Genomic DNA, 57342 nt, shown 5'->3' with positions numbered 1-57342 from the left:
TTTTATGAGAGTCCGGATGGTGCGCGAGCGGATGTTAAAAAAAGCGCATTGGGGCTTGGCAAGATGATCTGGAATGAATTAAAATCGCAGGCTCGCTGGTTGTTGATGCCGAAACGCAGATCGCAGCCAGAACGAATCGGAAACGGGTGCTTAGCTCAGCTGGTAGAGCGGCGCCCTTACAAGGCGTAGGTCGGGGGTTCGAACCCCTCAGCACCCACCAGTTTCACGATTCAGCCAGACCAAGGAGCGGTAGTTCAGTCGGTTAGAATACCGGCCTGTCACGCCGGGGGTCGCGGGTTCGAGTCCCGTCCGCTCCGCCAAACAAACAACAATGCCCGCCTTGTGCGGGCATTGTTGTTTGTGCGTTCGGTTTTGCGCTCGCTTGCGAGCGCGTGACTGCGGAGTGGAGGAAGCCGCCTGCGCGGCTTCCGGCGGGACTCGAAGGGCTTCGCTTGCAAGCGAAGCCGCGGCCTGCGGGATGCAGGCGAGTCCCGTCCGCTCCGCCAAACAAACAACAATGCCCGCCTTGTGCGGGCATTGTTGTTTGTGCGTTCGGTTTTGCGCCCGCTTGCGAGCGCGCACGCTCGCCGAATCGAGGAGGCCGTCTGCTTTTCTCCCCTTCCACCCCGTATGTTGTAATATCGGACGTTTTGTCCAATTTTCCCGTCACGCATGCTCGATTTCTTCCGTAATCACCAGCGCCTGATGATGGCGCTCCTGCTCCTGATCGTGTTGCCGGGGCTGGGTTTTGTCGGGATCCAAGGTTTCCGCGGTTTCTTCGACGACAGCGCGAATGTCGCGGCGGTCAACGGGCACAAGATCACGCGCGTCGAATTCGACGGCGCGTTCCGTCAGCAGATCGACCAGGCGCGCCAGGCGCTCGGCGGGCAGTTCGACATCAAGGCGTTCGATACGCCCGACCATCGCAAGCAAGTGCTCGACGGCCTGATCCAGCAACGTGTGCTGGCCGACGAGACGCAGCGCCTGCATCTCACTGCCTCCGACAACGCGGTGCGCGACGCGCTGATGAGCGACCCGATGATCGCGTCGCTGAAGAAGCCGGACGGTACGATCGACGTCGAACGCTATGCACAGCTGATGTCGTTCCAGGGGATGACGCCCGAGCAGTATCAGGAACGCGTGCGCTACAGCCTCGCGCTGCAGCAGATTCCGGCCAGCATCGTGGCGAGCGCGTTCACGCCCAAGAGCCTCGCGCAGCATCTGTCGGAACTGGCCGCGCAGCAGCGCGAAGTGCAGGCGCTCGTGCTGAAGACGAGCGACTACGCAGCGAAGGTGCAGCCGACCGACGCGCAGCTCGCCGCGTACTACGACGCGCACAAGCAGAGCTTCGCGACGCCGGAAGCCGCGACGATCCAGTACCTCGTCTATTCGCCGGCCGCAGCCGCCGCGAGCGCACAGCCGACCGATGCGGACATCAAGAAGTTCTATGACGACAACCCGACGCACTTCCGCACGGAAGCGCAGGCGCGTGTGAGCCATATCTTCATCGCCGCGGCGAGCGACGCAAGCGCTGCCGACAAGGCGGCCGCGAAGGCGAAGGCCGAGCAAGTGCTGGCCGACGTGAAGGCGCATCCGGACCAGTTCGCGGAGATCGCGCAGAAGAGCTCGCAGGACGCGCCGTCGGCAGCGAAGGGCGGTGACCTCGGCTTCATCACGCGCGGTTCGACGGCGGGCGGCAAGGCATTCGACGATGCGGCGTTTTCGCTGAAGCAAGGCGAGATCAGCGGTGTCGTGCAGTCGGATCTCGGCTTCCACATCCTGAAGGCGACCGAAGTGAAGCCGTCGGTGGTCAAGCCGTTCGCGGACGTGAAGGACCAGATCGCCGCGCAGCTGAAGCAGCAGTATGCGTCGAAGGCGTTCACGGACAACGCGGAAGGTTTCACGTCGACCGTGTATGAAAAGGCGAAGTCGCTGCAACCGGCGGCGGACAAGTACAAGCTGACGATCCAGACGGCCACCGTCACGCCGACGCCGAATCCGCAACTGCCGCCGACGAGCCCGCTGAACAATCCGAAGTTCCTGGCGGCCGTGTTCGCGAGCGACTCGGTGAAGAACCAGAACAACACGCAGGCGATCGACGTCGGCAACAACACGCTGATCTCCGCGCGCGTCACGAACTACAAGCCGGCAACCGTGCCCGCGCTCGACGCGATCAAGGACGCCGTGCGTCAGAAGGTGATTGCCGAGCAGGCCGCGGAACTCGCGAAGAAGGACGGCGCGGCGAAGCTGGCCGACCTGCAGAAGTCGAAGTCGACCGACGGGTTCGACGCCGCGCAGAAGGTGTCGCGCACGCAATCGCAGGGCCTGACGCCGGCGGCATTGAGCGCCGTCTACAAGGTCGGTGCGAAGACGCTGCCGGCCTACGTCGGCGTCGATCTCGGCGCGGACGGCTACGCGATCTATCGCGTGAACGCGGTGATCCCGGGTTCGGCGGTCGACCCGCAGCAGCTCGCCGCCGCGCAGCAGCAGATGGCGCAGGTCGAAGCGCAGAGCGAGGGCGAAGCCTATCTCACCGCGCTGCGGGATCGCTCGAAGGTGAAGCTGTACGGTACGGCGCCCCGTGCGCAGGATGCGGACAACTGAGCATCGCTCACGCGTTCGCTGTTCCGCACGCAACGACAAAAAGCCCCGCTCGACGCGGGGCTTTTTGTTTTCCGACGGCGCGTGCAGTGGTATCAGCCGCGCGGCTTGCCGAGCAGCGGTTTCAGCGCGGGCCAGACGTTGTCGAGCAGAATGCCTTGCGCCTGCTGGGTCGGATGCATCTGATCCGACTGGAACATCTCCGGCTTGTTCTCGATGCCGGCAAGCAGGAACGGCACGAGCGGGACGTCGAGCTCCTTCGACAGCCGCGTATAGATCGCGTGGAATTTCTGCGTGTAGTCGGGCCCATAGTTGGCCGGCACGTACATGCCGACCAGCACGACCTTCGCATGTGCGCGCCGCGCGTCGGCGATGATGTCGCGCAGGTTCTGCTCGGTCGTCGCGAGCGGCACGCCGCGCAGCGCATCGTTCGCACCGAGCTCGACGACGACGATCGACGGCTTGAGTCGTTGCAGCACCGCAGGCAGCCGCGCGCGGCCGCCGCTCGTGGTGTCGCCGCTGACGCTTGCGTTCGCAACGCTATAATCGATTCGCCCGGTCGCGAGCCGTTGTCGCAGCAGCGCAACCCAGCCCGTGTCGCGCGGCAGCCCGTATTCGGCCGACAGGCTGTCGCCGAGCACGACGAGCACGGGCTGGCCCGATGACGATGCCGCAGCCGTCGCCGCCGGCGCGGGCACGGTTGCTGCGAGCAGGGTACCCAGCAGTGCGGCGAGCGCCGCACGTCTTTTCCAGCGAAATGTCGTGTCCATGTTCAAGATTACCGATCCGATCATCGAAGTCCATGACGTATGCAAGCGGGTCGCCGATGCGACGGGCGAACTGACGATCCTCGACGGCATCACGTTCGCGGTGCGGCCCGGCAGCAGCCTCGCGATCGTCGGTGCGTCGGGGTCGGGCAAATCGACGCTGCTCGGCCTGCTTGCGGGGTTGGACAGCGCGACGAGCGGCACGGTTCGCCTGCTCGGCCGCGCGCTCGACCAGCTCGACGAGGACGAGCGCGCCGCGCTGCGCAATGGTGCGGTCGGCTTCGTGTTCCAGTCGTTCCAGTTGATGCCGCATCTGACGGCACTCGAAAACGTGATGCTGCCGCTCGAACTGCAGGGCGGCATCAGCGCACGCGACGCGGCCGATCGTGCGCGCGCGCTGCTTGTGCAGGTCGGTCTCGCCGAACGCACCGCGCATTATCCGAAGCTGCTGTCGGGCGGCGAGCAGCAGCGCGTCGCGCTCGCGCGCGCGTTCGTCACGCGACCGGCGATCCTGTTCGCGGACGAGCCGACCGGCAGCCTGGACGCAGCGACGGGGCATGCGGTCATCGACCTGATGTTCGAGCTGAATCGCACGCACGGCGCAACGCTCGTGCTCGTCACGCACGATACCGAACTCGCGCGGCGCTGCGCGACGACGGTGACGATCGACGCCGGACGGATCGTCGCCCCGCACGCGGCGTAGCGCCGCACTGCATTTCTGCGCCGGCCGCGCAGGTGAGTGTCACGCCGGTGCGGCCGGCATGCGCTCAATGACGCGTCGCGTCAGCGCTTGAGCGCTGCACGCGCGCGCTCGATCAGCGCGGTGGTCGACGAGTCGTGTTTCGCGGGGTCGACCGACTCGGCGGACAGATCGGCTTCGACGACCTTGCCGAGAATCTTGCCGAGCTCGACGCCCCACTGATCGAACGGATTGATGTCCCATACCGTCGCCTGCACCAGCACCTTGTGCTCGTACAGCGCAATCAGCGCGCCGAGCGAGCGCGGCGTCAGCGCGTCGACGAGCAGCGTCGTCGTCGGACGGTTGCCGGGGAACGTGAGGTGCGGCGCGAGCGCCTCCTTGCCGGGGCCGGCAACCTTGCGCGCTTCGTCGAGCGTGCGGCCCAGCATCAGCGCCTCGCTTTGCGCGAAGCAGTTCGCGAGCAGCTTCGGATGATGGCTCGCGAGCGGATGCTCGGGCGTCAGCACCGCGACGAAGTCGATCGGCACGATCGTCGGGCCCTGGTGCAGCATCTGGAAGAACGCATGCTGGCCGTTGGTGCCCGGCTCGCCCCACGTGACGGCCGACGTCGGGTAGTCGACGAACGTGCCGTCCAGTCGCGCGGACTTGCCGTTGCTTTCCATCTCGAGTTGCTGCAGGTACGACGGCAGGTAGTGCAGCGCTTCCGAATACGGCGCGACGAGATAGCTCTGCGAGCCGAAGAAGTTGCGATACCAGATGCCGATCAGGCCGAGCAGCACCGGCAGGTTGCGTTCGAGCGGCGCTTCGCGGAAATGACGGTCCATGTCGTTCGCGCCGGCGAGCAACTCGTCGAACTGCTCCGGCCCGATCGCGATCATGATCGACAGGCCGACCGCCGACCACAGCGAATAGCGGCCGCCGACCCAGTCCCACATTTCGAACACGTTGTCCGCGGCGATGCCGAACTTCACGACTTCGGCCGGGTTGGCCGAGACGCCGACGAAGTGTTTCGCGAGCGCATCTTCCGGGCAGCCGCGCGCGACGAACCAGTCGCGCAGCGAGCGTGCATTCGTCATCGTCTCGAGCGTCGTGAAGGTCTTCGACACGATGATCGCGAGCGTTTCTTCCGGGTCGACCTGCTCGAGCACGCGCGCGAGATCGGCGCCGTCGACGTTCGACACGAAGTGGGTCGAGAGGTCCGGCGTCGCGACGTGGTGCAGCGCGTGCGTGACCATCTTCGGCCCGAGATCCGAGCCGCCGATGCCGATGTTGATCACGTGGCGGATGCGTTTGCCCGTGTAGCCCGTCCACATGCCGCTGCGCACCGCCCGTGCGAAGGTCGCCATCTTCGCGCGCTCGGCGCTGACCTGCGCATGGAACGGCGCTTGCGGGTCGGTCGCGCGCAATGCCGTGTGCAGCGCCGCGCGGCCTTCGGTCGCGTTGACGATCTCGCCGGCGAACATCGCGTCACGGCGCGCTTCGACGTCCACTTCGCGGGCCAGCTGCACGAGCAGGCGCAGCGTGTCGTCGTTGATGCGGTTCTTCGAGAAGTCGGCCGCGAGGCCGCCGCCGGGGATCGTGAAGCGTTCGGCGCGGGTCGGTGCGTGGTCGTTTTCCGGCGCGAACCAGTCGCGCAGCCGCGCATGGCGGATCTGTTCGAAGTGGGATTGAAGGGCAGTCCAGGCGGGGAGCGAATTCAGCGTCATGGCGGTTCGAGTGAAGCGTGAATCGGGATGAATGCCGCGCCGGCGCGTCGGGATCGGACAGCCGGCGGACGAGAGGGCCCGCCGTGCGGCGGGGCACTCAGTATAGCGGCGTTATATGTCGGCGCGCGGCGACGGGTAAAAAAGGCGATTGATCAGCGTGCGCACCATCGGCGCGAGTTCGCCCGCGGTGAGGCCGGCCGGCCCCGTGCCGTTCGCGGTCAGCGTGTCGGCCGCGAGGCCGTGCAGGTAGACACCCGCGAGCGCGGCTTCGTACGGCGCGACGCGCTGCGCGAGCAACGCACCGATCAGGCCGCCGAGCACGTCGCCGGTGCCGCCGGTGGCGAGCGCCGCGTTGCCGGTCGGGTTGATCGTGACGCGGCCGTCGGGTGCTGCAATCACCGTGCCGGAGCCTTTCAGCACGACGATGCTGGCGTAGCGCGCGGCGAGCGCCTGTGCCGCGGCGAGCCGGTCCTGCTGCACGGTCGCAGTGTCGGTGCCGAGCAGCCGGGCCGCTTCGAGCGGATGCGGCGTCAGCACGCATGCGTTGCCGCGTGCGCCGCGAGCGGCGACGGCGGCCGCGAGTTCGGCGTGCATCGCGACGAGGTTCAGCGCGTCGGCATCGAGCAGCGTCGCCGCATCGTGCGCGAGCGCGTCGCGCACGAGCGTCGCCGCAGCCTCGCGCGTGCCGAGGCCGCAGCCGGCCGCGATCGCGGACATCGCGTCGAGGCCGAGCCCGTCGGCCGGATGCAGCATCAGTTCGGGGAACGGCGGATCGTACGGCGGCGCGCCGGCGCCGAGGAAGCCGACATGCACCTTGCCGGCGCCGGCGAATAGCGCGGCTCGCGCGGCGAGAATCGGCGCGCCGCACATTCCCGTGTCGCCGCCGAGCACCGCGAGGCTGCCGAACGTGCCCTTGTGCGATGCGAACGCGCGTGCGGGGAGCGCGGCGGCGAACTGCGCCGGCGCATTCAGCACGACGGCCGGCACGGCAGGCGGCGCGACGTCGAGCGACGCGATCTCGATGTCGCCCGCGAAGTCGCGGCCGTCGCCGGTGTAAAGGCCCGGCTTCGCGCCGATGAAGGTCAGTGTATGCGTGGCGGCGACCGCGACGCCCGCGCCGACGATCCGGCCCGTGTCGCTGTCGAGTCCGCTCGGCACGTCGAGCGCGAGCACGCGGCCGCCGCTTCGCGCATGCGCGGCGATGCGCGCGGCCTGCGCGGCGAACGGGCCGTCGAGCGCACGACCGAGGCCGATGCCGAACAGGCCGTCGACGACCCATGCGTAATCGTCGAGCGACGCGGGCGGTTCGGTCGATAGCGGCACGCGTGCCGCGCGTGCGAGGCCGAGCGCCCATTGCGCGTCGTCGGGTTTGACCGGTACGGGGATCCACGCCTGCGTCGCGACGCCGAGCTGCTGCAGGTGCGCGGCGGCCACCAGCGCGTCGCCGCCATTGTTGCCCGGGCCGACTGCGAACCAGACGGGGCGCTCGTCGCCGGCGACCCGTTCCGACAGCCAGCGCGCGGCGGCGGCGCCGGCGCGGCCCATCAGCGTGTGCGGCGGGAGTTCGGCAGTCGCGGCGGCCTCGGCCGCACGCAGGTCGGCGACGCGCAGCAGCGCGATCGGGGTGGAGTCGGGAAGCGGGCGGGCAACGGTCATCGCGGGATCATGACGGCGGGGAGGATGCCGCCCGGGACGGGCCCGCGGCGGTCAGGTCGTGAAGCGCGCGGCGCTCAGCGCGGCGAGCGTGTCGGCGGGCCACTGCTGCGTGTCGCCGCCCAGACAGTCGGTCACCACTTTAGCAGAGCCGCACGCGAGCGCCCAACCGGCCGGGCCGTGACCGAAATTGACGAATACGCGCGGGTGCGGGGTCGGACCGACGACCGGCAGGCCGTCCGGCGACAGCAATTGCATGCCTTGCCACGACAGCGCGGCGGAGATTTTCGCGGCACCCGGCACCCAGTCGTGCACGGCCTGGCCGAGCAGCGCGAGCGCCGCCTCGGACAGCGGCTCGGGCAGCGGCTTCGCGGTGTCGGCGAGGCTTTGCAGCACGGCGCCGCCGCCGACGCGCAGCCGCTGATGCGTGCGCGTGATCGAGATCCGCTTGATCGAATCGACGACGCTCAGGTGCGGCGCGTGTTCCTCGTAGGTGACCGGCGCGGTCAGCGTATGCGCGCGGACCGGATGCAGCGGCAGCCGCCAGCCGAGCCGCTCGAGCAGCGCCGGGCTGCCGGCGCCGGCGGCGACCACGATCGCGTCGGCCGAAATCACGTCGACTTCGCGCGCGCCCGTCGCGCGCCGGCCGCCGGGCGGCGCGAGCTCGACCGCCGCGCGGCCGGTGTCCACGCGAATTGCGGCGACCTCCGCGCCGAAGCGGAACTGCACGCCGTGCTCGTCGAGCGCCTGCTTGATCAGTTTCGCGAACAGCGGGCAATTGCCGGTGCGTTCGGTCTCGAGCAGCACGCCGCCGGCAAAGCCGGGTTCGGCCGGCACCGACGGCTCGAGCGCTGCGCATTCGTCGGCGGTGAGCACACGGTACGGCTGATCGAGCGTGCGCAGCAGGTCGAGCGCCGGCTGCAGGGCCTCCCAGTCGCGCGGGTCGCGCACGACGTGCAGAATGCCGGTTTTCTGCTCGAAATCGAGCTGCAGGCGCGTTTCGATGTCGGTGACGCTGTCGCGCGATGCGTCGATCAGCGGACGCAGCCGCGCGTATTGTGCGGCGAACGCGTCGGGCTCGCGCAGCGCGCCGAGTTCCTTGACGAAGCGGCGCACGCCGCCGTTGAAGCCCGGCTTGTAGACGATGCCGCTGTCGCGCGGCTGGCGCTGGCGCATGAAGGTCGGGCCGAACCAGACGTCGAGCGGGCTCGGCAGCAGCGTGCCGCCGTCGCCGTAGGTCGCGCCCTGCGCGACGGTCGCGTGGCGTTCGACCACGCACACGCGATGGCCGGCCGCGCGCAGCTGGTAGGCGGTGGCGACGCCGCTGATTCCGCCGCCGATGACGATGACATCCATGGATTGCTTCGATGACGGGCTGCGCGCACGCCGCCCGGTGAGAATTCGCTGACGGGCCCCGGCCCGGTGAACCGGGAATGATAGCGCCAAAATCGCGGGAAACGGCACCACGCGAGCCTATCCGGTTTCGCCATCGTACGGCCGCCGGCCGCCGTGGGGGTGCGCGGCGGCCTGGCGTGCGCCGGCGTGCCGGACATGCCCAATGCGCCGGATACGCCGGATACGCCGGATACGCCCGAACCCCCGACACCCCCGACACCCCCGACACCCCCGACACCCCCGACACCCCCGACACCCCCGACACCCCCGACACCCCCGACACCCCCGACACCCCCGACACCCCCGACACCCCCGACACGCGGCCGCACCGTTGCGGTGCATCGCGGGTGCCGATCAGCCGGTCTGGGACGCCCGACTTCCGGGTATAATTACGGCCTTCCTTTCGCCCCACGTCGCCACCTCGCGCGACTCATCGACGTCAGTCCAGCCCATGGCTCACTTCTCGTGTTTTCCCGGCGCTTCGGCCCTCTCCGATTTCCGTCAAACCCGTCTGCTCGACACGCTCAGGCAAATCGACGCCAACATCGTCGCGGTGCGCGGCCAGTTCCTGCACTTCGTCAATGCGGCCGCGCCGCTGTCGGCGGACGACAGCGCCCGCATCGACGCGCTGATGCACTACGGCACGCCGTTCGAGCCCGCCACCGAGAAGGGCACGGCCGAGACCTTCGTCGTGCTGCCGCGCTTCGGCACGGTTTCGCCGTGGGCGAGCAAGGCGACCGACATCGCGCAGCACTGCGGCCTCACGCAGGTGCGCCGCATCGAGCGCGGCGTCGAATTCACGGTCACGCTGAAGTCGGGCCTGCTCGGCGGCAAGAAGGCGCTGTCCGACGACGCACGCGCTGCCGTCGCAGCCGCGCTGCATGACCGGATGACCGAAAGCGTGGTCGCCGCGCGCGACGACGCGAAGCACCTGTTCGACGAACTGCCGGCGAAGCCGCTCGCGACCGTCGACGTGCTGGGCGTCGGCCGCAGCGCGCTCGAGCGCGCGAACGTCGAGCTGGGGCTCGCGCTCGCCGACGACGAGATCGACTATCTGGTCGACGCGTTCCGCAAGCTCGAACGCAACCCGACCGACGTCGAGCTGATGATGTTCGCGCAGGCGAACAGCGAGCACTGCCGCCACAAGATCTTCAACGCGCAGTGGACGATCGACGGCGAAGCGCAGGACATGTCGCTGTTCGCGATGATCCGCAACACCGAGAAGCTGAGCCCGCAGGGCACCATCGTCGCGTATTCGGACAACTCGTCGATCATGGTCGGCGCCGAAGCCGAGCGCTGGTTCCCGCGCAATACGGGCGCGGCCGGCGAGCCGGGTGAACGTTATGGCCGCCACACCGAACTCACGCACACGCTGATGAAGGTCGAGACGCACAACCACCCGACGGCGATCTCGCCGTTCCCGGGTGCGGCGACCGGCGCGGGCGGCGAGATCCGCGACGAAGGCGCGACGGGCCGCGGCGCGCGTCCGAAGGCCGGCCTCACGGGCTTCACCGTGTCGAACCTCGACCTGCCCGATGCGCGTCAGCCGTGGGAAAACGACCGCGACGCGGCACAGCCGGTGGCCGAGCGCAACCCGAACGAGCAGCACGGCCCGTACGGCCGTCCGGATCGCATCGCGTCGCCGCTGCAGATCATGATCGACGGCCCGCTCGGCGGCGCCGCGTTCAACAACGAATTCGGCCGCCCGAACCTCGGCGGCTACTTCCGCGTGTACGAGCAGAACGTCGGCGGCACGGTGCGCGGCTATCACAAGCCGATCATGATCGCGGGCGGCCTCGGCAACATCGCGGATCAACACACGCACAAGCACGACGTGCCGGCGGGTTCCCTGCTGATCCAGATCGGCGGCCCCGGCATGCGGATCGGCATGGGCGGCGGCGCCGCGAGCTCGATGGCGACCGGCGCGAACACGGCCGAACTCGACTTCGACTCGGTGCAGCGCGGCAACCCGGAAATCGAGCGGCGCGCGCAGGAAGTGATCAACGGCTGCTGGCAGCTCGGCGCGGAAAACCCGATCCTGAGCATCCACGACGTCGGCGCGGGCGGCCTGTCGAACGCATTCCCCGAGATCGTCGACGGCGCGGGCAAGGGCGCGCGCTTCGAACTGCGCAAGGTCGCGCTCGAGGAATCGGGCCTGTCGCCGCGTGAAATCTGGTCGAACGAGGCGCAGGAGCGCTACGTGCTGGCGATCGCGCCGGCCGACCTGCCGCGCTTCGAGGCGATCTGCGCACGCGAGCGCTGCCCGTTCGCGGTAGTCGGTGTCGCGACCGACGAACGCCAGCTGAAGCTCGTCGACGACGAAGCGACGGGCGCCGACGAATATCCGGTCGACATGCCGATGGAAGTGCTGCTCGGCAAGCCGCCGCGCATGCACCGCGACGTCACGCGCGTCGCGACCGAGCGTGCGCCGGTCGACGTGACGGGCATCGCGCTGTCGGCCGTCGCGCTCGACGTGCTGAAGCACCCGACGGTCGGCAGCAAGTCGTTCCTGATCACGATCGGCGACCGTTCGGTCGGCGGCACGTCGGTGCGCGACCAGATGGTCGGCCCGTGGCAGGTGCCGGTGGCCGACTGCGCGATCACCGCGCTCGACTACGCCGGTTTCAAGGGCGAGGCGATGACGATGGCCGAGCGCACGCCGCTCGCCGTGATCGACGCGCCGGCCTCGGGCCGCATGGCCGTCGGCGAAGCGATCACGAACATCGCGAGCGCACCGATCGCGTCGCTCGACAAGCTGAAGCTGTCGGCGAACTGGATGGCCGCATGCGGCACGGCCGGCGAAGACGCCGCGCTGTTCGACACCGTCAAGGCGATCGGCATGGAGCTGTGCCCGGCGCTCGGGATCGGCATCCCGGTCGGCAAGGACTCGCTGTCGATGAAGACCAAGTGGGACGAGCAGGGCGTCGCGAAGGAAGTCGTGTCGCCGGTGTCGCTGATCATCTCCGCGTTCGCGCCGGTCGAGGACGTGCGCCGCCATCTGACGCCGCAACTGCGGCGCGTCGCCGACGCGGGCGACAGCGTGCTGATCGCGATCGATCTCGGCCGCGGCAAGAACCGCATGGGCGGCAGCATCTTCGCGCAGGTCACGCAGCAGGTCGGTGACGCGGCGCCGGACGTCGACGATCCGGAAGACCTCAAGCGCTTCTTCAACGCGATCCAGTCGCTCAATACGCAAGGCAAGCTGCTCGCGTACCACGACCGCTCCGACGGCGGCCTGTGGGCGACGGTGTGCGAAATGGCATTCGCGGGCCATGCGGGCGTGTCGCTGAACGTCGACATGCTGACGCTCGACCCGAATCACGAATCCGACTACGGCGACGCGAAGGACTGGGCGAAGCAGACGAGCGGCCGTCGCGAAGATCGCACGCTGCGCGCGCTGTTCTCCGAGGAACTCGGCGCCGTCGTGCAGGTGCGCGCGGCCGATCGCGACGCGGTGCTCGGCGCGCTGCGCGAGTTCGGCCTGTCGGCGTGCGCGCACGTGATCGGCACGGTCAACGATCGCGACGTGATCGAGGTGTATCGCGACGCGAAGAAGATCTTCGACGCGCCGCGCGTCGAACTCCATCGCGCGTGGGGCGAAGTGAGCTGGCGCATCGCGCGTCTGCGCGACAACCCGGCCTGTGCGGATGCCGAATACGATGCGCTGCTCGACGCGGCCGATCCGGGCATCTCGCCGGTGCTGACGTTCGATCCGGCTGACGACATCGCCGCACCGTTCATCGCGACGGGCGCACGGCCGCGCGTCGCGATCCTGCGCGAGCAGGGTGTGAACTCGCATCTCGAAACCGCGTATGCGTTCGATCGCGCGGGCTTCGATGCGCACGACGTGCACATGAGCGACCTGCTCGCGGGCCGCGCGACGCTCGCCGATTTCGCGGGTGCGGTGGCATGCGGCGGCTTCTCGTACGGCGACGTGCTGGGCGCCGGCGAAGGCTGGGCGAAGACGATCCGCTTCAACGCGAACCTCGCCGACATGTTCTCGGCCTTCTTCGCTCGCCCCGACACGTTCGCCCTTGGCATCTGCAACGGCTGCCAGATGCTGTCGAGCCTCGCGTCGATGATTCCGGGCGCGGAAGCGTGGCCGAAGTTCACGCGCAACAAGTCCGAGCAGTTCGAGGCGCGCTTCTCGTTCGTCGAAGTCGAGCAGTCGCCGTCGATCTTCTTCGCGGGGATGGAAGGCTCGCGGATTCCGGTCGCGGTCGCGCACGGCGAAGGCTATGCCGACTTCTCGCAGCAGGGCGACATCGATCGCGTCGCGGTCGCGATGCGCTACGTCGACCACCGCGGCGAAGCGACCGAGCGCTATCCGTTCAACCCGAACGGGTCGCCCGCCGGCATCACGTCGGTCACGACGGCCGACGGCCGCTTCTCGGTGCTGATGCCGCACATGGAGCGCGTGCACCGCACGGTCACGATGAGCTGGCACCCGGAAGGCTGGGGTGAAGCGAGCCCGTGGCTGCGCGTGTTCCGCAACGCGCGCCGCTGGATCGGCTGATCCGGATGATGTTCGACCCGAACGCGCCGGTCGAGGTCGTCACGCTGCGCGACGAACGCGCGAGCGAGGCCGACGCGATCGGCCGCGTGATCCGGGCGGCATTCGCGGGCGAGCCGCAGGGCGGCGAGTTCGAGCAGCGCATCGTCGACACGCTGCGCGCCGACGGTGCGCTCAGCGTGTCGCTCGTCGCGGAGCGCGACGGACGCATCGTCGGGCACGTCGCGTTCTCGCCGGTTGCGATCGGCGGCGAGCCGGCCGGCACGCAGCAGTGGTATGGGCTCGCGCCGCTCGCGGTGCGGCCTGATTGCCAGCGGCAGAGCATCGGCGCCGGGCTCGTGCGCACGGGGCTCGACGCGTTGCGGCGGCTCGGCGCGCGCGGCTGCGTGGTGCTTGGCGAGCCCGCGTATTACGCGCGTTTCGGGTTCGAGCCGCACCGCGACATCGTGTTTCCGGACGTGCCGGCCGAGTATTTCCTCGCGCTGTCGTTCGACGAATCGGCACCGCCGCCGGCGGGCGACGTGCGTTATCACGACGTGTTTTATCCCGCGTAGCGAACGCCGCGGGCGAGTGACGCCTGGCACAGCAACAGCCGCTCTTCGGAGCGGTTTTTTATTGCGCGTCGGCCAAGCACCGTTACATTGCGACACGCCTGTTCGCGCGCGCCAAAAGAAAAAGCCGCTCCGAAGAGCGGCTTTGCGATGCAGTGCGACGGCGCGCCGACGTTACTGGATCTTTGCCTGCTGGCGCAGGTTTTCCTCGAACGTCTGCAGCTTTTGCTGCACGAGCTGCTGCGCGATCTGCGCCTTCACCTGTTCGAACGGCGGCGGTGCGACGTCGCGGACGTCGTCGACACGGATGATGTGCCAGCCGAATTGCGTCTTCACCGGCGCGTCGGTCATCTGGCCTTTCTGCAGCTTTTGCGCGGCCGCGGCGAATTCCGGCACGTACGCCTTCGGATCGGACCAGTCGAGGTCGCCGCCATTCTTGCCCGAACCTGGATCCTTCGAGTACTGCTTCGCGAGATCCTCGAACTTCGCGCCGCCCTTGATCTTCGCGATCAAGTCCTTCGCCTGCTGCTCGCTGTCGACGAGGATGTGGTGCAGGTGATATTCGCGGTTGCCGCCGGCACCCTTCACGAGATCGTCGTAGCGCGCCTTCACTTCGGCGTCGGTCGGCTGGTTCTTCTTCAGGAAGCTCTCGATCATCGAGCGCAGCACGACCGTCTGCTGCGCGACGGCGACCTGCGCCTTCACGTCCGGACGATTCGGGATGCCTTCGCGGATCGCTTCCTGCATCAGGATTTCGCGGTTCACGAGCTCCTGGCGCACGGCCTGCTGCAGTTGCGGGCTGTCGGTCTGGCCTTGCTGCACGAGCTGCGCGACCATTGCATCGGCGCGCGACTTCGGAATCGGCGTGCCGTTGACGACGGCGATGTTCTGGGCAAATGCCGGTGCCGCTGCAAACGCAGCCGCCGCGACCCACAGGCGGGGGGATTTCAGGATCATCGGGAATTCCTAATGAGACTAGATTGAAGATTCGTTGAATTCTTCGGGCGTGTAAGCCACGATCGCGAGCGCGTGAATGCCGCGCTGCATCGCATCAGCGAGCGCATCATACACCAGCCGGTGCCGCGCGACGCGCGGTTTGCCGGCGAATGCGGCCGACACGATCGTGACCGTGTAGTGGCCGCCGGCGGCCGCGCCGGCGTGGCCCGCGTGCTGCGCGCTGTCGTCGCGTACCGTGAGCGACTGCGGCGCGAGCGACGCGTTCAGACGCGCTTCGATCAGCGCGATGCGTTCGTCGGGCGATGCGTGGAGAAAGGTGTCGCTCATGTTACTCGTCCTTCAGGTACTTCGTGAGCCACAGGCTCTGCAGAATGATGAACACGACCATTGCGCCCGTCGTGCCGAACAGCTTGAAGTTCACCCACTGCGATTCGGTGAAGTTGTGCACTACGTACAGGTTCGCGACGCCGAGCACCGCGAAGAACAGCGCCCATGCGACGTTCAGCTTGTCCCACACGGGATGCGGCAGCGTGAGCTGCTTGCCCATCATCTTCTCGATCAGGTTGTTGCCGAACGCATAGCGCGCGGCGAATAGCCCGATCGCAAACAGCCAGTACAGCACAGTCGGTTTCCATTGAATGAATTTTTCGTCATGCAGGACGAGGGTGGCGCCGCCGAATACGACGATCACGCCGAGGCTGACCCACAGCATCGTGTCGACCTTCCGGTGCCGGAAGGCGACCCAGGCGACCTGGGCCAGTGTCGCGACGATCGCGACGGCGGTGGCGGTGAAAATGCCCCAGACCTTGAAGGCGGCGAAAAACAGGATGATCGGAAACAGATCGAACAGGAATTTCATGGCGCTCGCAGCTGCGTGAAAGGTCGCATCGCGCGGCCTTTCACCGTTGTAGGGACCCAGGGCGCCACCGTCGCGGATCGCGGCAGCCGGGGAGGCTGCCGCGGGATCCGTCCGGCGCCGCTCATTCGTTTTCGGGTCGGGACTCGAAGTTTAACGCAGCCGAATTGATGCAGTACCGCAAACCGGTCTTGTCGCGCGGGCCATCCTCGAACACGTGGCCGAGATGCGCGCCGCAATGGTTGCAGCGCACCTCGACGCGCACCATCCCGTGCGAGCGGTCGATCTTCTCGTCGATCACCTCGCCGTTCAGCGGCTTGAAGTAGCTGGGCCAGCCGCAGCCCGAATGGAACTTGGCGCCGGATTCGAACAGCGGCGTGCTGCAGACGACGCATTTGTAGATGCCTGCGTCTTCCGTGTCGGTGTATTCGCCGGTGAACGCGCGCTCGGTCGCCGCGTGCTGCGTGACTTCATACTGCATCGGCGTGAGGCGGCGGCGCAGCTCGGCGTCGTCCTTCTGATACGGGAAGGTCTTGTCGTCGGAATCGTGTGACATGTGGGGTTCTCCTGATCGGTCGGTCGGGGCGCGCGGGTCATGACGAGCAGCTCACTTCGAGCGACCCGGCCCAGTCGGGCGGCAATGCCGCATACGCTTCATGTTCCGGTTGTTCGTCGAACGGGCGGCGCAGCACCTGCGCAAGCCGCTCGACCTCGGAAAAATCCTTCTCCTTCGCGCGCCGGATCGCGACTTCGGCAAGATGGTTGCGAAGCACGTATTTGGGGTTCACGCGGTTCATTGCAACCGCGCGAGCCGCGTCGTCGCGTGCTTCGTCGGACAGCCGCGCGCGGTAGAGGTTCGCCCATGCGTCGAACGCTTCGCGGTCGATGAACAGGTCGCGTACGGGCGCGTCACGGCTCGCGTCGTGCTTGGAAACCTGCGCGAGCCGGCGGAACGTCAGCGTGAAATCCGCGTGGCTCGCGTGCATCGTCTCGAGCAGCTTGTTCGCGAGTTCGGCGTCGTGCTCGCGCTCGAGTTCGAGGCCGAGCTTCGCGCGCATCAGGCGCTCGAGCGCGGGGCCGAAGCGCTCCGGAAACTTCGCGAGCACGGCCTGCGCGTCTTCCACCGCGCGCTCGGCGCGGGCATCGTCGTCGGCGATGCCGTGCTGCAGCCCGATCAGCGGCAAGAGCGCCTGCGCGAGGCAATAGCAGTTCCAGTGCGCGATGCGCGGCTGCATCCGGTACGCATAGCGGCCGCTCGTGTCGGAGTGGTTGCAGATATGATTCGCGTCGAACGCATCGATGAAACCGAACGGGCCGTAGTCGATCGTCACGCCGAGGATCGACATGTTGTCGGTATTCATCACGCCGTGGCAGAAGCCGACCGCCTGCCATTGCGCGACGACGTCGGCCGTGCGCAACATCGCGGCTTCGAGCAGCGCGAGGTACGGATCGTCGGCGTCGCGGCACGCCGGGTAGAAACGGTCGATCACGTGATCGGCGAGCTGGCGCAGCAGGTCGGGGCGATCGTTCGAGAAGAAGTGCTCGAAGTGGCCGAAGCGCACGAAGCTCTCCGACACGCGCGTGACGACCGCCGACGTTTCGATTTCCTCGCGCACGACCGGCTGGTCGGAGCCGATCACCGTGAGCGCGCGCGTGGTCGGAATGCCGAGATGATGCATCGCTTCGGAGCACAGGAATTCGCGGATCGACGAGCGCAGCACCGCGCGGCCGTCGCCCATCCGCGAATACGGCGTGCGGCCGCCGCCCTTGATCTGCAGTTCGTAGCGCCGGCCGTCGGGGCCGGGAAGCTCGCCGATCGTCAGCGCGCGACCGTCGCCGAGCTGGCCGGCCCACACGCCGAACTGGTGACCGGAATACACGGACGCGTACGGCAGCGCGTTCGCGGGCCAGTCGCGCGTCGGGTTGCCGGCGAACAGCTCGGCGAAATCGGGCTGCGCGACGATCGCGGGCGGCAGGCCGAGCAGTTGCGCGACTTCGTCGGAAAAGCCGACCACGTACGGCGCGGGCAGCGGCGCGGCCGGCAGCCGCGTATGAAACGCAGCGCCGAGCGTGACGAACGCGCGTTCGGCCGGCGCGCCGAGCGTGGCGGCGAGGTCGGGGAGAGTGTCAGCCGCATCGGCTGCGCTTCGGGAAAACGACATGTTGAGCGCCTCTGGGTAAGCCGATATTGTAAGGCGGCGCCGCGCCGCCCGCATGGCGGCCCGTGCATCGGGCGCCGGGCCTGTCCGGGCCGTGGACGGGTCGTAGGGTGGCGCACTGCTGCGAGGCTGGTGACCGATTCGCGTCCTTCCGGGAGAACAAGACGATGGGTAAGCCGTTGCTGGGCCAGATGATGGACATGCCGTTGCTGGTGTCGTCGCTGATCGCGCATGCCGCGCGTTACGCCGGCGACACGGAGATCGTGTCGAAGCGTGTGGAAGGCGATCTGCATCGCTACACGTACCGCGACTGCGAGCAGCGCGCGAAGCGGCTCGCACAGGCGCTCGCACGGCTGGGCGTCGAAACGGGCGACCGCGTCGGCACGCTCGCCTGGAACGGCTACCGGCATCTGGAGGCGTATTACGGGATCGGCGGGATGGGCGCCGTGTGCCACACGATCAACCCGCGCCTTTTTCCCGAGCAGATCGCGTACATCGTCAATCATGCGGAAGACCGCTACGTCTTCTTCGACATCAATTTCGCGCCGCTCGTCGATGCGCTCGCGCCGCAGTGCCCGCAGGTGAAGGGCTGGATCGCGATGACGGACGCCGCGCACCTGCCGTCCGGCGCGACGCCGTACCTGTGCTACGAAACGCTCGTCGACGCCGAGGACGGCCGCTACGACTGGCCGCGGCTCGACGAACGGCAGGCGTCGGGCCTGTGCTACACGTCGGGCACGACCGGCAACCCGAAGGGCGTGCTGTATTCGCATCGCTCGACGGTGCTGCACGCGTACGGCGCCGCGCTGCCCGACGCGATGAATCTGTCGGCGATGGACGCCGTGCTGCCCGTCGTGCCGATGTTCCATGTGAATGCATGGGGGCTGCCGTACGCGGTGCCGCTGACCGGCGGCAAGCTCGTGCTGCCCGGCAAGGATCTCGACGGCAAGTCGTTGTACGAGCTGATGGAAACCGAACGCGTGACGTTTTCCGCCGGCGTGCCGACCGTTTGGCTCGGCCTGCTGAACTACATGCGCGAGGCCGGCGTGCGCTTCTCGACGCTGAACCGCACGGTGATCGGCGGCTCCGCGTGCCCGCCCGCGATGCTGCGCACGTTCGAGGACGAATACGGCGTGCGGGTGATCCATGCATGGGGGATGACCGAGCTGTCGCCGCTCGGCACGCTCGCGAAACTGAACTGGGCGCAGTCGCAGCGCTCGCCCGACGCGCAGCGCAAGCTGCTGGAAAAGCAGGGGCGCGTGATCTGCGGCGTCGACATGCGGATCGTCGGCGACGACGGGCGCGAGCTGCCGTGGGACGGCGTCGCGTTCGGCGAACTGCAGGTGCGCGGGCCGTGGGTGATCGACCACTACTTCAGGAGCGATACGTCGCCGCTGTCGGACGGCTGGTTCCCGACCGGCGACGTCGCGACGATCGACCCCGACGGCTTCCTGCAGATCACCGATCGCAGCAAGGACGTGATCAAGTCGGGCGGCGAATGGATCAGCTCGATCGACATCGAGAACGTCGCGATCGCGCATCCGGGCGTCGCCGAAGCGGCGTGCATCGCCTGTGCGCACCCGAAATGGACCGAACGGCCGCTGCTCGTCGTGGTGCCGCGCGAAGGCGCGAACCTGACCCGCGAAGCGCTGCTCGCGTTCTACGAAGGCAAGGTCGCGAAGTGGTGGGTGCCCGACGACGTCGTGTTCGTCGAATCGCTGCCGCACACCGCGACCGGCAAGCTGCAGAAGCTCAAACTGCGCGAGACGTTCCGCGACTACGTGCTGCCGACGGCGGTCTGCGAGCCGTAAGCGCCGCGGCCGGAGACGGCCCGCCCACGGTTGCCCCGATCCGGCCCCCGGGTCGGGAAAAAATTCAAATTGAACGACCGTGCTTTTTCGTTGTATGCTGCCTCCGTTCATCCGGACATGCGGCCGTTCGACCGCGCACAATGAAGCGCAGCCACCCAGGCGCGCAATGCATGGAGGCAGGCAGATGGCAGTGGATTACTCGACTCGCGACGGCGTGGCCGTCATCACGCTCAACAATCCGCCCGTCAACGGGCTCGGCCTGTCGACCCGCCAGGGCGTCATGGACGCGCTCGATCGCGCCGCGCAGGATCCGTCGGTCACGGCCATCGTGCTGACCGGCGCGGGCCGCGCGTTCTCGGGCGGCGCCGACATCACCGAATTCAATACGCCGAAGGCGCTGCAGGAGCCGACGCTGCACACCGTGATCCGCGCGGTGGAAGCGAGCGCGAAGCCCGTCGTCGCGGCGCTGCACAGCGTCGTGATGGGCGGTGGGCTGGAGCTTGCGCTCGGCGCGCACTATCGCGTCGCGGCACCGGGCGCGCAGATCGCGCTGCCCGAAGTGAAGCTCGGGCTGCTGCCGGGCGCCGGCGGCACGCAGCGCCTGCCGCGTGCGGTGGGGCTCGAAACCGCGCTGAACATGATCGTGTCGGGCGCGCCGGTGCCGTCGGAGCAACTCGCGAAGAGCGGGCTGTTCGACGAGATGGCCGACGGCGACCTGCTCGACGCGGCCGTTGCATTCGCGCGCAAGGCCGGCGCGCAGAACGGGCCGCATCCGCGCGTGCGCGATCGCAAGATCGTCCACGAGAATGCGGCGGGCTTCATCCAGTTCGCGCGCAATTCCGCGCGGGCCGCCGCACCCCATTTCCCCGCGCCGCACAAGTGCATCGACGCGATCGAGGCCGGCGTGCTGAACGGCTTCGACAACGGCAGTGTGGCCGAACGCGACGGCTTCGTCGCGCTGATGATGACGCCGGAAAGCCGCGCGCTGCGGCACGCGTTCTTCGGCGAACGCGCGGCGAGCAAGATTCCCGACGTGCCGTCGGACACGCCGCTGCGCGAGATTCGTCGCGTCGGCGTGATCGGCGCCGGCACGATGGGCGGCGGGATCGCGATGAACTTCATCAACGCGGGGCTGCCGGTCACGCTGCTCGAGACGAAGCAGGAGGCGCTCGACCGCGGGCTCGCGACGATCCGCAAGAACTACGACGCGCAGGTGAAGAAGGGCAAGCTCACGCAGCAGAAGCTCGACGCGCGCATCGCGCTGATCACGCCGACGCTGTCCTACGACGACCTGAAGGATGCGGACCTGATCATCGAGGCCGTGTTCGAGGAACTCGGCGTGAAGGAACAGGTGTTCGGCCAGCTCGACGCCGTCGCGAAGCCCGGCGCGATCCTCGCATCGAACACGTCGACGCTGGACGTCGACAAGATCGCCGCATTCACGAAGCGTCCGCAGGACGTCGTCGGCATGCACTTCTTCAGCCCTGCGAACGTGATGAAGCTGCTCGAGGTCGTGCGCGGCGCGCAGACCGCGAAGGACGTGCTCGCGACCGTGATGGCGGTGGCCAAGAAGATCCGCAAGACGGCGGTGGTATCGGGCGTGTGCGACGGCTTCATCGGCAACCGGATGATCGAGCAGTACATCCGCCAGGCGCTCTTCATGCTCGAGGAAGGCGCGCTGCCCGCGCAGGTCGATCGCGCGATCGAGAAGTTCGGCTTCGCGATGGGCCCGTTCCGGATGAGCGACCTCGCCGGCAACGACATCGGCTGGGCGATCCGCAAGCGCCGCTATGTCGAGCAGCCCGATCTGCAGTACTCGAAGATCGCCGATCGTCTGTGCGAACTCGGCCGCTTCGGCCAGAAGACGGGTGGCGGCTGGTACGACTACGTGCCCGGCGACCGCAAGGCGAAGCCGTCGTCGCTCGTCGACGAGATGGTCGTCGCGTATTCGAAGGAGCGCGGCGTCGAGCGGCGCAAGATCGGCGACGACGAGATCGTCGAGCGGCTCGTGTTCGCGCTCGTGAACGAAGGCGCGAAGATTCTCGAGGAGAAGATCGCGTCGAAGGCGTCCGACATCGACATGGTCTATCTGACCGGCTATGGCTTCCCGCTGTGGCGCGGCGGCCCGATGCTGTATGCGGACATGGTCGGCCTCTACAACGTCGAGCGCGCGATTCGCCGCTACGCGGCGGCGCCGAACGGCGACGCGTGGCAGCTTGCGCCGTCGATCGTCGAGCTGGCCAGGGCCGGGCGCGGGTTCAACGGCTGACGGCGCCGCGTGGCGGCGCGCTCGGCCCCATCAGGAGAAACGCAATGAAACGCACCGACGACGTGCTGCTCGTGATCGACGTGCAGAACGACTTCATGCCGGGCGGCGCGCTCGCGGTGCCGGACGGCGATGCGATCGTGCCGGTGATCAACGCGCTCGCGCAGCGCTTCGACCAGGTCGTGCTGACGCAGGACTGGCACCCGCGCGAGCACGTGTCGTTTGCCGCGAACCATCCGGGGCGCGAGCCGTTCTCGACGCTTGCGCTGCCGTACGGCGAGCAGGTGCTGTGGCCCGTGCACTGCGTGCAGGACACCGACGGCGCGGCGCTGCATCGCGACCTCGACATCCCGCATGCGAGGCTCGTGATCCGCAAGGGCGGCGACGCGCAGGTCGACAGCTATTCCGCGTTCGTCGAAGCCGATCGCACGACGCGCACGGGGCTCGCCGGCTATCTGCGCGAGCTCGGCGCGAAGCGCGTGTGGTGTTGCGGGCTCGCGACCGACTATTGCGTCGCGTGGTCGGCGCTCGATGCGCGCGCGGCGGGCTTCGACGCCGCCGTGATCAACGATGCGTGCCGCGCCATCGACCTGAACGGGTCGCTCGCGCACGCATGGCAACAGATGCAGGCGGCGGGCGTCGCACACGTGACGTCCGCGGGCGCGCGCCCGACGGTGTAGCGCATTCCCATTCGATGCAGGACATCAAGCAGAACCGAAGGAGACTCGCATGACCGAAGCCGTAATCGTATCGACCGCACGCACGCCGCTCGCGAAATCGTGGCGCGGTGCATTCAACATGACGCACGGCGCGACGCTCGGCGGCCACGTGGTTGCCGCCGCGCTCGAACGCGCGAAGCTCGACCCGGCGCGCGTCGAGGACGTGATCATGGGCTGCGCGAATCCCGAAGGCGCGACCGGTGCGAACATCGCGCGCCAGATCGCGCTGCGCGCCGGGCTGCCGGTCAGCGTGCCGGGGATGACGGTGAACCGTTTCTGTTCGTCGGGGCTGCAGACGATCGCACTGGCCGCGCAGCGGATCATCGCGGGTGAAGGCGAGGTCTACGTGGCCGGCGGCGTCGAATCGATCTCGTGCGTGCAGAACGAGATGAACCGGCACATGGTCCAGGAAGGCTGGCTCGTCCAGCACAAGCCCGAGATTTACTGGAACATGCTGCAGACCGCCGAGAACGTCGCGAAGCGCTACGGGATCGCGAAGGAGCGGCAGGACGAATACGGCGTGCAGTCGCAACTGCGTGCCGCAGCCGCGCAGGAAGCCGGGCGGTTCCGCGACGAGATCGTGCCGATCACCGTGCTCGCCGGCGTCGCCGACAAGGCGACGGGCCGGCTGTTCACGCAGGAGGTGACGGTGTCGGCCGACGAAGGCATTCGGCCCGACACGACGCTCGAAGGCGTGTCGAAGATCCGTTCGGCGGTGCCGGGCGGCGTGATCACCGCCGGCAACGCGAGCCAGTTCTCCGACGGCGCATCGGCGTGCGTCGTGATGAGCGCCGATGCCGCGCGGCGCGAAGGGCTGCAGCCGCTCGGCGTGTTCCGCGGCTTCGCGGTGGCCGGCTGCGAGCCGGACGAGATGGGCATCGGCCCGGTGTTCGCGGTGCCGAAGCTGCTGAAGCAGGCGGGGCTGAAAGTGGACGATATCGGTCTGTGGGAGCTGAACGAGGCATTCGCGGTGCAGGTGCTGTACTGCCGCGACACGCTCGGGATCCCCGAGGACCGCCTGAACGTGAACGGCGGCGCGATCGCGGTCGGCCACCCGTACGGCGTATCGGGCGCGCGCCTGACGGGCCACGCGCTGATCGAAGGCAAGCGACGCGGCGTGAAATACGTCGTGGTCACGATGTGCATCGGCGGCGGCCAGGGCGCGGCCGGCCTGTTCGAAATCGTCTGATCTTTTACCCGTGCGGCCGGCAGCCGCGGCCGGGCGCGGTGGAAGCCGTCGCCGCGGCGCGTATCCGCGATGGCCGGGCGCGATTCGTAACGAAGAGGGGGCAAACGCGGTCCGTCACGTGATGCCGTTTCCCCTTACTTGTCAAACGAATTGCGGGCCCTATACTTGCTCTGTCATTTGTCTTTCGGCGGGATGGGCCCTCGCGTGCGTCGCTCCGACGTACGCGACACGTTCCCGGCAGCCGGCGCAGATGCATCGTGCGTTTCCGGCGCCGTGGACGTTCGAACCACGCAGGCAGACCGAACGGGGACCAAATTGAGTGCGACCTATGCCACCGGGGAACCGCCGCGCGTCGTGAGCGCGGCCGCGAGGCTCTACGCAAAATGCCTGCTGATCGGATTTGCGTTGCTGCCGGCCTATCTGATCGTCTATCTGTGGGTTTTCAGCGACCCGCACGTCGTGTTCGAGAGCCATGTATTCCATGAGCTCGCGATCGCGGCCGCGACCCTCGAGGGCGCGTTCGTCACCTATGTGACATGGGTCTGCTACCGGTCGTCCGGCGAGCCGCTGCTGCGCTGGCTCACGCTCGGCTTCCTCGGCTTCGCGATGATCTACGCGTTGCACGGCGCGTTCACCGGGATGGCGCACCACCACATCTGGCTGTTCCTGCTGTACGGGCCCGCGTCGCGGCTGGTGATGTCGATCCTGCTGCTGACCGGCCTGCTGTCGTATTCCGAGCCGCCCGACCGCATCGAGAAGCGCACGCGCGCACGCACGTGGCTGCCGTGGATCGCGTTCTTCCTGATCGTCGACGTGGCGGTCGCGTACCTCGCGTATTCGCCCATCGCCGGCGCGCTCGGGACGCGGATGTCGATGGAAGGCGGCGCGCTCGTGTTTTCCCTGTTGAACGTCGGCGTGCTCCTCGCGCGGCGTATCCGTTCGCCGCTGATGGTGATCTACGGCGTGTCGATCATGGCGTTCGCGCTGTCGTCGCTCGCGTTCATCCTCGGCAAGCCGTGGAATCACATGTGGTGGCTCGCGCATGCCATCTTCGCGGGCGGGTTCTTCCTGCTCAGCTACGGCGTCGTGCAGGCGCTGCAGACGACGCGTTCGTTCTCCGCGATCTACAGCCAGGAAGACCTGATGAGCCGGCTGTCGGAGTCGATGGCGCGCACCGAGAGCGCGCTGCAGGAATTGCGGCGCACGAACCAGAAGCTCGAATACATGGCCGCCACCGATCCGATGACGGGCGCGTCGAACCGTCGCCAGTTCATCGCGCAGGTCGAGCGCGAGATCGTGCGCGCGGAACGCGACGGCACGCCGTTCTGCCTGCTCGCGCTCGATCTCGACAATTTCAAGAACATCAACGGCGCATACGGGCACCAGATCGGCGACGAAGTGCTGCGCGGCGTCGTGCGCCAGTGTCTCGAGGCGATTCGTCCGGCGGGGGCGCTCGCGCGCGTGGGCGGCGAGGAGTTCATGGCGCTGTTGCCGGAGATGCCGCTCGAAGGCGCGCGCATGACGGCCGAGCGTGTCCGCTCGTCGATCTCGAGCTCGCCGTTCGGGCTGGATTTCAAGCGCGTGCAGGTGACGGTCAGCGTCGGCGTTGCGCAGTACGGCGTCGACGGCAGCACGGTCGATGCGTTGCTGCGGGCGGTCGACGAGCGCTTGTATCAGGCGAAGCGGGACGGACGCAACCGGGTCGTGTCGCGGTGACGGCATAGCCGTGATCGCCTGGTCGCGCGGACGGGTGGCCGCTACCGAATTCGTCCATATTCCCGTGGCGCCCGACGCGTGAATGCACGGCGATTTCACGCGATTTCGATTGATACGGGTCGACGACGTGCTCCGGGATGCGGATCGATCGAGATGCGCAAATTTTTCCGTTACACGAGATGTGCGGGATAAATTGTTCTGAGTCGGGTAATTGTTACTGTTTTCAAAAATTGAAAACTTCGCCCGAATATTGCGAATTTAGAAAATCGAGTGAAATAACGTCAGACGAAATTTACTGATGTCTGTACCCTGCATTAAAATCCGTTCGCGCCACTCAGGTGCTAACGGAATGGAGTTAAAAATAAAATGGGGGCTGCGGGCATTATCGACCAGATGCGATCCGGATTGCTTCAAAGGGAGAGACTGGTCAAGATTGATACGCCGCTGGGTGACAACGCACTGCTGGTGCAGCGTATGGTCGGGCAAAGCAGGGCCGGGCGCGATTACGGATTTACGGTCGATGTGGCGTCCCTGAACGAATCGATCGAACTCAAGAGCCTGATTGCGCAGCCGGTGACGCTCTGGTTGCAGCAGTCCGACAAGTCTTATCGGGCAGTGCACGGTTACGTGCATACCGCGCGGCGACTCGGTTCCGATGGGGGGTTGACCAGCTATCAACTGGAATTCGCGTCCTGGCTGCATTTCCTGCGCTTCCGCAAGGATGCACGTATCTGGCAGGAAACGGCGGTCGACGAGATCATCAGCCAGGTATTCAACCGGCATCCGCAGGCGGCCGGCGCTTTCCGTTTTGCATTGAGCCGCCCGGCGCAAATCAGGTCGTTTTGCGTGCAGTACGAGGACGACTGGAATTTCGTGCACCGCCTGATGGAAATCGAAGGCTGGTATGGTTTCTTCGAGCAGGCGGAGGACGGTAAATCGCACACGCTCGTCGTGACCGACGATCTCTACGCATTCGAGCCCCTTGCGCCTGAAACGGTGCCGTTTTATCACGCCGGCGCAAATAGCGAAACGAACGCGCTCGTTCAATGGACCGCGACCCGAATGCTGCAGAGCGCATCGATCGCGACCAGCACGTTCGACTACAAGTCGCCGCGGGAGCGGAAAGTCACCGACATTCCCACGATGCCTGATCAGGGCGAACTGCCTTTGCAAACCGAGGTTTATGAATACACCGGTGCGTATTCATACCAGAAGCAGGATCGTGGCGACGCGCTGTCGAAAATCCGGATGGAGGAGTTCGAATCGCGCGCCAAGCGGTTCCATGGCGTCGGTTCGTTGCGCAATGTCGATGTCGGCCGCTGGTTCGAATTGTTCGATCATCCGGATCACGACGCGGATGCCCGCGAGAACCGGCAGTTCGCCGTGCTGGCGGTCGAGTGGGCGATCGAAAACAACCTGCCGGTTTCGACCGGCTCGGTCGAGTTTCCTCACAGCCTGCAATCGAAGTTGGCCGCGATCCGCGGGCGTTTCGACCCGGGCTCGTCGCCGGGCCTGCAGGTCGATGCCGATGACGGAAGCACGGGCTTTTTCGTCGCGACGTTCGAGGCGCAACGCCGCACGGTGCCGTTCCGCAGTCCGTTCGAGCACGCGAAACCGGTGATGCCGACGCAGACCGCTACCGTCGTCGGCCCGGCCGGAGAAGAGATCCATACCGACAAGTTCAACCGCGTGAAGGTGCGCATGCACTGGGATCGGTTGAACGATGGCGACGAGAACGCGTCCTGCTGGGTGCGCGTGTCTTACCCGAATGCCGGCGAGAACTGGGGTGGCATCTTCGTGCCGCGCGTCGGCCAGGAGGTCGTCATCACGTATATGGACGGCGACCCGGATCGCCCGCTCGTGACCGGCCGGGTTTTCAACGGCAGCAGCACGCCGCAATGGCATACCCAAGGGCAGCTTTCCGGTTTCAAGTCGAAGGAGTACAAGGGCTCGGGATACAACCAGCTCGTGCTCGACGATTCGTCCGGGCAGAACCGTGTGCACTTGTACAGTTCCCAAACGTCGGCGCAACTGAATCTCGGGTATCTGGTCGAGCAACGGGACAATAACCGCGGCGCGTATCGCGGGACGGGGTTCGAACTGGCGTCGGACGCCTATGGCGCGATCCGCACGCACAAGGGGCTCTATATCAGCACGTTCGGCCGGCCAGGGGCGAGCGGGGAACAGCTCGACGTGACCGAGGCGCGCGGCCAGTTGTCCGCCGCCGGCCAGCTGCTTGGCGCGACATCGGATACGGCGACCCAGCATGGTGCCGCCAGCATGGATGCGATCGCATCGCTGAAGCAGTTCACGGCGGCGACGCAAGCGCCGCAGGGGAGCGGGGCGGGCGGTTCGGGGACGGCCGGCGCCGGGTCGGCAAATGGATTCGGCGAGCCGGTGTTGCTGCTCGCATCGCCCAAGGGCGTCGGGGTGACGACACCGACGAGCGTGCATCTCCACGCGGGCGAGCACACCACGATGTCGGCCGGCAAGGACATCAACGTGGCGGTCGGCAAGAGCTTCGTGATGAATGCGGTCGAGCGCGTGAGCCTGCTCGCGTACAAGCTCGGCATGAAGTTGATCGCGGCGCGGGGCAAGCTGGAGATCCACGCGCAGCAGGACGGCATCGACATGATCGCGGCCAAGGGCATTCAGGTCACGTCGACGAGCGATTCGATCAGGATCACCGCGGATAAGGACATTCTGCTGACGTCCGGCGGTGCCTATATCCGGCTGAGCGGCGGCAAGATCGAGATCCACGCGCCGGGGGCCGTGGACATCAAGGGCGCCCAGCATGCGTTCTCCGGTCCTGCGCGCTACGACGGCAAGCCGCCGCCGTTGCCGAAGAGCATCGTCAACGACGAGCAGTTCATCCTCAAGGACGAGACGAGCGGCAAGATCATGCCGTTCGCGCCGTATCGAATCGAGGGTGAAGGCGGCCAAGTGCTCGCGCGCGGTGTGACGGATGCGGAAGGGAAAACGGTGCGCGTTTTCACGGGCACCAGCACGCATTCGCTGAAGATGTTCCATGAAGGCGAAGATGCGCCCGACACCATGACGACTTGAATACCAAAAATGGCAGATCAAACACTGGCAGGAATCGGCGCATCGAATCCGAACGAACACAGTCACGCCGACGCGAAAGGCAAACAGGGGCCGCTCTATTTCTTCCGTCCGTTCACGCCCGAGTTGCTCGTGTGCCCGGCCGAATCGGTGGAGTCGCTCGCGCGCGAAATTTCGCTGATGAACGGCTTGTCGGAGGATCTGATCGTCGCACGGCAGGAGCTCGGGCGCGCTCACGCGAACTGGCTCGCGCAGCAAGACAACACGGCATTGCGGCCGCAGCTCGAAGCGGCGCTGAAGGCGGCGGCGAAGAAGGAGGAGGCGGCGACTGCCAAGGTGCACCAGGCGCTCGCGGAAACCCCGGCGTTCAACAAGGACGGCGTCTGGGAGCTGATGCCGCTGATCAAGCGGAAATCCGGCGGCGAGCGATTCTCCGCGCAGCAGTTCGTCTATGTGCGCAGGGCGGCCATCGTTCCGATCTTCAAGCGGATCAAGCTCGATACCGACAAGCCGCAAATGAAGTCGTTCCTGGTCAAGGATCCGGCGACGGGCAAGCGGAAGATCGACCACGAAAAGGTTCACGACGCACTGAAGGAGGCGCTTCACAAGGTCTCGCTGCACGAGTGGAAGACGCCGCCGTGGGGGAACGAATGGGCGCCGGAATTTGCGGAATCGTTCAATAAGTGGGCGCAGTACAAAACCACCGAGCACGAAGGAGAGATGGCCGAGTTCTCCGCGGGCACGCAGATTCTGCGTTTCTTCGCGGGCGCCGGCATGAGCGCCAAGGCGGAGACGTCGTTCAAGACCTTCGACGACGCGTTGCACCTGCGCGGGGAAGTCGCGGTATCGGGAAAGGCCAAGGGCGAGATTGGCGGCAATCTGGCGTCGGGGAAACTCGAGGCGATGTTCTACCTGCCGACCAAGCAGGGCATGAAGCTGTGGATTCCGGCGCCGACCGAGCAGAAGGGCGGCGGTTTTTCGTGGGACAGTACGCCCGAAACGGAGCTCGGTTTCTTTCGCCTTTCCGTCAAATGCGGTGCGGAAGCGTCGTGCGGCGGCAGCCTGCTGGCCGAAGCCGGCCTCGAGTTCAAGCTCGGGCGCAACAATGTCCAGCAGATCAAAGGTTCGCCCGCGAAGCCCAATGTGCCCGCGTTGCTGCTGCCGCGGATGGACGTGACCAAGTTCGACGTGAAGGGCGATGTCGGCGGCGACCTCAAGGCGTTTGCCGGCGTCGAGGCGGAAGGGTCGATCGAGGGCGCGTTCGACTGGCGGCGCCCCGGTGCGAAGAAGGATACCTGGAACAAATTCGCGTCGGTCAAGCCGACGGGGAGCGGCCAGGCCGGTGCCGGTGCGCAGGCGGCTTTCCACGTGACTTACGACAGCGGCAAGTTCCGCGTGCTCGCGAAGCTGGGTGCATGCCTCGGTCTTGGACTCAAGGGCGAAGTGGAAGCGCTCGTCGATGCGATCGAGATCGCGGAATTCGCGTGGTGGGCCAAGACGCAGGTGGCCTATGCGGGCGACAAGAACATCAAGTACTTCGAGGACCAGGCTTTCAAGACGTTCGTGGCGATGTATACGCTCGTACTGGCGAAGGGCAAGAAGCTCGAGGAGATGGCGAACTACCTGGGGCGGACGCTGAGCGACCTCACCGACGAACTCACGGCCTACATCGCCTCGTCGCCGAGGAAGTTCGTCGAGGCCATTCGAAACGCCAACGACACGTTGCTGAACGGGCTGGCCGAGGTGAAAGGCTATATCGTCTATGCGCTGCAGCGGATCGGCAGCAATCTGGACGACCTTCGACGCGAAGCGGCGGAAGCGATCGAACGCGTGCTGTTGTCGGCGCAAATCACGAACGAGTTGACCAACGTGTACCAGTACGTGTCGCCCAACCTCGCGGAGAGAGCCGATGCGACGCTTGCCCGCAATACGATCGGGGGCTTCATCGGGATGGATCAGGTGGCCATGATCGAGCGCAGCAAACGGGACGAACCGGCCCCGGGCTACCGATTCGCGTTCAGCAATACGCATGACTATGCGATGCAGGTCGGGACGAGCGTCGCATGGCTCGATGCCGCGCCGACGGCTGGCGGCGGTACCATGTCGGCCTGACGGCGCAGCGCTGAACGAGAATGCATGAACGGTGAGGTCGAGATTGATGAGTGATTTGCGGAAGTCGTTGCGGGGAAAACCGAAGCGGTGGGTGATCGGCGGCGCGTTGCTCCTGTCGTCTGTCGCGATGGCTGCGAGCGACACGAATGCACCGCCGGACAAGGAGCGTCTGATCCGGGAAATTACGACGCCGTCGCCGCCGCACGATGTGTGGGAGCACATCAGCGTGGCCGTCCAGTGGACGTTTGGAAAGGTGCATGACGACACCATCCGGATTCTGCAGGATTACTTCCGGTCGTTGCCCGCGCCAACCGACACGGAGCTTGCCGATTTCCGTCGCGACATCGCCAGGGAATGGGTGGCCGTCAAGGGGGGCACGTTCCTGATGGGCGACTTCGGCCCCGAGAAATCCGCCGAGAAGCAGCCCTATTCGGCGAACGACGGCGCGGCGCCTGCGCACGACGTGACGCTCGACAGTTATTCGATTCTCAAGCACCGGGTCACGTACGCGCAGTACGACATCTATACGCGCGCCAATCATTTGCCGCCGATCATGACCGACTCGGCTTTCAAGTTCCAGTTTCGGTTCCCCGATTTTCCGGCAGGCGACGTGACGTGGAAGCAGGCCCGCGATTTTTGCACGTGGCTGGGCAAGGAATTGAACGCGCCGGTGGACTTGCCGACCGAGGCACAGTGGGAATACGCGGCGCGCTCGCGTGGGGAGCTGTGGGTGATACCCAGCAAGGCGGTTCCGGTCGTCGATGGCAAATACGGTCTCACGGACCTCGACGACACCATCGTGCGCATGGGCCGGGACAAGAGCCCGACGCCGTCGATCAGCCGTCCGGTCGGTACCTATGGCGACAACAGTATCGGCATGTCGGACGTGTTCGGCTACGGACGCGAATGGACCTACGACTGGTTCGACCAGAACTACTACAGCCGCAGCCCGAAGGCGAACCCGCGCGGCCCGGCAACGGGCACGTTGCGCAGCGTGCGTAACGGGACGGACAGCCGCGTGCGGCTCGTGATCGATCGCCGCGGCGAGCAGCCGGACAAGAAAGCCGTCGAGCTGGGCTTCCGTTGCGCGCTGAATCAGGGCGGGCCGGCGGGACCGTGATGAGCGAGCATGACGATCCGTACACGGCCGAGGTGGCATGTGCTGGTCCGCGCCGACGCGTGAACGCGTTCTTGCTGGTCGGTGTCGCGCTTCTGCTGAGTGCCGCCGTCTGGTTCTATGCATCGATCTCGGCGACTTCGCGCATGACGGAGACCGAAGCCGTCGTCGTCGGGTTTTCACACGACGGCGACGACGTCGGCCACTACCGCACCGTCTATCGGTTCGTCACCACCCGCGGCGAAACCGTCGAGGTGACGGGGCGGCTCGCCACGACGTCGCCGCGCGCCGATCCGGGCGACAAGGCCCGGCTCTATTACGACCCGGCGCATCCGGCCGACGGCGTGATATTCGCCGGGTTTTTCGAGCGGTGGTTCGGCGTAGGAATCCTGACCATTCTGGGTGCCGTGTTTGCGGGGATCGGTGTGCTGGTCGGGCGCGATCGCTCGTCGTCTTCTGAACATGGGCAAGCCGCCGCCCCTGCGCCCGATGCGAAATCCGGATCCAGCACCGGTGTCGGACCTGAATCCGAGGAAATGAGCATGATGGCCGGGCTCGCGCTCGTCGTCGGATTGCCGTTGTTGCTGGGTACCGGCCTGCTGGGCGGCGCGGGCGCGCTTTACCTGCACAACCAGAAGGAAATCCGCGATTACGTTCACACGACCGGGCAGATCGTGGAGATGGCGGAACGCAAACGCAGCGATCGAGGCGCCGTCCGCCTGTACTCGGCGATCGTCACGTTCAGGACGGACACCGGCCGGATCGTCACTTTCGCGCAGGGTTCGTCGTCCAGCGATACGCTGAATACCGGGGACACCGTTCGCGTGCTCTACGATCCCCGCAATCCCGACCGCGCGGTCGTGCGCAGCTTCGGCGAGCAGTGGGGGGCGATCCTGATCCTGAGCGCGATCGGATTGCCGTTTGTCGCAGGCGGCGCGGGCTTTGGCGGTTGGACTGCGCTGGATGCGTTGCGTCAACGCGGGACGAGGCGCAAGGCTCCCTGAGCGACGCAACGCGATAGGCGAAATGACTCTGCAAATCGCGTTCCTGCCGTTCTAACCAAAACGCGCGCCGTTGCTCGGCCGCGGCGATCCGGCACGGACGCCGGCCGGTCGCCGCACGATCGGCCCATCGGAGCCGCCAAGTTTGGTAGGCTTGGTGCCTGCCGCCATTTGCCGCATCGTGTCGCCGCATGTCGACGCGGCGAAAAGCGCGTATCGTCGCTGGAAGGTCGGACGACATCCGGTTCCTGCCGGCGTCGTGCCGGCCGCCCGCGACCGCCGGCAAATAGTGCAGACCGACAAACGACATGACGGGGGCGCATCGCCTGCTGGCCGCGCGGCGAGCCGGCATCGCGAACCCGACGAACAGGAGCAACGGAAGTGATCAGACATATCGTCATGTGGAAACTGAAGGAATCGGCCGAAGGCGGCACGCGCGCGCAGAACGCGCTGAAGCTGAAGGAAAAGCTCGAAGGCTGCCGCGATCTCGTGCCCGGGATCCTGCAGCTCGACGTCGGCGTGGCGACGCCGGGTCTCGATGCGACCAGCGACGTCGTGCTCGTGTCCGATTTCGTGGACCAGGCCGCGCTCGATGCGTACCAGGTGCACCCGGTTCACCAGGAAGTGAAGAAATTCGTCGTGGCGGTGGCCGAATCGCGCCAGTGCGTCGACTATCTGTCCGACAGCGCACGATGAGCGACGCGGCATCCCCGACGGACGGTCCGTCGATCGAAAGCCCGTTCGTCGACCTGCTCGGCGTGCGCCTCGTCTCCGCGAAGGACGGCACGAGCGAGATCGTGCTGCCGCTCGACGAACGGCACATGAACACGTGGAGCATCGCGCATGGCGGCGTGACGATGACGCTGTCGGACATCGCGCTCGCGATGGCCGCGCGCAGCCTGACCGATGACGGCGTCGGCGTCGTCACGGTCGAGATGAAGGTGAACTTCATGCAGCCCGGACGCGGCGAATTGCGCGCCTACGGGCGCGTGATGCATCGGTCGACGACGATGGCGTACTGCGAAGGCGAAGTGCGCGACAGCGACGGCAACTTCGTCGCGAAGGCGCTCGGCACGTTCAAGTACATGCGGCGGCTCGCGGTCGGCCGCGACATCAAGCGGCAACGCACGCGCACGGTGCCGGACGCGCAGCCCGGCCCGAGCGACGCGTAAGCGCTGCCACGCGCGGCCCTGCCCGGTGACAGGCAGGGCCGTTTCGTTTTGGGGCATCGGCGCGCGGGCTCCCGCGGCCGCAACGCCGCGCAAATGAAAACGAAGGAGGCAGCAATGAACACGGTCAACCGCCAGATCCTGCTCGTGTCGCGCCCGCAAGGTGCCGCGAGCGCCGACGACTTCCGCCTCGTCGAGACGCCGCTCGCGCCGCTCGCCGACGGCGAACTGCGCGTGCGCAACCATTTCCTGTCGCTCGATCCGTACATGCGCGGCCGCATGAACGACGCGAAGTCGTACGCGGAGCCGCAGCCGCTGAACGAAGTGATGATCGGCGGCACGGCGGGCGAGGTGGTCGAGTCGCGGCATCCGGATTTCGCGGTCGGCGAGCACGTGGTCGGCCAGTTCGGCTGGCAGGAGTACGGCACGTCGAACGGCAGCGGGCTGCGCAAGGTCGATACGTCGCGGGTGCCGCTGTCCGCATGGCTCGGCGTGACCGGCATGCCGGGCGTGACCGCGTGGGTCGGGCTGAACCGGATCATCGCGCCGAAGGCCGGCGACACCGTCGTCGTCAGCGCGGCGAGCGGCGCGGTCGGCAGCGTCGTCGGCCAGCTCGCGAAGCGCGCCGGATGCCGCGCGGTCGGCATCGCGGGCGGCCCCGACAAGTGCCGTTACGTGGTCGATACGCTCGGCTTCGACGCGTGCGTCGACTACAAGGCCGGCCGGCTCGCGGACGACCTGGCCGCCGCGACGCCGGACGGCGTCGACGGCTGCTTCGAGAACGTCGGCGGCGCGGTGCTCGACGCGACGATGGCGCGGATGAACGCGTTCGGCCGCATCGCCGTGTGCGGAATGATCTCCGCTTACGACGGCGCCGCCGCACCGCTCGCGAACCCCGGCCTGATCCTGCGTTCGCGGCTGACGATGCAGGGCTTCATCGTGTTCGAGCATCCCGACGCATGGCCGCCCGCGCTGGCGGAGTTGAGCGAACTCGTCGCGACGAAGCAGCTGCATTACCGCGAGACGATCGCGTACGGGCTCGAGCGCGCGCCGGACGCGTTCCTCGGCCTTTTGAAGGGCCACAATTTCGGCAAGCAGCTCGTGCAACTCGTGTGAGCCGCGCGTGGCATCATGTGACGCTTGTCCGTTCACGGCGCCAAGCGCCGTCCTCACCGATGCCGCTGAATCCGAAGATCGCCCAGGTGCTCGACATGGTCGAACGCGCGAAACGTCCGTCCTATCACCAGCAGACACCGCAGCAGGCCCGCGCCGCGTACGAGAAGAGCGCGCCGATCCTCGACGTCGCGCCGGCGCCGATGCATTCGATCGAAGCGTGCGTCGTGCCCACGCGCGACGGCCGCACGATCGGCGCGCGGCTGTATCTGCCGGTCGAGCCGAGCCTCGCCGAACCGCTGCCCGCGCTCGTCTACTACCACGGCGGCGGCTTCACGGTCGGCAGCATCGATACGCATGACGCGCTGTGCCGGATGTTCGCGCGCGACGCGCAGTGCGCGGTGCTGTCGGTCGACTACCGGCTCGCGCCCGAGCACAAATTCCCGACCGCGGTGAACGACGCGGACGACGCCTTGCGCTGGCTGCATCGCGAGGCCGCGGCATTCGGCATCGACGCCGCGCGACTGGCGGTCGGCGGCGACAGCGCGGGCGGCACGCTGGCGACCGTCTGCGCGGTGCTCGCGCGCGATGCGGGTATCGATCTTGCGCTGCAGATGCTGATCTATCCGGGCGTGACGGGCCACCAGGACACCGAATCGCACGCGCGCCTCGCGAGCGGCTACCTGCTGACGCAGGACACGATCCAGTGGTTCTTCGGGCAATACGTCCGCGACCGGTCGGATCGCGACGACTGGCGCTTCGCGCCGCTCGACGGCAAGCGCGATGCGCCGTCGTTCGCGGGCGTCGCGCCGGCATGGATCGCGACGGCCGAATACGATCCGCTGAGCGACGAAGGCGCCGCATACGCGGACAAGCTGCGCGCGGCCGGCAACACGGTCACGCTGGTCTGTTATCCGGGAATGATCCACGAGTTCTTCAAGATGGGCGGCTACGTGCCCGAAGTACGGGCCGCGCATGCCGACGCGGTCGCGGCGCTCAGGGCCGCATTCGACGACGCTTGATCACGTTTGAGGCGGCGTGCGGTGCCGCGCGGAGGAAGCGATGACCGACGGCTGGGTGGAAACGGGCGACTGGGCGGTGCTGGGCGGCGATGCCGCGCGTATCCGCGATGCGGTGTTCGTGCGCGAGCAGCGGATTCCGCCGGAATGGGAGCTCGACGACGAGGATCCGCTGTCGCTGCATGCGGTCGCGTACCGGGTCGACACGGCGACCGGTGCGCGTCGCGCGATCGCCACCGGGCGGCTGCTGCCGTCCGGCACGATCGGCCGCGTCGCGGTGCTGGCCGACGCGCGCGGGCAGGGCACCGGGTCGGCCGTGCTGCACGCGCTGCTCGATGCGGCGCGGCACCGCGGCGAACCGGTCGTGCGGCTCTACGCGCTGGATGCCGCGGTGTCGTTTTACGAGCGGCACGGCTTCGCGGCCGTCGGCGAACCGTTCGTCGAAGTCGGCGTGCGGCACGTCGAGATGGCGCGCGCGCCGTAGCGCCGCGCGCCCGTTCAGCGCGGCTTCGTCGCGTCGATGTCGAACGTGAACGCGCGCTCGAACGTGCCCGGCCGCACGGTGCGGTGCGAGCCGTCGTCGTCGCAGCGTTCCTTGATGTCGACCGTCAATCGCACGCCTTCCTTCATCGTCACGCGCAGCGCGGTGGTGCCGCGCGTGCCGTATTCGGGCGTTTCGATGAACGCGGCGGACAGCGCGCGTTCGCGCTCGATCGGGATGCCCGTGTGCGGCAGCGCATCGTCGTCGGCGACATGCGTGTCGCGCATCAGCTCGATCAGCTCGTCGAGCGACGGCGTCGGGTTGTCGGTCAGCAGCGTGCCGAGCTCCGCGCGCTTGCGCACGACTTTCGGCCAGGGCGTGTCGAGCCGCGCATTCGACAGCGCGTGCACGCCGGCGGCGACCGCCACCGGCGCGGCGACGCCGGTTTCGCCTTCGGCCGCGCGGTTGCAGAGCCATGCGAGCTCGCGGCGCTTCCAGTCGCCGACGAGCAGGTTGAAGCCGTTGTACACGGCCGCGTGCTCGGCCAGTTCGCCGAGGTAATCGAGCGGCGCGACCGACTCGCCGCCGAGGAAGTCGGATACGAGCTTGCCGCGGGTCGGCGCGCCCGCGCGAATGTCGAACGGCGCGCGGTAGTTCGTCAGCGCCGCGAAGCGGCCGTCGCGCGACACGCCGAGCCACGTGCCGCCGGCTTCGAGATCGCGGCCGGCCAGCACGCCCGGGACGTCTTCCCACCATGAAAGCGGCGCACTCGTACGACGAAAGAACTCGTCGCGGTTGGCGGTGAGGGTAAAGACGGGACCGGCGGCGGCATCAGGCTGCCAGTCGAAGGCAATCAGACACATCGGGCGAATCTCTCGCAGGAAACATCGGGCGCCGGCTGCAACGTGCGAACCGGCGCGCGAACGGGTTATCAGTGCATCACACTTCCGTCGGCCACGTGTACGGCAGCGCGTCGAACGCCAGCGCCGGACCGTCGGCCGAACCGAGGTGCACCGTGCCGCTGTCGAGCGCGGCGAGCTTGATCTCGACGAGTGCGTCGACGCCGCCCGCTGGCGCGGCCGCCGCGTTGACGATCATCCCGCACGGCTGGCCCGGATCGTCGCTGTGGAACAGCTCGATGCCGGCGTGCACGGTGTCGGTCTCGCCGGCGACGTGCGCGAGTGCGGTGCGGCGCTTGATCGTCCCGCGATACTGGCTGCGCGCGACGATTTCCTGGCCAGGGTAGCACCCCTTCCTGAAGTTAACGGCGCCGATCACGTCGAAGTTGACCATCTGCGGCACGAACTGTTCGACGGCCGGCTGCGTGATGCGCGGCTCGCCCGCGCGAATGTCGAGCCAGTCCCACACGGCAGGCGACACCACCGGCAGCGTGCCGGCGAGCGCGGCGACGCGTGCGTCGACTTCCGCGCGCGGCCCGATCCACAGGTAGCGCTTGCGGCCGGCCGCATCCGGCACGCGGATCAGCGCGCCGGCCGGGCCGTCGACCTTCACGTGCACGCCGTCCGGCAGCGCATCGAAGATGCCCGACAGCGCGTCGCGCACGTCGCCGGCGAAGCCGACCACCGCGAGCGTGTCGCTCGCATCCGTGAGCTTCGCCTTCGCGCGCAGCACGAACATCGACAGCCGTTTCTGCACGGCGGCCTGCACGTCCTTCGAGACCAGCAGGCGCACGCCGTGACCGGCGCGCCACGCGAGGAACGACGCGAGCAGGCGGCCCTTCGGCGAACAATAGCCGGACAGGCGCGCGCTCGCGGCATCGAGATGCTCGATGTCGTTGGTGAGCTGGCTGTGCAGGAACGTCGCGGCGTCGTCGCCGGCCACGTCGATCACGCCGAACTGCTGCAGCGGCATGCAGGCGCCCGGCGCATCGAAATCGGCGGCGGACGGGCGGGGGAAAACGGGAAGCGAGGCGGATGCGGCCTGGGCAGCCGGTGAAGCGAACGGTGTGCTCATGGAATGAGGGAACAGTCAACCCTGACTTTGACGGAGGCGAGCAAGTATTATATGGGTCTTACCTCAGTCACGTTTCCATGTCCCTACTGAAGAAATGCGCCGCGACGGTCGCGGCGCTGGCCGTCGTTGTGGCCGCTGCCGTCGCGGGCGGCGGGTATTACTGGGCGAGCCGGCCGCTGCTGCTGGGCGCCGCGTCGCTCGACGTCACGATCAAGCCGCGCAGCAGCGTGAAAAGCGTCGCGGTGCAGCTCAAGCGCGGCGGCGTGCCGATCGAGCCGTTCGGCTTCGTCGCGATGACGCGGCTGCTCGGGCTGTCGAGCCGGCTGAAGTCCGGCAACTACGAATTCAAGACCGGGATCACGCCCTATGAAGTGTTGCAGAAGATCGCGCGTGGCGACGTGAACGAATACGTCGCCACGGTCATCGAAGGCTGGACCTTCCGGCGCATGCGTGCGGAGCTCGACGGCAATCCCGATCTGGTGCACGCGACGGCCGGCATGAGCGATGCCGAGCTGCTGCGCGCGATCGGCGCGCCGGACACCGCTGTCCAGCGCGGCAGCGGCGAGGGGCTGTTCTTTCCCGACACCTACCTGTTCGACAAGGGCACGAGCGACCTGAACATCTACCGGCGCGCGTACCACCTGATGCAGACGCGCCTCGACGAAGCGTGGGCCGCGCGCGCGCCGGGGCTGCCGTACAAGTCACCTTACGACGCGCTGACGATCGCATCGATCGTCGAAAAGGAAACGGGCCATGCGGCCGATCGCGCGTTCGTCGCGGCCGTGTTCGCGAACCGGCTGCGCATCGGGATGCCGCTGCAGACCGATCCGTCGGTGATCTACGGCCTCGGCGACGCGTACGACGGCCGCCTGCGCAAGCGCGACCTGCAGGCGGACACTCCTTACAATACCTATACGCGCCGCGGGCTGCCGCCGACGCCGATTGCCCTGCCGGGCGTCGCGTCGCTGCAGGCGGCGATCAATCCGGCCCCGACGAGCGCGCTGTATTTCGTCGCGAAGGGGGACGGCACGAGCGTGTTCTCGGACACGCTCGGCGATCACAACAAGGCCGTGGACAAGTACATACGAGGTCAATAAATGGCGAGCGGTAAATTCATCACGTTCGAAGGCATCGACGGGGCGGGGAAGACCACCCACCTGCAATGGTTCTGCGAACGCCTGCAAGGCAAGCTGGCCGCGAGCGGCCGGCAGATCGTCGTCACGCGCGAGCCGGGCGGCACGCAGCTCGGCGAGAAGCTGCGCGAGATCCTGTTGAACCAGCCGATGGATCTCGAGACCGAGGCGCTGCTGATGTTCGCGGCGCGCCGCGAGCATCTCGCGCTCGTGATCGAACCCGCGCTCGCGCGCGGCGACTGGGTCGTGTCCGATCGCTTCACCGACGCGACGTTCGCGTACCAGGGTGGCGGCCGCGGGCTGCCGCGCGACAAGCTCGAGACGCTCGAGCGCTGGGTGCAGGGCGGGTTCCAGCCCGACCTGACGGTGCTGTTCGACGTCGCGCCGCAGGTGGCGAGCGAGCGCCGCGGCGCCGCCCGCATGCCCGACAAGTTCGAAAGCGAGTCGGATGCGTTCTTCTCGCGCACGCGCAGCGAATACCTGCGCCGCGCGGAAGAGGCGCCGCACCGCTTCGCGATCGTCGACGCGACGCAGTCGATTCCCGAGATCCGCCAGCAGCTCGAACGCGTGCTCGCCGCGCTGTAACACGCAAGGAACGCACCACATGATCTATCCGTGGCAGACCGACGACTGGAACCGCCTGCAGCAACTGCGTGCGCAATGGCCGCATGCGCTGCTGCTGCACGGCCAGGCCGGGATCGGCAAGCTGCAGTTCGCGCAGCATCTCGCCCAGGGCTTCCTGTGCGAAGCGCCGCAGCCGAACGGCGAGCCGTGCGGCACCTGCGCGGCCTGCACATGGTTCGCGCAAGGCAACCATCCGGACTACCGGATCGTGCTGCCGGAGGCGCTCGCCGGCGAAGCGCCGGGCGCGGCCGACGATGCGAAGCCGGCCGACGCGGACGACGGCGGCAAGAAGACGCGCGCACCCAGCAAGGAAATCAAGATCGAGCAGGTGCGTGCGCTGCTCGACTTTTGCGGCGTCGGCTCGCACCGCGGCGGCGCGCGCGTCGTCGTGCTGTATCCGGCCGAGGCACTGAACGTCGCCGCGTCGAACGCGTTGCTGAAGACGCTCGAGGAGCCGCCGTCGGGCGTCGTGTTCCTGCTGGTGTCGGCGCGCATCGACCGGTTGCTGCCGACGATCATCAGCCGTTGCCGTCAGTGGCCGATGACCGTGCCGGCGCCCGAGACGGCACAGGCGTGGCTCGCGGCACAAGGCGTGGCCGATGCGCGTGCGCTGCTCGCCGAAGCCGGCGGCGCGCCGCTTGCCGCGCTGGCGCTCGCGAGCGACGAGAACCGGCCGTTGCGCGACTTCACGCTCGGCCAGCTCGCGGCCGGCGCCGCGTGCGATCCGTTCGCGTGCGGCGAGGCGCTGCAGAAGCTGCCGATGCCGCTCGTGCTCGGCTGGTTGCAGCGCTGGCTGTACGATCTGCTCGCGCAGCGGATGGCGGGCGCGCCGCGCTACTTCCCGACGCATGCCGCGGCGCTCGCGCGCTGCGCGGAAGCCGTCGACGCGAATGCGTTCGCGCGTTTCATGAAGGCCGTGACGCGCCAGCGCACCGTCGAGAATCATCCGCTCAACGCGCGGCTCGTATTCGAGGAACTGTTTCTCGGTTATCGGGAAATGTTCGCATGAGCGCGGATTGTTTCCGCCGGATAGGGAAACGATTGCCGGCGAGCGCATGAGCGCCCGCCTTACGTATTCAGGAAACACGATGTTCGTCGATTCTCACTGCCACATCAATTTCAACGGCCTCGCCGACCGCCTGCCGGCCGTGCTGGAGAACATGCGCGAGCACGACGTCACGCACGCGCTGTGCGTGTCGGTCGACTTCGAGACACTGCCCGACGTGCTCGCGATCGCCGAAGCGCACGACAACGTGTACGCGTCGGTCGGCGTGCATCCCGATCACGAGGACATGCGCGAACCGACGCTCGCCGAGCTGATCGAGCTGGCCGCGCACCCGAAGGTCGTCGCGATCGGCGAGACGGGCCTCGACTATTACCGGCTCGAAGGCCGCTCGATCGACGACATGGAATGGCAGCGCGAACGCTTTCGCACGCATATCCGCGCGGCGACTGCGACGATGAAGCCGCTGATCATCCACACGCGCTCGTCGTCCGAAGATACGCTGCGGATCATGGCCGAGGAGCGCGCGGACGTGCCGGGCGGCGTGATGCACTGTTTCACCGAGCCGTGGCCGGTCGCCGAGCAGGCGCTCGCGCAGAATTTCCATATCTCGCTGTCGGGCATCGTCACGTTCAAGAACGCGACCGACGTGCAGGACGTCGCGCGGCGCGTGCCGCTCGAGCGGTTGCTGATCGAGACCGACTCGCCGTACCTCGCGCCGGTGCCGTACCGCGGCAAGCCGAATGAACCTGCGTACGTCAGCCATGTCGGACGCTTTATCGCAGCGGAGCGCGGGATCGCCGTCGAGGCGCTCGCCGATGCGACCACGCAAAACTTTTTCCGGCTGTTCAAGATCGCGCGCTAACGACGCGCGGCACAGCCCACAACCCAGGGAAGGAGCCCACAACAATGACGAAGCCGACCACCTATCTGCCGAAGCGCGCACTCGTCGCCGCCGCGCTCGTCGCGAGCGGCCTGTTTGCCGCCGCCGGCGCGCACGCCGAGTCGCTCGACGCTGTCGTGAAGGCGGTCAAGTTCGACGACATCGCCGACATCGGCAAGCAGCTGAAGAGCGGCAAGCTCGATCCGAACACGCTCGCGCCGAACGGCGACCCGCTCATCGTGATCGCCGCGCGCGAGAAGTCCGACAAGGTCGCCGCCGCGCTCGCCACGACACCGAACGTCGACCTCGAGAAGGAAGACAAGGCCGGCGAGAACGCGCTGATGCTCGCGTCGCTGAACGGTGACGTCGGGCTCGTCAAGCTGCTGATCGACAAGGGCGCGGAAGTCAGCAAGAAGGGCTGGGCGCCGCTGCACTACGCGGCCACCAACGGCCAGGACGCGGTCGTGAAGATCCTGCTCGACCACGACGCCTACATCGACACCGCGTCGCCGAACGGCACGACGCCGCTGATGATGGCCGCGCGCGGCAACCATGCGTCGACGGTCACGCTGCTGCTCGACCAGGGCGCCGATCCGCAGGTCAAGAACCAGCTCGGCATCACCGCGCTCGAGTTCGCGAAGCATTACAACGCGCCGGACGCGATCGACATCCTGAGCAAGCGGACGGTGCGCATCGGCGCATCGGCGCCGGCGGATGCCCAAAAGAGTGCAAAATGACGGTTTCGGCGCGACGACGGGCGCGCCCGGCCGGCCGGAAACCGGCTGGCAGCGGGCGTCGGCCGTCGCGCCGGTCAGCGCAGTGAGCGGCCTGCGGGCCGCATTGACATAAGGAACACCATGTTGCGGGCTATGTTTTGTGCCGCGGCGTTTGCCGTGCCGTTGTCGGCGGCGGCATTCACGGGCGCGGATCTCGACCGGCTGTGCGCGAAGACGGACGTCAAGTCGCGAGCGTCGTGCGCGGCCTACATCGAAGGCGCCGCCGACGGCGTCTACAACACCATCGACGCGATCGGCGGCACCACCGGGCCGCGCGTCGGGCAGTATTTCTGCCTGCCGCCCGACATCCGGGCGCAGCAGATGACCGACGCGGTGCGCAAGTACATCGCGGAGAATCCGAAGCTGGCCGACTACAACGCGAGCACCGCGGTGTCGCTCGGTCTCGGCAAGGCGTTTCCCTGCAAGGGCGGTAGCTGATCTGACGCCGCGTCCGGGTGCGTGCGACGCCCGGACATCGCCGACGCATCCAGGACGAGGCCCGCGCGCCTCATAACCGAAGCATCCCGGGCGCCGATGATTTCAATCGAGGAACTGCAGCGCATCGCCGATGCGCCGTTGCATTCGTGGCTCGGCACGCTGTTCGTGTCGATCGCCGTCGTGCTTGTCGTCGTGATCGTGCATCGACTCGGCGCACGTATCGTCAAGCGTATCGCGCAGCCGTATCCGCTGATGAGCGTGATCCTGCGCTACATCGACAAATCGTCGCTCGTCACGCTCGCGTTGCTCGCGCTCGAGTTCGTGTGGATCCAGGCGGACGACGGCATGTCGTTCGTGCGCGGGATGCGCACCGCGGCCGCGGTCGGCTCGATCGTCTCGCTGACCTGGCTGCTGGTGCGGCTCGCGGCCGGCGTCGGCGACGCGATCATCCAGGCCCATCCGATGGATACGGCCGACAATCTCCATGCGCGGCGCGTTCATACGCAGGCCAAGGTGCTCGTGCGGACCATCATGGTGCTGATCGTGATCATCGGCACGGGCGCCGCGCTGATGACGTTCCCGAACGTGCGCCAGATCGGCGCGAGCCTGCTGGCGTCGGCCGGTGTCGCCGGCCTCGTCGCCGGTATCGCCGCGCGGCCGGTGCTCGGCAATCTGATCGCCGGGCTGCAGATCGCGCTCACGCAACCGATCCGGCTCGACGACGTGGTCGTGATCCAGGGCGAGTGGGGGCGCATCGAGGAAATCACCGGCTCGTTCGTGTCGGTGCGGCTGTGGGATCAGCGGCGGCTCGTCGTCCCGCTGCAGTGGATCATCGAAAACCCGTTCACGAACTGGACGCGCAGCAGCTCGCAGATCATCGGCACGGTGTTCCTGTCGGTCGACTACCGCACGCCGCTCGCGCCGCTGCGCGAAGAGCTGGCGCGGCTCGTCCATGCGGCGCCCGAATGGGACGGCCGCGTGCAGGTGCTGCAGGTGACCGACGCGACCGAGCGCACGATGCAGTTGCGTGCGCTCGTGAGCGCCGTCGATTCGTCGGCGTGCTGGGATCTGCGCTGCCGCGTGCGCGAGGGGCTGATCGCGTACCTGCAGGCGCGCTATCCGCAATGCCTGCCGCGCAACCGGATGGAGCTGTTTCCGCACGAATCCGCGCCCGATGCGCCGAATCCCGAACGGCCGCACGCGCGGTCGCCTGCCGCCAGCACGGCGGCCAATACCGCGGCCGATCCGCAGGCCGTCGACGGCCGCTGAACGCGGCCCGGCGCCTGCTGCCGTTTCCCGTTTCCGATTCCCATGACCGCGCTGAAGACGCTCGCCATCGCCAACTACCGCTCGTTGCGCGAGCTGATCGTGCCGCTTGCGGCGCTCAACGTCGTGACGGGGCCGAACGGCAGCGGCAAGTCGAGCGTGTACCGCGCACTGCGGCTGCTCGCCGACACAGCGCAGGGCCGCGTGATTCCGTCGCTCGCGCGCGAAGGCGGGCTGCCGTCGACGCTGTGGGCCGGCCCCGAGCGCTTCTCGCGCGCGATGTTGAGCGGCGACACGCCGGTGACGGGCACGGTGCGCAACGGCCCCGTGAGCCTCAGGCTCGGCTTCGCGTGCGACGATTTCGGCTACGCGATCGATCTCGGCCTGCCGGTGAAGAACGACGCGACGATGTTTCGCCTCGATCCCGTCGTGAAGCGCGAATGCATCTGGGGTGGCGCGCTGCCGCGCCCGTCGACGCTGCTGGTCGACCGGCAGGGCGCGCAGATTCGCGCGCGCACCGCCGCGGGCGACTGGTACACCGTACCGCAGACGGTCGCGGGCTTCGACAGCATGATGACCGAGTTCGCCGATCCGGTCGGCGCGCCGGAGATGATCGCGGTGCGCGAGCGGATCCGTTCGTGGCGCTTCTACGATCATTTCCGGACCGACGCGCAGGCGCCGGCCCGGGAGTCGCACATCGGCACGCATACACCGGTGCTGGCGGACGACGGCGCGGATCTCGCCGCCGCGCTGCAGACGATCCGCGAGATCGGCGATGCCGCGGCGCTCGATGCGGCGATCGACGACGCGTTCCCCGGCGCATCGATCGACATCGACAACCCGGGCGGCCGCGGCCGCTTCGACGTGCTGATGCGCCAGCCGGGGCTGCTGCGGCCGCTGTCGGCGGCCGAGCTGTCGGACGGCACGCTGCGCTACCTGCTGCTCGCGGCCGCGCTGCTGACGCCGCGCCCACCCGCGCTGATGGTGCTGAACGAGCCGGAGACGAGCCTGCATCCCGATCTGTTGCCGGCGCTCGGCCGTCTGATCGCGCAGGCGGCACAACGCTCGCAGGTGCTGGTCGTGTCGCATGCGGCGCGGCTCATCGCGACGCTCGAACGCGAGGCCGGCTGCGAGTCGCTGGTGCTCGACAAGCAACTGGGCGCGACCGGGCTCGTCGACGCCGACACGCGCGACCTGCCGCCGTGGAAGTGGCCGTCGCGCTGACGAGGGCCGACGGGCGCCGACGCGTGCTGTCACGCTGCCCGCGATCGTCGCGGGGGCGGCGTGGCCGCGGCGATGCGCCGGCATCTCCGCCACACGGGCGGGCGCGCGGCGGAATGTATCTGTCTGTAACAACCCCCATAAAATGCAAGACGGGCGCTTCCGGGCATCGGGATCGCGAATAATAATGAGATATCCGGCCGGCGCGATGCCGGCCTGCTCTGCACGGGATGGCGCGCGCGCGCGAGCGCGGCTGCCGATCCCGACCGAGGACACAGGAGACGTGGATCATGAGAATTGCCCAGATCGCCCCGCTGACCGAATCCGTTCCGCCGAAGCTGTACGGCGGCACGGAGCGCGTCGTGTCCTACATCACCGAGGCGCTCGTCGATCTCGGTCACGACGTGACGCTGTTCGCGAGCGGCGATTCGACGACGCGGGCGAAGCTCGAACCGGTATGGCCGCACGCGCTGCGGCTCGATGCGTCGATCCGCGACCGCGTCGCACCGCACATGCTGCTGATCGAGACGGTCGCGCGCCGGGCGAAGGACTTCGACGTGCTCCATTTCCACATGGACTACTACTCGTTTTCGGTCTTCAGCCGACAGGACACGCCGTTCGTCACGACGCTGCATGGCCGGCTCGACCTGCCCGAGCAGCAGCCGGTGTTCGACACGTTCAACACCGCGCCGGTGATCTCGATCTCGAACTCGCAGCGCCAGCCGCTGCCGCAGGCGAAGTGGCAGACCACCGTCCACCACGGGCTGCCCGACACGATGTACCTCCCGCAGCCCGTCGAGCCGCGCTATCTCGCGTTCCTCGGCCGCATCTCGCCGGAGAAGCGGGTCGACACGGCCATTCGCATCGCGCGCCAGTGCGGGCTGCCGATCCGGATCGCCGCGAAGATCGACGCGGCCGACCAGGAGTACTTCGAACGCGAGATCAAGCCGCTGTTCGCGCTGCCGCACGTCGAGTACGTCGGCGAGATCGCCGACCACCAGAAGGCCGAATTCCTGTCGGGCGCGCATGCGCTGCTGTTTCCGATCGACTGGCCGGAGCCGTTCGGGCTGGTGATGATCGAGGCGATGTCGTGCGGCACGCCGGTGATCGCGTTCAATCGCGGCGCCGTGCCGGAAGTGGTGGACGAAGGCGTGTCGGGTTTCATCGTCGAGGACGAGATCAGCGCGGTGGCCGCCGTAAACCGGCTGCATCTGCTGCCGCGCGCCCGCGTGCGGCAGCGCTTCGAGGAGCGCTTCACGTCGCGCCGGATGGCGCAGCAGTACGTCGACGTGTACCAGTCGCTGATTCGCGCGCAGAAGCGCTCGCGCTTCAAGGTGATCGACTCGACGACCTGAGCCGCCGCGCACGCACATGAAAAAACGGCGATGCCCGCAAGGACATCGCCGTTTGTCTGGCGCCCGCGCGCGGTGCGCACGGGCGAGGCGGCCGCCGCGTCAGATCTTCAGCTTCGTGACCTTCGTGCCGTTGATCGACACGTCGCCCATCAGGCCGGCGTTCGTCAGCACGATGACCTGGACCGGTGCGGTGGCCGTGGTCGTGTCGACCGCGCCATTCGCGCCCATCTTCACGAGCGCGACCGACGCGCCGGCACCCGCTGCCCAGCCGTCGGAGCCGCGGAATTCGTCGAGCGCGTCCTGCGTCATGAACAGGAACACGACCGCCTTCGACTGCGCGCCGGCCTGCAGGCCGACCGACAGCGACGACGTGTTGTAGTACCCGACGGTGCTGCCGCCGACGCGCAGCGCGCCGTTGCCGGTCTGGCCGCCGACGATGAAGCCGGCCTGGATCACGTCCGGGAAGACCAGCACGCCGCGCGACTTCGCGACGAGTTCACGCGAACCCTTGACCGTGGAATACAGCCGCGACAGCGTGGCGTCGACGCTCGAGTCGATTGCCTGACGCTTCGACGCGTTGGTCGCGGCGTTGTCGGGCTTGTCGGGCGTCGTGGTGCAACCGGTGAGCGCGAGGCTACCGACGATGAGCGCAGCGGCAGCTTTCAGCGCAAGATTCCGTTTTTGCATCGTTCTTCTCCATCGGATGATGTTCGGAGTGAGTCTCGCTCAAGGAGCGGCTCACGTCGGCAGTTATATCACAGCGGATTACAGTCTTTTTTCATTCCAACGTGAAAAAGCGTCAAATCGTTTGGAGGTGTCGCAGCGCGCCAACGAACGGATCGGCGCATGCACGCCGATGCGCCGCGCGTGCGGTCGGCGGCGGGCAGCGGAAAGGGACGGGGATGGGCAGGGCCCGCGGTGTCAGTGCGGAACGGGCGGCACCGGTGGCTTGATCTGCGGGCGCCGCAGTGCGCGGCGAATCAGCGCGATCACCACACCGCATGCGAACAGGAACGCGGCCGGCACGACCCAGTAGCCGACGAACGCATGCCACAGATAGCCGGCGAGCGTGTTGCGACGCACCACGTATTCGTCGCGGGCCGCCTGCTGGCGTGCCGCGTTGGCCGAGAGCACGTCGGCCGGGCAGCCGGCCGCGCGCGCTTCGTCAGGATCGCCATGGCACTTCGCGGCGGCGCCTGCCGCCTGCTGCGCGTCGGTCAGCTGCCAGGTCGTCAGCGCGAGCTGCAGGTCGGCCTTGTTGTACGCCATTTCCTCGCGGATCTCGCGCACGGCGACGATCGCGACGGGCACGGCCCAGAACACGATCACGATCACCCAGCGGCGAAACCAGCGGTGTTGTCTCCATGCCATCCATGCCTCCGTTTGACGCGGCGTGCGCGTTCGTCTGAGGGCGGCCCGATGGCGCGTCTTGTACTTGGGTGGGCCGCATTGCAGCCATCATAGAAGAAAACGCGGCGAATTGCCGCATCGGGTGTCGGCATCCGCACGGCATGCAGAGGAAGCGGCGGGAAGCGGGGCGGGAAGGCGGCCTGTGTCGGCGTGTGCGGCCGCGCGGTCGTCGTCCGCCGGCCGACGCGGCGACGCATCGGCCGCCAGGTCGCACGCGTCGATGTGCGCGCAACGAAAACAACGATGCCGCGCCCGCCGAAGCGGTGCGCGGCATTCGAGACGGGAGCGCCGGGACTTAGGCGGCCGGCTGGCTGCTCAGGCAGCTCTTCATGAACGCCTTGCGGTCGTCGCCCTTCTTGTCCGCGGCCTGGGTGTTGCAGGCCTTCATTTTTTCCTGCTGCGTCATCTTCTTCGCGGGCTTGGCCGACAGGCAGTCCTTCATGAACGCCTTGCGTTCGTCGCCCGTCTTGCCGGCAGCCTGCGTGTTACAGGCCTTCATCTTGTCCTGCTGGCTGTTCGCGGCGAAAGCCGGGGAAGCCAGCATGCCGCCGAGAAGCACTGCGGCTACGAGCGATTGGATCTTCATTTCGACACTCCCATGGGGTGAATTGCGTTTTATATCGACGCCGTCACGAAACCCGGCGCAACGGGAACAGGGCCGCATCGCGCCGCGCGCACCGATTATGGCAAATCAATGTGAAAACACCAGAACGGCCTTCGTATAACGCCGCGGGCGGCACCATCGTTGACGGCGGGCCGCGCGCCGGCGATCGGGACAAACCATGACGCGGGGCGACCGGCGGCGATGCCGGATGCCGGACCTACCGGATGCCGGCCGCGAGCCATTACAATCGCGGCCATGAACACTCCGAACCCCGCATCCCCCTCGTCCGCGGCAGCCCTGCCGCGCATCGCCGTACTCGCCACCGGCGGCACGATCGCCGGCGCCGCGCCGGACGCGACCAGCACGGCCGGCTATCAGGCCGGCGCGCTCGGCGTCAATTTCCTGCTCGACGCGGTGCCGGCGCTCGCATCGGTCGCGCGCGTCGCCGCGGAGCAGGTCGCCAGCATCGACAGCAAGGATCTCGCGCTGCCGCTGTGGAACACGCTCGCGGCGCGCATCGATGCGCTGATGGCCGATCCGGACATCGACGGCATCGTGATCACGCACGGCACCGACACGCTCGAGGAAACCGCGTACGCGCTGCATCTGGTCGTGACCGGCGACAAGCCCGTCGTGCTGACCGCCGCGATGCGGCCGGCCACCGCGCTGTCGTCCGACGGCCCGCTGAACCTGCTGAACGCGGTGACGGTCGCCGGTCATCCGGCCGCGCGCGGGCAGGGCGTGCTCGTCGCGTTCAACAACCGGATCCACGGCGCGCGCGACGTCGTGAAGACGAGCACCTACGCGGTCGACGCATTCCAGACGCCGGAACTCGGCGCACTCGGCTGGGTGCAGGACGGCCGCGTCGAATTCGCGCGCCGCGTCACGCGTTCGCGCGATGCGCAACTGGCGATTGCCGCTGCGTGGCCGCCCGTCGAAATCGTCACGAGCTATGCGGGCGTGACGCGCACGGCCGTCGATGCGCTCGTTGCGGCCGGCGTGCGCGGGCTCGTCGTCGCGGGCACCGGCAACGGATCGATCCATGCGACGCTGCAGGCGGCGCTCGCCGATGCGGTGAACGCGGGGGTGGCGGTGGTGCGCGCGTCGCGCGTCGGCTCGGGCCACGTGATGCGCAACGGCGCCGCGAACGACGACGCGCTCGGCTTCGTGAGCGCCGGGTCGCTGAGCCCGTTCAAGGCACGCGTGCTGCTGATGCTCGCGCTCGCGAACGGCATCCAGGATCGCGGCGCGCTGCAGCGCGCATTCGACACGCTGTAAGCGACGGCACGCCCCTTGGGCGTGCGCAGCGCGCACGAAGCGCATACGAAAAAGGCAGGCCGCGCGGCCTGCCTTTTCTACGTCGGTGCTGCGCGAATGCTCAGGACTGCGGCGGAATCACGAGCTTCTGGCCCGGATAGATCCGGTCCGGGCTCGACAGCATCGGCTTGTTCGCCTCGAAGATCACCGGGTACTTGTTCGCGTCGCCGTAGACTTCCTTGGCGATCGCCGACAGCGTGTCGCCCGACTTCACGTCGTGGTACTGGACTTCCGGATCGTCCGGCTGCAGATCGTCGTCGTTCACGCCCGCGACGCCCTGCACGTTGCCGGCCGCGACCTTGACCTTCGCCTTCGTGTCGAGATCGGCGACGCTGCCCGACAGCGTGACCGTGCGCGACGCGCCGTCGAACGCGACGGTCAGGTTCGACGTATCGAGACCTTGCGTGCTGATGTAGTTCTTGATTGCATCGGCCGCGGTCTGGTTCGCGGCATTCGGATCGGTTGCCGCTTGCGCGTCGGCGTGACCCAGCAGTTTTTCACCCGCCTCTTTGATAAACGAAAGAAGACCCATCGCTGCACTCCCTAGGTGGTTGAACAGAAAACGCGCCGTGAAGTGGCGAAAAAAACACCGCGCTGGACGCGGCCACCGGAGGTGTGCGCAAGCGCGGCGAATTTCTCGAAAGGCGTGGCGAAAGTGTAGGCGTTCGTCGCGACGATTGCATGAAAAATCGCGCGCACGAACGTAAAGAAGTGTAATACGCGAAATCCGACAGGCGGACACCCGACGACGACGTCTGACCGACCAAGGCTTCCCCGGCGCCGCCGGGTGCCGCTGCGGACCCCACCACGCCGCTCTCAGCCCAGAGCGACGTTTTTCGCCCCGTCGCGCATGCGTCTGGCAATGCGCGGCGGGGCGCCCCACCGTGATGCGCGCATGCACGCGCATCGCTGCGACCGGCCGCGAGCCGGTTCGCGTGTATTCGTCGCGCGCGTTCGCCATCGCGGCGAAACGCGCGTCATTGCATCCGCGTTACGCGGCCGGCGTCTGGCCGATTTCGAAATTCGACATGATCTCGAGCGCACGCACGAGCGCCGAGTGATCCCATGCCTTGCCGCCGTGCGATGCGCACACGCTGAACAGTTGCTGCGCGCTGGCCGTGTGCGGCAGTGCGAGGCCGAGCTTGCGTGCGCCGTCGAGCGCGAGGTTCAGGTCCTTCTGGTGCAGCTCGATGCGGAAGCCCGGATCGAACGTGCGCTTGGTCATGCGCGCGCCGTGCACTTCGAGGATGCGCGACGCGGCGAAGCCGCCCATCAGCGCCTGGCGCACGCGCTCCGGATCGGCGCCTGAACGTGCGGCGAACAGCAGCGCTTCGCCGACCGCTTCGATGTTCAGCGCGACGATGATCTGGTTCGCGACCTTGCAGGTCTGGCCGGCACCGTTGTCGCCGACGAGCGTGATGTTCTTGCCCATCTTCTCGAACAGCGGCTTCGCGCGCTCGAATGCCTTCTCCGGGCCGCCGACCATGATCGTCAGCGTCGCTTCGCGGGCGCCGACTTCGCCGCCGGACACCGGCGCGTCGAGGTAGTCGCAGCCGAGTGCATTGATCTGCTTCGCGAATGCCTGCGTGTCGAGCGGCGAGATCGAGCTCATGTCGATCACGAGCTTGCCGGCCGTCAGGCCCTTCGCGACGCCGTCGTCGGCGAACAGCACGTTACGCACGTCCGGCGTGTCCGGCACCATCGAGATGATGATGTCGGCGTGCTGCGCGACTTCGGTCGAGTTCGCGACGACCTTCGCGCTCGCGCGCAGATCGTCCGGAACCGGGAACGCGCCGTTCACGACGAGTTGATGATCGCCCTTGAGCAGGTTGCGCGCCATGTGCGCGCCCATGATGCCGAGGCCGATGAATCCGATGGTTGCCATGTGAAAGTCTCCTATAGGGCTGAAAACGGGAAGGGAGGATCTCAGGCGGCGCGACGCGCCGAGCCCGGTGCGCAGCCGGCGACGCTTTGCAGCCAGCCGAGCCCTTCCGTCGTGGTGGTGCGGGGCTTGTATTCGCAGCCGACATAGCCGGCATAGCCGAGCCGGTCGAGCAGCGCGAACAGGAACGCGTAGTTGATCTCGCCCGTGCCCGGCTCGTTGCGGCCCGGGTTGTCCGCGAGCTGGACGTGGCCGATCGATGCGAGGTTGCGTTCGATCGTCGCGGCCAGTTCGCCTTCCATGCGTTGCATGTGATAGATGTCGTACTGCAGGAACAGGTTGTCCGAGCCGACCGCGCGGATCACGTCGAGCCCTTCGGACGAGCGGTTCAGCGCGAAGCCCGGGATGTCGAAGCTGTTGCACGGCTCGACGAGCAGACGGATGCCTTCGCGCTTCAGTGCGTCGGCGGCGAAGCGCAGGTTGTCGACGATCGTCACGAACGTCTTGTCGCGCGCCGTGCTTGCAGACGGGATGCCGACCAGGCAGTTCAGCTGCGGCACCTTCAGCGCCTTCGCATACTCGATCGCACGGCCGACCCCTTCCTGGAACTCGCCGACGCGATCGGGCAGGCACGCGATGCCGCGCTCGCCCTGATCCCAGTTGCCGGCGGGCAGGTTGTGCAGCACGAGGCGCAGGCGGTGCGTCTCGATCCGCTCGGCGAGTTCCTCTTTCGCGTACGGATACGGGAACAGGAACTCGACGGCATCGAAGCCCGCGTCGGCGGCCGCCTTGAAGCGGTCGAGGAACGGCACTTCGTTGAACAGCATGGTCAGGTTTGCAGCAAACTTCGGCATGAGCTAAGCCTCTTCGGTCGGTCAGTCAAAAAATGTCGTGCGGTTCAGTCGAGCATCGAGATCGCGGTCGGCGCGTGCTCGGCCTTTTCGGCGAGATCCTCGAATTCGTTGATCGCGTCGATCTCGGTGCCCATCGAGATGTTCGTCACGCGCTCGAGGATCACTTCGACGACCACCGGCACGCTGTACTGTTCCGCGAGCGTTTGCGCCTGGCGCAGCGCCGGCTCGATTTCTTCCGGCTTGAACACGCGCAGCGCCTTGCAGCCGAGGCCTTCGGCAACCGCCACGTGGTCGACGCCATAGCCGTTCAGTTCCGGCGCGTTCACGTTGTCGAACGCGAGCTGCACGCAGTAGTCCATGTCGAACGCGCGCTGCGCCTGACGGATCAGCCCGAGGTACGAGTTGTTCACGACGACGTGCACGTACGGCAGCTTGAATTGCGCACCGGCCGCGAGTTCCTCGATCATGAACTGGAAGTCGTAGTCGCCGGAGAGCGCGACGATCGGGCGGCTCGGATCGGCCGCACGCACGCCGAGCGCGGCGGGGATCGTCCAGCCGAGCGGGCCGGCCTGGCCGCAGTTGATCCAGTTGCGCGCCTTGAACACGTGCAGGAACTGCGCGGCGGCGATCTGCGACAGCCCGATCGTGCTGACGTAGCAGGTATCGCGGCCGAACACCTTGTTCATCTCTTCGTACACGCGCTGCGGCTTGACCGGCACGTTGTCGAAGTGCGTCTTGCGCTGCAGCGTGCGCTTGCGTGCCTGGCAGTCGGCGACCCACGCGCTGCGGTCCTTCAGCTTGCCGGCGGCCTTCCATTCCTGCGCGACCGCGACGAACAGCTCGAGCGCGGCTTTCGCATCGGACACGATGCCGAGATCCGGGCCGAACACGCGGCCGATCTGCGTCGGCTCGATGTCGACGTGCACGAACTTGCGGCCCTTCGTGTAGACCTCGACGCTGCCCGTGTGGCGGTTCGCCCAGCGGTTGCCGATGCCGAGCACGAAGTCGGACGCGAGCATCGTCGCGTTGCCGTAGCGGTGCGACGTCTGCAGGCCGACCATGCCGGCCATCAGCGGGTGGTCGTCGGCAATCGCGCCCCACGACATCAGCGTCGGGATCACCGGCACGCCGACCGTTTCGGCGAACTGCACGAGCAGGTCTTCGGCCGCGGCGTTGAGCACGCCGCCGCCCGACACGATCAGCGGCTTGTCCGCGTCGTTGAGCATCGTGAGCGCCTTCTCGATCTGCGCGCGGGTGGCCGCGGGCTTGTAGACCGGCAGCGGTTCGTACGTGTCGATGTCGAACTCGATCTCGGCGAGCTGCACGTCGATCGGCAGGTCGACCAGCACCGGGCCCGGGCGGCCCGAGCGCATCAGGTGGAAGGCCTGCTGGAACACGCGCGGCACGAGCGCCGGCTCGCGCACGGTGACGGCCCACTTCGTGACGGGCTTCGCGATCGACTCGATGTCGACGGCCTGGAAGTCTTCCTTGTAGAGGCGCGCGCGCGGCGCCTGGCCCGTGATCGCGAGGATCGGAATCGAGTCGGCCGACGCGGAGTAGAGGCCGGTGATCATGTCGGTGCCCGCAGGGCCCGACGTGCCGATGCACACGCCGATGTTGCCCGGTGCGGCACGGGTGAAGCCTTCGGCCATGTGCGACGCGCCTTCGACGTGGCGAGCCAGCACGTGGCTGATGCCGCCCGACTTGCGCATCGCGGAATAGAACGGGTTGATCGCTGCGCCCGGCACACCGAACGCGGTCTGGATGCCTTCCTTCTCGAGCACGAGTACGGCTGCGTCGACGGCTCTCATCTTGGCCATGAATGTCTCCTTGAATGGTGGAATCTTGCGAATCGGTCTGTTGAGAACACTTTAGGGATGCAGGAAAGGTTTGATAAGATCAGCCGAAGTCGCTTATTTCGAAACTAAAAGTATGGAATGACGGCCGGACGGGGCTTCCCGCCGGTGTCAGAGCCGGGTGGAGACAGCAGATGGATCGTTTCAAGCAGATCGAGACGTTCGTGCGGGTCGCGGACGCGGGCAGCCTCGCGGCGGCGGCGCTCGAGGAGGGCGTGTCGCCGGTGGTGCTCGGGCGGCGCATCGACGCGCTGGAGAAGCGCCTCGGCGTGAAGCTGATGTACCGCTCGACGCGGCGGCTGGTGGTCGGCGAGGAGGGCGCCGCGTTCCTGGAGCGCTGCCGCGGGCTGCTGTCCGAATGGGATCAGGCCGAGAACGAGCTGGCTGCCGGGCGGCGCGCGGTGAGCGGGCACCTGATCGTGTCGGCGCCGGCCGCGTTCGGGCGCAAGCACGTCGCGCCGCATGCGCCTGGCTTCCTGGCCGACAAGCCGGAGATGCAGCTGTCGTTCAACCTGACCGACCGCGTCGTCGATCTGGTGCGCGAGGGCTACGACCTGTCGATCCGGATCGGCGGCGCGGTCGATCCAAACTTCGTCGCGGTGAAGCTCGCGTCGAACCGGCGTGTCGTGTGCGGCACGCCCGAGTATTTCCGCAAGCACGGCCGGCCGAAGTCGCTCGACGACCTGCTGCAGCACAACTGCCTGGCCTTCAATCTGCAGGGCGGGCAGAACCGCGGCTGGTATTTCCAGCGTCACGGCAAGATCGCGACGATGCGCGTGACCGGCAACCTCGACTGCAACGACGGCGAGCTGCTGCACCGCTGGGTGGCCGAAGGCCTGGGGCTCGGCTGGCGCTCGACCTGGGAAATCGCCGCGCAGCTCGAAACGGGCGAGCTCGAAACCGTGCTCGACGAATATGCGCTGCCCGACTACGACATCCTCGCGGTCTACCCGCAGCAGCGCTACGTGCCCGCGCGCGTGCGCTACTTCATCGACTATCTGCGCGATGCGTACGCGCGCCCCGGCTACTGGAGCACCACGCCGTAACGGTTGCGGCAACGCCGGTTTTTTTACGCGTCATCGGCTTTTCGCAGGAATAAACTCGATGCGACAGCGGTAAGGTCATCGAGCGCGCACGCTGCCGGTCCGTCCGGACGTCGTGCAGGAGCGGGCGCGGCTTCGGCCGCCGGGACAGGGAGGCCATGTGGGGCAAGCCGGACAGGCGATCGATGAACGGGCGGACGATATGCTGGCGCGTGCCGAGCGGTTTCGCGCGCTCGTGCTGCCTCATCTCGACGCCGCGTACAACCTGGCGCGCTGGCTGAGCGGCAATGCGGGCGACGCCGACGACGTGGTCCAGGACGCGTGCATGCGCGCGCTGCGCTTCGTCGATGGGTGCCGCGGCGACAACGCGCGGCCGTGGTTGCTGACGATCGTGCGTCACACCTGGTACACCGAGTGGCGCCGCCGGACCCACGCGCACGAAGTCGCGCTGCCCGACACGCTCGACGACACCGACGTTCCCGACGACTGGCAACCGGCGACCGAGGATCCGCTCGCCGAACTGCTGCGCGGCGAAAACGTACGGCGCGTGAATGCGGCGCTCGCGCAGCTGCCGCCCGAATACCGCGAGGTGCTCGTGTTGCGCGAGATGGAGGATTTGAGCTACCGCGAGATCGCGGCGATCGCGGACGTGCCGGTCGGCACCGTGATGTCGCGGCTCGCGCGCGGCCGGCGCCGGCTGGCCGCATTGCTGGGCGACGAGCGATCGCCGGCGTGCGCGAGCAAGCCGGCGCGGGCGTCGGCGGGCGGAACCGGAGCGGAGGCGAGCGATGGACTGTAACGAAGCGCGAGCGTTGCTGGACGCGGACGTCGACCGCGAGCTGTCGGCGCCCGACGCGTTGCGCGTCCAGCGACACGTCGACGGTTGCGACGCATGCCGCCGCGAACGCGAACGGATCGTCGCGTTGGGGCGCGCCGTGCGGCAGGCCGACTATTACCGGGCGCCGGATGCGCTGCGGGCGAGCATCCTCGCCGCGCTGCCGGCGGCGCCCGACGCGGCGGCGCCCGGGTCGACCGATGCGGAGCCGGCGCCCGACGCGACCCGGCGGCC

At 67.5% G+C, this 57342-nt stretch carries 49 protein-coding genes and 2 tRNA genes; 33 read left to right on the top strand and 18 right to left on the bottom strand.

Features of this window, described 5'->3' with window-relative positions:
* The first annotated feature begins 144 nt into the window (after window positions 1-144).
* The 3 genes from O1Q03_RS14645 to O1Q03_RS14635 all read left to right on the top strand — a co-directional run bounded on the left by O1Q03_RS14645 (window position 145) and on the right by O1Q03_RS14635 (window position 2604).
* A tRNA-Val gene (locus O1Q03_RS14645) sits at window positions 145-220 on the top strand.
* Window positions 221-243: 23 nt separating this feature from the next.
* A tRNA-Asp gene (locus O1Q03_RS14640) sits at window positions 244-320 on the top strand.
* 352 nt (window positions 321-672) lie between these two features.
* Window positions 673-2604: a SurA N-terminal domain-containing protein gene (locus O1Q03_RS14635; protein WP_269504329.1), complete on the top strand. Its 1932-nt coding sequence runs from the start codon at window positions 673-675 to the stop codon at window positions 2602-2604.
* Between the two features lie 92 nt (window positions 2605-2696).
* Here O1Q03_RS14635 and O1Q03_RS14630 read toward each other — a convergent pair whose 3' ends face one another.
* On the bottom strand, window positions 2697-3371 hold the full coding sequence (locus O1Q03_RS14630) for an arylesterase (protein ID WP_269504328.1): 675 nt from the start codon (window positions 3369-3371) through the stop codon (window positions 2697-2699).
* Here O1Q03_RS14630 and O1Q03_RS14625 point away from each other — a divergent pair.
* Window positions 3370-4071 carry an ABC transporter ATP-binding protein gene (locus O1Q03_RS14625; RefSeq protein WP_269504326.1) on the top strand — a complete coding sequence of 234 codons (702 nt, stop codon included), beginning with the start codon at window positions 3370-3372 and terminating at the stop codon, window positions 4069-4071. The genes O1Q03_RS14630 and O1Q03_RS14625 overlap by 2 nt on opposite strands.
* Before the next feature lie 80 nt (window positions 4072-4151).
* On the opposite strand, the gene pgi is transcribed toward O1Q03_RS14625, so the two are convergent.
* The 3 genes from pgi to O1Q03_RS14610 all read right to left on the bottom strand — a co-directional run bounded on the left by pgi (window position 4152) and on the right by O1Q03_RS14610 (window position 8783).
* Window positions 4152-5774, bottom strand: a complete 1623-nt coding sequence (pgi, locus tag O1Q03_RS14620; RefSeq protein WP_269504325.1) for a glucose-6-phosphate isomerase — start codon at window positions 5772-5774, stop codon at window positions 4152-4154.
* 111 nt (window positions 5775-5885) lie between these two features.
* Window positions 5886-7430 carry an NAD(P)H-hydrate dehydratase gene (locus O1Q03_RS14615; protein WP_269504323.1) on the bottom strand — a complete coding sequence of 515 codons (1545 nt, stop codon included), beginning with the start codon at window positions 7428-7430 and terminating at the stop codon, window positions 5886-5888.
* Between the two features lie 51 nt (window positions 7431-7481).
* Window positions 7482-8783: an FAD-dependent oxidoreductase gene (locus tag O1Q03_RS14610; RefSeq protein WP_269504322.1), complete on the bottom strand. Its 1302-nt coding sequence runs from the start codon at window positions 8781-8783 to the stop codon at window positions 7482-7484.
* 490 nt (window positions 8784-9273) lie between these two features.
* On the opposite strand from O1Q03_RS14610, the gene purL reads away from it, so the two are divergent.
* Both purL and O1Q03_RS14600 read left to right on the top strand, forming a co-directional pair.
* A complete protein-coding gene (gene purL / locus O1Q03_RS14605) occupies window positions 9274-13338 on the top strand; it encodes a phosphoribosylformylglycinamidine synthase (RefSeq protein WP_269504321.1) in 4065 nt (1354 codons plus the stop codon).
* Between the two features lie 5 nt (window positions 13339-13343).
* Entirely contained in the window at window positions 13344-13889 is a 546-nt protein-coding gene (locus O1Q03_RS14600; protein ID WP_269504405.1) for a GNAT family N-acetyltransferase, read from the top strand.
* A 171-nt stretch (window positions 13890-14060) separates the two neighbouring features.
* Here O1Q03_RS14600 and O1Q03_RS14595 read toward each other — a convergent pair whose 3' ends face one another.
* The 5 genes from O1Q03_RS14595 to O1Q03_RS14575 all read right to left on the bottom strand — a co-directional run bounded on the left by O1Q03_RS14595 (window position 14061) and on the right by O1Q03_RS14575 (window position 17861).
* Window positions 14061-14843 carry a peptidylprolyl isomerase gene (locus O1Q03_RS14595; protein ID WP_269504320.1) on the bottom strand — a complete coding sequence of 261 codons (783 nt, stop codon included), beginning with the start codon at window positions 14841-14843 and terminating at the stop codon, window positions 14061-14063.
* A gap of 18 nt (window positions 14844-14861) precedes the next feature.
* The gene (locus tag O1Q03_RS14590) at window positions 14862-15170 is read right to left on the bottom strand and encodes a BolA family protein (RefSeq protein WP_269504319.1); all 309 of its coding nucleotides are present in this window, start codon (window positions 15168-15170) and stop codon (window positions 14862-14864) included.
* A 1-nt stretch (window position 15171) separates the two neighbouring features.
* Window positions 15172-15702 carry a septation protein A gene (locus O1Q03_RS14585; RefSeq protein WP_057925329.1) on the bottom strand — a complete coding sequence of 177 codons (531 nt, stop codon included), beginning with the start codon at window positions 15700-15702 and terminating at the stop codon, window positions 15172-15174.
* Window positions 15703-15823: 121 nt separating this feature from the next.
* Window positions 15824-16255: a peptide-methionine (R)-S-oxide reductase MsrB gene (msrB, locus tag O1Q03_RS14580; RefSeq protein WP_059529717.1), complete on the bottom strand. Its 432-nt coding sequence runs from the start codon at window positions 16253-16255 to the stop codon at window positions 15824-15826.
* Window positions 16256-16292: 37 nt separating this feature from the next.
* Window positions 16293-17861: a protein adenylyltransferase SelO gene (locus O1Q03_RS14575; protein WP_269504315.1), complete on the bottom strand. Its 1569-nt coding sequence runs from the start codon at window positions 17859-17861 to the stop codon at window positions 16293-16295.
* Window positions 17862-18025: 164 nt separating this feature from the next.
* On the opposite strand from O1Q03_RS14575, the gene O1Q03_RS14570 reads away from it, so the two are divergent.
* The 14 genes from O1Q03_RS14570 (at window position 18026) to O1Q03_RS14505 (ending at window position 36637) form a co-directional block, all read left to right on the top strand.
* Window positions 18026-19669 carry a 3-(methylthio)propionyl-CoA ligase gene (locus O1Q03_RS14570; RefSeq protein ID WP_269504314.1) on the top strand — a complete coding sequence of 548 codons (1644 nt, stop codon included), beginning with the start codon at window positions 18026-18028 and terminating at the stop codon, window positions 19667-19669.
* A gap of 184 nt (window positions 19670-19853) precedes the next feature.
* A complete protein-coding gene (locus tag O1Q03_RS14565; RefSeq protein WP_269504311.1) occupies window positions 19854-21938 on the top strand; it encodes a 3-hydroxyacyl-CoA dehydrogenase NAD-binding domain-containing protein in 2085 nt (694 codons plus the stop codon).
* Window positions 21939-21982: 44 nt separating this feature from the next.
* Window positions 21983-22615: a bifunctional nicotinamidase/pyrazinamidase gene (pncA, locus tag O1Q03_RS14560; RefSeq protein ID WP_269504309.1), complete on the top strand. Its 633-nt coding sequence runs from the start codon at window positions 21983-21985 to the stop codon at window positions 22613-22615.
* 49 nt (window positions 22616-22664) lie between these two features.
* Window positions 22665-23843: an acetyl-CoA C-acyltransferase gene (locus O1Q03_RS14555; RefSeq protein ID WP_269504307.1), complete on the top strand. Its 1179-nt coding sequence runs from the start codon at window positions 22665-22667 to the stop codon at window positions 23841-23843.
* 315 nt (window positions 23844-24158) lie between these two features.
* A complete protein-coding gene (locus O1Q03_RS14550; protein ID WP_269504305.1) occupies window positions 24159-25559 on the top strand; it encodes a sensor domain-containing diguanylate cyclase in 1401 nt (466 codons plus the stop codon).
* 366 nt (window positions 25560-25925) lie between these two features.
* On the top strand, window positions 25926-28625 hold the full coding sequence (locus O1Q03_RS14545; protein WP_332112534.1) for a type VI secretion system Vgr family protein: 2700 nt from the start codon (window positions 25926-25928) through the stop codon (window positions 28623-28625).
* Between the two features lie 9 nt (window positions 28626-28634).
* A complete protein-coding gene (locus tag O1Q03_RS14540) occupies window positions 28635-30734 on the top strand; it encodes a hypothetical protein (protein ID WP_269504302.1) in 2100 nt (699 codons plus the stop codon).
* A gap of 46 nt (window positions 30735-30780) precedes the next feature.
* Window positions 30781-31854: a formylglycine-generating enzyme family protein gene (locus O1Q03_RS14535; RefSeq protein ID WP_269504301.1), complete on the top strand. Its 1074-nt coding sequence runs from the start codon at window positions 30781-30783 to the stop codon at window positions 31852-31854.
* Entirely contained in the window at window positions 31854-32855 is a 1002-nt protein-coding gene (locus O1Q03_RS14530; RefSeq protein WP_269504300.1) for a DUF3592 domain-containing protein, read from the top strand. Before O1Q03_RS14535 ends, O1Q03_RS14530 begins: the two co-directional genes overlap by 1 nt.
* 378 nt (window positions 32856-33233) lie before the next feature.
* On the top strand, window positions 33234-33548 hold the full coding sequence (locus tag O1Q03_RS14525; RefSeq protein WP_269504299.1) for a Dabb family protein: 315 nt from the start codon (window positions 33234-33236) through the stop codon (window positions 33546-33548).
* Window positions 33545-34024, top strand: a complete 480-nt coding sequence (locus O1Q03_RS14520; RefSeq protein WP_269504296.1) for a PaaI family thioesterase — start codon at window positions 33545-33547, stop codon at window positions 34022-34024. The genes O1Q03_RS14525 and O1Q03_RS14520 overlap by 4 nt, the downstream gene beginning before the upstream one ends.
* 114 nt (window positions 34025-34138) lie before the next feature.
* Window positions 34139-35137 carry an NADP-dependent oxidoreductase gene (locus O1Q03_RS14515; protein WP_269504294.1) on the top strand — a complete coding sequence of 333 codons (999 nt, stop codon included), beginning with the start codon at window positions 34139-34141 and terminating at the stop codon, window positions 35135-35137.
* A 59-nt stretch (window positions 35138-35196) separates the two neighbouring features.
* Window positions 35197-36156, top strand: a complete 960-nt coding sequence (locus O1Q03_RS14510) for an alpha/beta hydrolase (RefSeq protein WP_269504293.1) — start codon at window positions 35197-35199, stop codon at window positions 36154-36156.
* Between the two features lie 40 nt (window positions 36157-36196).
* Window positions 36197-36637: a GNAT family N-acetyltransferase gene (locus O1Q03_RS14505; protein WP_269504292.1), complete on the top strand. Its 441-nt coding sequence runs from the start codon at window positions 36197-36199 to the stop codon at window positions 36635-36637.
* A 14-nt stretch (window positions 36638-36651) separates the two neighbouring features.
* Here the strand turns inward: O1Q03_RS14505 and O1Q03_RS14500 are convergent, their stop codons facing one another.
* Both O1Q03_RS14500 and ygfZ read right to left on the bottom strand, forming a co-directional pair.
* On the bottom strand, window positions 36652-37497 hold the full coding sequence (locus O1Q03_RS14500) for an NRDE family protein (RefSeq protein ID WP_269504291.1): 846 nt from the start codon (window positions 37495-37497) through the stop codon (window positions 36652-36654).
* A gap of 76 nt (window positions 37498-37573) precedes the next feature.
* On the bottom strand, window positions 37574-38608 hold the full coding sequence (gene ygfZ, locus O1Q03_RS14495; RefSeq protein WP_269504290.1) for a CAF17-like 4Fe-4S cluster assembly/insertion protein YgfZ: 1035 nt from the start codon (window positions 38606-38608) through the stop codon (window positions 37574-37576).
* A 77-nt stretch (window positions 38609-38685) separates the two neighbouring features.
* On the opposite strand from ygfZ, the gene mltG reads away from it, so the two are divergent.
* The 9 genes from mltG to O1Q03_RS14450 all read left to right on the top strand — a co-directional run bounded on the left by mltG (window position 38686) and on the right by O1Q03_RS14450 (window position 47307).
* Entirely contained in the window at window positions 38686-39705 is a 1020-nt protein-coding gene (mltG, locus tag O1Q03_RS14490) for an endolytic transglycosylase MltG (protein WP_269504288.1), read from the top strand.
* Window positions 39706-40326 carry a dTMP kinase gene (gene tmk, locus O1Q03_RS14485; protein WP_269504287.1) on the top strand — a complete coding sequence of 207 codons (621 nt, stop codon included), beginning with the start codon at window positions 39706-39708 and terminating at the stop codon, window positions 40324-40326.
* A gap of 19 nt (window positions 40327-40345) precedes the next feature.
* The gene (locus O1Q03_RS14480) at window positions 40346-41374 is read left to right on the top strand and encodes a DNA polymerase III subunit delta' (protein ID WP_269504285.1); all 1029 of its coding nucleotides are present in this window, start codon (window positions 40346-40348) and stop codon (window positions 41372-41374) included.
* A 79-nt stretch (window positions 41375-41453) separates the two neighbouring features.
* Window positions 41454-42233, top strand: coding sequence for a TatD family hydrolase (locus tag O1Q03_RS14475; protein ID WP_269504283.1), 780 nt, complete (start codon window positions 41454-41456; stop codon window positions 42231-42233).
* A 44-nt stretch (window positions 42234-42277) separates the two neighbouring features.
* On the top strand, window positions 42278-42988 hold the full coding sequence (locus tag O1Q03_RS14470) for an ankyrin repeat domain-containing protein (protein ID WP_269504281.1): 711 nt from the start codon (window positions 42278-42280) through the stop codon (window positions 42986-42988).
* 120 nt (window positions 42989-43108) lie between these two features.
* Window positions 43109-43465, top strand: coding sequence for a Rap1a/Tai family immunity protein (locus tag O1Q03_RS14465; RefSeq protein ID WP_044843647.1), 357 nt, complete (start codon window positions 43109-43111; stop codon window positions 43463-43465).
* A gap of 96 nt (window positions 43466-43561) precedes the next feature.
* Window positions 43562-44734 carry a mechanosensitive ion channel family protein gene (locus O1Q03_RS14460; protein WP_269504277.1) on the top strand — a complete coding sequence of 391 codons (1173 nt, stop codon included), beginning with the start codon at window positions 43562-43564 and terminating at the stop codon, window positions 44732-44734.
* Window positions 44735-44776: 42 nt separating this feature from the next.
* Window positions 44777-45955: an AAA family ATPase gene (locus tag O1Q03_RS14455; RefSeq protein WP_269504275.1), complete on the top strand. Its 1179-nt coding sequence runs from the start codon at window positions 44777-44779 to the stop codon at window positions 45953-45955.
* A gap of 287 nt (window positions 45956-46242) precedes the next feature.
* Window positions 46243-47307, top strand: coding sequence for a glycosyltransferase family 4 protein (locus O1Q03_RS14450; RefSeq protein ID WP_269504274.1), 1065 nt, complete (start codon window positions 46243-46245; stop codon window positions 47305-47307).
* Window positions 47308-47406: 99 nt separating this feature from the next.
* Here the strand turns inward: O1Q03_RS14450 and O1Q03_RS14445 are convergent, their stop codons facing one another.
* From O1Q03_RS14445 to O1Q03_RS14435, 3 genes are all read right to left on the bottom strand, one after another.
* Window positions 47407-47994 carry a BPSL1445 family SYLF domain-containing lipoprotein gene (locus O1Q03_RS14445; RefSeq protein ID WP_269504273.1) on the bottom strand — a complete coding sequence of 196 codons (588 nt, stop codon included), beginning with the start codon at window positions 47992-47994 and terminating at the stop codon, window positions 47407-47409.
* 234 nt (window positions 47995-48228) lie between these two features.
* Entirely contained in the window at window positions 48229-48678 is a 450-nt protein-coding gene (locus tag O1Q03_RS14440) for a hypothetical protein (RefSeq protein WP_269504272.1), read from the bottom strand.
* 334 nt (window positions 48679-49012) lie between these two features.
* A complete protein-coding gene (locus O1Q03_RS14435) occupies window positions 49013-49303 on the bottom strand; it encodes a PsiF family protein (RefSeq protein ID WP_006402283.1) in 291 nt (96 codons plus the stop codon).
* A gap of 273 nt (window positions 49304-49576) precedes the next feature.
* Between O1Q03_RS14435 and O1Q03_RS14430 the strand changes: the two genes are divergently transcribed.
* A complete protein-coding gene (locus O1Q03_RS14430) occupies window positions 49577-50599 on the top strand; it encodes an asparaginase (RefSeq protein ID WP_269504271.1) in 1023 nt (340 codons plus the stop codon).
* A 100-nt stretch (window positions 50600-50699) separates the two neighbouring features.
* Here O1Q03_RS14430 and lysM read toward each other — a convergent pair whose 3' ends face one another.
* The 4 genes from lysM to gcl form a co-directional block, all read right to left on the bottom strand.
* The gene (lysM, locus tag O1Q03_RS14425; protein ID WP_269504269.1) at window positions 50700-51170 is read right to left on the bottom strand and encodes a peptidoglycan-binding protein LysM; all 471 of its coding nucleotides are present in this window, start codon (window positions 51168-51170) and stop codon (window positions 50700-50702) included.
* A gap of 459 nt (window positions 51171-51629) precedes the next feature.
* The gene (locus O1Q03_RS14420) at window positions 51630-52538 is read right to left on the bottom strand and encodes a 2-hydroxy-3-oxopropionate reductase (protein WP_269504404.1); all 909 of its coding nucleotides are present in this window, start codon (window positions 52536-52538) and stop codon (window positions 51630-51632) included.
* Window positions 52539-52564: 26 nt separating this feature from the next.
* Window positions 52565-53374: a hydroxypyruvate isomerase gene (gene hyi, locus O1Q03_RS14415; RefSeq protein WP_269504267.1), complete on the bottom strand. Its 810-nt coding sequence runs from the start codon at window positions 53372-53374 to the stop codon at window positions 52565-52567.
* Between the two features lie 44 nt (window positions 53375-53418).
* Window positions 53419-55194, bottom strand: coding sequence for a glyoxylate carboligase (gcl, locus tag O1Q03_RS14410; RefSeq protein WP_269504264.1), 1776 nt, complete (start codon window positions 55192-55194; stop codon window positions 53419-53421).
* A 170-nt stretch (window positions 55195-55364) separates the two neighbouring features.
* Here gcl and O1Q03_RS14405 point away from each other — a divergent pair, with 170 nt between their 5' ends.
* From O1Q03_RS14405 to O1Q03_RS14395, 3 genes are all read left to right on the top strand, one after another.
* The gene (locus O1Q03_RS14405) at window positions 55365-56276 is read left to right on the top strand and encodes a substrate binding domain-containing protein (protein ID WP_269504262.1); all 912 of its coding nucleotides are present in this window, start codon (window positions 55365-55367) and stop codon (window positions 56274-56276) included.
* 157 nt (window positions 56277-56433) lie between these two features.
* Complete coding sequence (locus tag O1Q03_RS14400; RefSeq protein ID WP_269504261.1) at window positions 56434-57072, top strand: RNA polymerase sigma factor; 639 nt, start codon at window positions 56434-56436, stop codon at window positions 57070-57072.
* Window positions 57062-57342 (top strand): anti-sigma factor (locus tag O1Q03_RS14395; RefSeq protein WP_269504260.1); only part of this gene is annotated, 281 nt, incomplete at its 3' end. The genes O1Q03_RS14400 and O1Q03_RS14395, both read left to right, overlap by 11 nt.

It is taken from the genome of Burkholderia sp. IMCC1007, assembly GCF_027257875.1.
Lineage (GTDB): Bacteria > Pseudomonadota > Gammaproteobacteria > Burkholderiales > Burkholderiaceae > Burkholderia.
Note: the sequence above shows the minus strand (reverse complement) of the source record. Positions and strands in the feature narration are given on the sequence as shown.

Bases quoted from the DNA above. Each gene is read 5' to 3' on its own strand.
- O1Q03_RS14635 (WP_269504329.1), top strand. From the start codon at position 673: ATGCTCGATTTCTTCCGTAATCACCAGCGCCTGATGATGGCGCTCCTG.
- O1Q03_RS14625 (WP_269504326.1), top strand. From the start codon at position 3,370: ATGTTCAAGATTACCGATCCGATCATCGAAGTCCATGACGTATGCAAG.
- O1Q03_RS14630 (WP_269504328.1), bottom strand. From the start codon at position 3,371: ATGGACACGACATTTCGCTGGAAAAGACGTGCGGCGCTCGCCGCACTG.
- pgi (WP_269504325.1), bottom strand. From the start codon at position 5,774: ATGACGCTGAATTCGCTCCCCGCCTGGACTGCCCTTCAATCCCACTTC.
- O1Q03_RS14615 (WP_269504323.1), bottom strand. From the start codon at position 7,430: ATGACCGTTGCCCGCCCGCTTCCCGACTCCACCCCGATCGCGCTGCTG.
- O1Q03_RS14610 (WP_269504322.1), bottom strand. From the start codon at position 8,783: ATGGATGTCATCGTCATCGGCGGCGGAATCAGCGGCGTCGCCACCGCC.
- purL (WP_269504321.1), top strand. From the start codon at position 9,274: ATGGCTCACTTCTCGTGTTTTCCCGGCGCTTCGGCCCTCTCCGATTTC.
- O1Q03_RS14600 (WP_269504405.1), top strand. From the start codon at position 13,344: ATGATGTTCGACCCGAACGCGCCGGTCGAGGTCGTCACGCTGCGCGAC.
- O1Q03_RS14595 (WP_269504320.1), bottom strand. From the start codon at position 14,843: ATGATCCTGAAATCCCCCCGCCTGTGGGTCGCGGCGGCTGCGTTTGCA.
- O1Q03_RS14590 (WP_269504319.1), bottom strand. From the start codon at position 15,170: ATGAGCGACACCTTTCTCCACGCATCGCCCGACGAACGCATCGCGCTG.
- O1Q03_RS14585 (WP_057925329.1), bottom strand. From the start codon at position 15,702: ATGAAATTCCTGTTCGATCTGTTTCCGATCATCCTGTTTTTCGCCGCC.
- msrB (WP_059529717.1), bottom strand. From the start codon at position 16,255: ATGTCACACGATTCCGACGACAAGACCTTCCCGTATCAGAAGGACGAC.
- O1Q03_RS14575 (WP_269504315.1), bottom strand. From the start codon at position 17,861: ATGTCGTTTTCCCGAAGCGCAGCCGATGCGGCTGACACTCTCCCCGAC.
- O1Q03_RS14570 (WP_269504314.1), top strand. From the start codon at position 18,026: ATGGGTAAGCCGTTGCTGGGCCAGATGATGGACATGCCGTTGCTGGTG.
- O1Q03_RS14565 (WP_269504311.1), top strand. From the start codon at position 19,854: ATGGCAGTGGATTACTCGACTCGCGACGGCGTGGCCGTCATCACGCTC.
- pncA (WP_269504309.1), top strand. From the start codon at position 21,983: ATGAAACGCACCGACGACGTGCTGCTCGTGATCGACGTGCAGAACGAC.
- O1Q03_RS14555 (WP_269504307.1), top strand. From the start codon at position 22,665: ATGACCGAAGCCGTAATCGTATCGACCGCACGCACGCCGCTCGCGAAA.
- O1Q03_RS14545 (WP_332112534.1), top strand. From the start codon at position 25,926: ATGGGGGCTGCGGGCATTATCGACCAGATGCGATCCGGATTGCTTCAA.
- O1Q03_RS14540 (WP_269504302.1), top strand. From the start codon at position 28,635: ATGGCAGATCAAACACTGGCAGGAATCGGCGCATCGAATCCGAACGAA.
- O1Q03_RS14535 (WP_269504301.1), top strand. From the start codon at position 30,781: ATGAGTGATTTGCGGAAGTCGTTGCGGGGAAAACCGAAGCGGTGGGTG.
- O1Q03_RS14530 (WP_269504300.1), top strand. From the start codon at position 31,854: ATGAGCGAGCATGACGATCCGTACACGGCCGAGGTGGCATGTGCTGGT.
- O1Q03_RS14520 (WP_269504296.1), top strand. From the start codon at position 33,545: ATGAGCGACGCGGCATCCCCGACGGACGGTCCGTCGATCGAAAGCCCG.
- O1Q03_RS14515 (WP_269504294.1), top strand. From the start codon at position 34,139: ATGAACACGGTCAACCGCCAGATCCTGCTCGTGTCGCGCCCGCAAGGT.
- O1Q03_RS14510 (WP_269504293.1), top strand. From the start codon at position 35,197: ATGCCGCTGAATCCGAAGATCGCCCAGGTGCTCGACATGGTCGAACGC.
- O1Q03_RS14505 (WP_269504292.1), top strand. From the start codon at position 36,197: ATGACCGACGGCTGGGTGGAAACGGGCGACTGGGCGGTGCTGGGCGGC.
- O1Q03_RS14500 (WP_269504291.1), bottom strand. From the start codon at position 37,497: ATGTGTCTGATTGCCTTCGACTGGCAGCCTGATGCCGCCGCCGGTCCC.
- ygfZ (WP_269504290.1), bottom strand. From the start codon at position 38,608: ATGAGCACACCGTTCGCTTCACCGGCTGCCCAGGCCGCATCCGCCTCG.
- mltG (WP_269504288.1), top strand. From the start codon at position 38,686: ATGTCCCTACTGAAGAAATGCGCCGCGACGGTCGCGGCGCTGGCCGTC.
- tmk (WP_269504287.1), top strand. From the start codon at position 39,706: ATGGCGAGCGGTAAATTCATCACGTTCGAAGGCATCGACGGGGCGGGG.
- O1Q03_RS14480 (WP_269504285.1), top strand. From the start codon at position 40,346: ATGATCTATCCGTGGCAGACCGACGACTGGAACCGCCTGCAGCAACTG.
- O1Q03_RS14475 (WP_269504283.1), top strand. From the start codon at position 41,454: ATGTTCGTCGATTCTCACTGCCACATCAATTTCAACGGCCTCGCCGAC.
- O1Q03_RS14470 (WP_269504281.1), top strand. From the start codon at position 42,278: ATGACGAAGCCGACCACCTATCTGCCGAAGCGCGCACTCGTCGCCGCC.
- O1Q03_RS14465 (WP_044843647.1), top strand. From the start codon at position 43,109: ATGTTGCGGGCTATGTTTTGTGCCGCGGCGTTTGCCGTGCCGTTGTCG.
- O1Q03_RS14460 (WP_269504277.1), top strand. From the start codon at position 43,562: ATGATTTCAATCGAGGAACTGCAGCGCATCGCCGATGCGCCGTTGCAT.
- O1Q03_RS14455 (WP_269504275.1), top strand. From the start codon at position 44,777: ATGACCGCGCTGAAGACGCTCGCCATCGCCAACTACCGCTCGTTGCGC.
- O1Q03_RS14450 (WP_269504274.1), top strand. From the start codon at position 46,243: ATGAGAATTGCCCAGATCGCCCCGCTGACCGAATCCGTTCCGCCGAAG.
- O1Q03_RS14445 (WP_269504273.1), bottom strand. From the start codon at position 47,994: ATGCAAAAACGGAATCTTGCGCTGAAAGCTGCCGCTGCGCTCATCGTC.
- O1Q03_RS14440 (WP_269504272.1), bottom strand. From the start codon at position 48,678: ATGGCATGGAGACAACACCGCTGGTTTCGCCGCTGGGTGATCGTGATC.
- O1Q03_RS14435 (WP_006402283.1), bottom strand. From the start codon at position 49,303: ATGAAGATCCAATCGCTCGTAGCCGCAGTGCTTCTCGGCGGCATGCTG.
- O1Q03_RS14430 (WP_269504271.1), top strand. From the start codon at position 49,577: ATGAACACTCCGAACCCCGCATCCCCCTCGTCCGCGGCAGCCCTGCCG.
- lysM (WP_269504269.1), bottom strand. From the start codon at position 51,170: ATGGGTCTTCTTTCGTTTATCAAAGAGGCGGGTGAAAAACTGCTGGGT.
- hyi (WP_269504267.1), bottom strand. From the start codon at position 53,374: ATGCCGAAGTTTGCTGCAAACCTGACCATGCTGTTCAACGAAGTGCCG.
- gcl (WP_269504264.1), bottom strand. From the start codon at position 55,194: ATGGCCAAGATGAGAGCCGTCGACGCAGCCGTACTCGTGCTCGAGAAG.
- O1Q03_RS14405 (WP_269504262.1), top strand. From the start codon at position 55,365: ATGGATCGTTTCAAGCAGATCGAGACGTTCGTGCGGGTCGCGGACGCG.